The organism is Rugamonas aquatica, assembly GCF_009380215.1.
GTDB lineage: Bacteria > Pseudomonadota > Gammaproteobacteria > Burkholderiales > Burkholderiaceae_D > Rugamonas > Rugamonas aquatica_B.
Window position 1 is genome coordinate 166,477 of the sequence record NZ_WHUG01000011.1, and the last position, 47,826, is coordinate 214,302.

The following is a 47,826-nucleotide window of genomic DNA, read 5'->3' on the forward strand; positions in this document are numbered from 1 at the left end:
CAAGGTTGTTCAGGCTACCCGCTTGTACGACCCGGATCGCAAAGAGACCCGCGAAATGCGCAGCAAGGAAGACGCGCAGGACTACCGCTACTTCCCGGACCCGGACCTGCCGCCGCTGATGATTTCCGAAGAGTGGATTTCGAAGGTCAAGGCATCGATGCCGGAACTGCCGGCCGCCATGCGCGCCCGCTTCGTCAGCGAATACGCGCTGCCGGAATATGACTCGCTGGTGCTGACCGCGTCGAAAGCGATGGCGACCTATTTCGTCGCCGTGGTTGAAAAAGCCGGCAAGGAAAACGCCAAGGCCGCCGCCAACTGGCTGATGGGCGACGTGTCGTCGACGCTGAACCGCGAAGGCGTGGACCTGGATCAATCGCCGGTATCGGCAGTGCAGCTGGCCGCCATGCTGAAGCGCATCGCCGACGGCACCATCTCCAACAAGGCCGCGAAGGAAGTATTCGCCGGCATGTGGGAGGCCAAGTCCACGGACGAGAACCTGGTTGACACCATCATCGACGCCAAGGGTCTGAAGCAGATCTCCGACACCGGCGCGCTGGAAGCGATCGTCAACGACGTCATCGCCGCCAACGAGAAATCGGTGGAGCAGTACCGCGCAGGCAAGGAAGCGGCGCTGAACTCGCTGATCGGCCAGGCGATGAAGGCATCGCGCGGCAAAGCCAACCCGGCGCAGCTGACCGAGCTGCTGAAGGCCAAGCTGGCCGGCTAAAGATGGCATGTCTGAAAGGGACGCCACGGCGTCCTTTTTTTTCGCCCACTGTCACTCGTCCGTGATAATGCGCGAGTATTCCAGGATCGCAAACTGCTATCCTGTTCAACCCTACGACTAAAGAAGCAACGCAATGACCGATACGAGAATACGCCTGGCCGTGCCTGAAGATGCAGCCGCGATCGCCGCGATGGCCGTTGCGCTGACAGAAGAAATATCGCAGCGACTTGGTGTAAAAACCTTCAACCTGGATCAGCAGAAAACCGCCAGCTTGTGCCACGCCCTGCTGCGCGAGGAAAAGTACCTTGCGCTGATCGCGATTGCGGAAGGCGAGACGATCGGCTTCGTCGGCATCTCCGAAGGCCGCGCGCTGTATGCGGAAGGCGCGCTGGCGACCATGCAGGAATTCTTCGTCGCCCCGCCCTACCGTACCAACGGCGTCGGCGGCCAGTTGTTGAACGCCGCCGCAGAACTGGCGCGCAAGCGCCGCTGGAACCGCCTGGAAGTCTGCACACCGCCGCTGCCCGAGTATGACCGCAGCCTGGCGTTCTACGAGCGTCATGGCTTCGAGATCACCGGTGGCCGCAAACTCAAACGCCTCTTTACGGAAGCCCAATGAAAAAACTGATTGCCCTGCTGGCCTTGAGCGTATTCACGCTGGCCCATGCCGCCACGATAGACTGGCCTTTGAGCTACGAGGGCAAATCGACCAATGCCTTCATCTGGGACAAGCGCGCCAAAGCGCTGGTCCAGACACACGTGCCCAGCAAGCTGGCCAGGGATGTGCTGGCGGGATTGGGCGGCCCGCCGGAGCCGGTGTTTGTGGTGGATAAGCGCTACGTCAGCGCATCGGCCTGCGTGCCGCATGCCTGCCCGGAAAAGGGCTTCTTCTGGATCGACACCCAGACCGGCCAGGGCCTGGGCGCGGACATCCTCGACGGCGCGCTGCGCCTCGGCTCCAACAGCCTGTCCGCAACACAGATTCCGGCGCCAGCACGCCGTGCATTGATCGACTGGATGAGCGCCAACGACGTTACTCCCGTCAGCGTGGAATTCATCGACAACCGCGGCGCCAGCACCAGCATCGACGCCGCGCAATTCAAACCGGCGGCGCACTTCGAGCCGACGGCCGAAGGTCCATCCTATGACTGCAAGGCGGCAGCCACACGCGTTGAAAAAACCATCTGTGCCGATGCGGCTTTGGCCAAGCAGGATCTGGCGCTGGCCAAGCTGCTGAAGGAAATCCGCCAGGGCCACGACAGCATCGCCTCCCGCAACGAGCTGCGCGACTTTCAGCGCAAATGGCTGAAGGAGCGCGACACCACCTGCGCCTCCGCTGCGGACATCAACGTCTGCCTGGGCAAGCAGTACCAGGCCCAGAACGACCGGCTGATGAACTGGATACCCGGCCGCTAAGCATGGAGAGTACGAAGTTGAACAAGACATTCGATGTGGTTCCAACTGCGGCTGCCTGGACCAAGGGATGGACGCTTACGCGCGACAAGGCGTCCCCGGTCCGACAACCCTATGGCTACAAAATCGACCTGGGCGCTCCTGAGCGTTTGGAGCGCCATGTCATGGTCGACTACGACGCGAACATTCTGCAAGCGCTGACCGACAGCCTGCACACGCCGGGCACCTGGCTCAAAGTGTGCGCGCATCCGGAGCAGGTCTCTCCGCTTTTGCACGGAAGCTGGCAAGTACAAGCGACGGAATACCTGATGGCGGTGGCGTTGGATAACGCCGCAGCAGCGGCGCCCGACGGCTACCGACTGTCCCTGTCCACCTCAGGCGCAGTCACCGACGCAGAGCTCCGCGCTACGGACGGCGAACTTGCGGCGCGAGGACGAGTAGCCCACAGCGATGGCGTTGCCACGTTCGACCAGATCATCACCGAGCCTGCACATCAACGAAAAGGGCTGGGCCGCGTCATCATGGCGACGCTTGCCAACACGTCCATCGCCCACAAGGCAAACGTGGGCGTATTGGTCGCCACGGAACAGGGCCGGGCTCTCTATCAGGCGATAGGATGGACACTGGTTTCGCCTATCACTGCGGCGGTTATTGCTTGATACTACGCGTCCTCAAAGCCTCGCTTTTTCTACTCCTGATCGTCGGACAGCACTTCGCCCAAGCGTCGGAACCAGGTCCCCTGCTCATCGATTACAGCCATACGGCATGGTCCGAAAGGGATGGCGCGCCGACGGGCGTGACCAAGTTCGCACAAGGCCCCGACGGCTGGCTATGGATCGCCACGCCAACCGGCATGTACCGGTTTGACGGCGTGCGCTTCGAACGCACCGAAAAAATCCACGGCCATCCTCTGGAGTCCAGCAACATCATGGGCCTGACCACCGCGCCCGATGGCGCAGTGTGGGTAGGCTACCGCGTCGGCGGCGTATCCGTGTTCAGGAAAGATGGCGCTCACACCTACGCGGAGCAGGACGGCCTGCATCCGGTCGGTTCCATGCATATCGAAGCCGCCCCCGATGGCGCGGTCTGGGTGGCGATGCGCGACGGCCTGGCGGTGCTGCCGCGCGGCGGCAGCCGCTTCCAATACCTCGGCCCTGAGGCGGGGTTACCGGCGCTGGGCGTGTTCCAGATTTTGTTCGCCCGCGACGGCACGACATGGATAGGGACGAACACGGGCGCCTTCTTCCGCAGGCCGGGCGAAACCCGCTTCACCCAGGCGTGGCCGCGTGTCGCGCTGGTCTGGTTGTGCGAAGCGCCGGACGGCACGATATGGGGCAACGATTTCAAGAACGGCTACTACAGGGTGCGCTCCACGCAGCCTTCCGCCAGCGAGTCCCTCAAGCCCGAACTCGATGGCTATGGCATGCACTTCGACCGCCAGGGGACGATGTGGATGATGCATACCGATGGCCTGGAACGCAGAGTGGCGCCGGCAGGGCCTAGCCTTCAAGAGCAGCGGCTGTCGAAAGAAAACGGCATCAGCGGCCCGATACTGAGCACGCGGTTCCAGGACCGGGAAGGCAATCTGTGGATAGGCACGGCGGGCGGGATAGACCGGCTGCGTCCCAATCGCCTGAGGACCATGCCCGTGGAGACGCAACTGGAATATCCCGCACTGGTGGCCGGACCATCCGGCGATGTCTGGGTGGGCGACTATGCCCGCGATGTCTGGAAGTACAGCCTCGCAGGACGCGTCAGCCGCGAGGCCCTGGGGCCGATCACAGCCAGCTACACCGCGCCGGACGGCGTCCTGTGGCTGGGCGGGACAGAAGCCCTGCAGCGGCGCGACCGCGACGGCGCCGTGACGTCGATCCCCTACCCGCCCGAACTGAAAAGCCTGCGCGTCCACGCACTGCAGCAGGACCGGGACGGCGCCTTGTGGGCCTCCTTCTCTTCCGGCAAAGGCGTGTACAAACTCGTTGACGGCCAGTGGATCAAATCGGGCGGATTGCAGGGACTCACCGATCTGCTGACCACCTCCATGGCTCGCGACGCCAAGGGGAACTTGTGGATGGCGCATCTGCGCAGCCAGATCACCATCATCGACGGCAGCACGGCACGCACACTGGGGCCGAAGGAAGGTCTGCAACTGGGCACGGTCATGCAGGTGTACCGCGACGGCCAGGCCATGTGGGTGGGAGGAGAAAATGGCGTCGTGCTCTATCGCGACGGCCGCTTCGCCACCTTGCGCGGCGAGCGTAACGAAATCTTCCGGGGCGTATCCGGCATCGTCAGGCTGCCGGACGGCGACCTGTGGCTGCACGGCGCCGACGGCCTGTATCACATCGCCGCCGCTGAAATCAACGCGTGGCTGAACAACGAGCAGACCACCGTGGCATTCGAACGCTTCGATGCGCAGGACGGCATGATGGGCCACGCGCCGCAACTGCGGCCCGTGCCGTCGCTGATGCGTTCACGCGACGGCGTGCTGTGGTACGCGACATCGACGACGATCGGCACCATCGATCCGGCCCACATCCTGCGCAACCCGCTGGCCCCGCCGGTGGAAGTCATCAGCGTGACTTCCGATGGCATGCGCTACGCCACGCCATTGAACCGTGAACTCGGCCTACCGGCGGGAACGCAGAATCTGCAGATCGACTTCACGGCAATGAGCCTGTCGATACCCGAGCGTGTGCGCGTGCGCTATCGGCTGGCCGGCCTGGATCACGCGTGGCAGGAAGCGACAGGCCGCAGGCAGGCGTATTACACCAATCTGGCGCCGGGCAAATATCGCTTCGAAGTCATCGCATCGAACGAGGACAATCTCTGGAATACCAAAGGCGCCGCGCTGGAGATAGACATTCCGCCGACCTTCATCCAAAGCGGCTGGTTCAAGCTGTTGTTGGCGGCGTTGGGAATACTGCTGCTGTACAGCGCCTACGCATTGCGGATACGCTACCTGACGCAGCGCATGCAGGAGAGCTTGCAAGCGCGCCTGGCGGAACGTTCGCGCATCGCACGCGCCCTGCACGACACGCTACTGCAAAGCATGCAGGCTTTGCTGATGTCGTTCGACGCGCACAGCCGGAATCTGAAGGAAGGCACGACGGAGCGCACGCGCCTGGACCAAACGCTCAATCTCGCGGAGCAGTTGCTGGTGGAAGGAAGGGACCAGATCATGGACCTGCGCGCATCCGCCTCGCCGGATGCGCTGGAGCTCACGCTGGAGCAGTTCGGCAAAGGGCTGGCGGAGCATCGCTCGCACGCCTTTGTCATGAAGGTCAACGGCGTGCCGCGACAATTGCGCCCGCATGTACACGACGAGGTCTACGCCATCGCGCGCGAAACGCTGTTCAACGCCTCGCGCTACGCGGACGCCAACCGCATCGAGCTTGAATTGGACTACAACCCCAACGCCTTCGTCCTGCGCATTCGCGACAACGGGAAGGGTCTGGACGATGCAGTCGCCGCAGCAGGCCACCGGCCGGGCCACTGGGGAATGGCAGGCATGCGCGAACGCGCCCACAACATCGGCGCCAGTCTCGCAATCGACAGCAAGCCGGGCGTGGGCACGGAAGTCATTGCGACAGTTCCCGGCAAGGTGGCTTACTGAGCGCACGAGTCCAGATCGGATTATTGGCAGCGCCGAAAACAACGCTGGTGGTTGCACTGGAAAGCGGTATCTCAATATCGAACGCACAAGTCAACCCTGGCTGGGTAGGCGTCATTTTGACACTGACCTGCACTACACCCTCCACCCGTTTCATATCCACTCGATCAACCGCCATGGCGCTATGAAATAGCAGTCCGTTGATACGAAAAAAAGCGTTCCCTTCCTTTTCAATTTCAGCTAAAGAATGGAATCGGACATCCTGTATTTCAGCAATTTTTACAGTTTTCATATGCCCTCCTTCCGCATCATTTTAGACCTGTCCTCTTGGCCTTGCTGCGGCTTTTTTTTGGCGAGGATAGTGTACTGGTGCGCAGCCACGATCCATCGTCACCATTGGCCTTTGCTATCGATGCGGCCAAAATGGTTGGGGTACTGACAAGCCCTAATCGATGAGTCAACCGCTCTCCCGTTACACAATACCATGCGTCTGCGGCAAAGGCTGAGCATGGCCTGCGCAGTGACCAGGCCTTCGTCCCTAGCGCCTTGTACTGAGCGATCTTTTCAAACAATCGAATTTCCTGCGCGTCTGAGATATAGGTCATCCTGCACGCATGGGCATCACATCCAAGTTCCAGATTCTCGAACAGACCATTGCCACTCCCCGTGGGAGCATTTCCCCAGGTACCGTATGTAGCGGGCGCCCCATCAACTGGGCAGTAGCCAATCCAGCTATGCCCAAGAAATCGGTCGCCGCCCACATTCGAGAAGATTTTAAGTATGCCTGCCATAACAGCAATCTACGCGGCCTGGCAAAGTGTCCTTTATGCTCCATCAACCGGTTTAGCGCTATCGAGGAAATCCTGACCGCGCAAGGTCAGCGATAGGCCAGCAGGTCCAGTATCGCGTTGCCGTTCTCGCCGACCAGCTGCAGCGCGGCGGGCGCGGTGTCGGCGGATGCCAGCGCCAGTCCTTTGTAGCTGCCTTCGGCGGAGTTGCCGCAACCGCTGGCGGTCAAGGTCAGCGCGGCCGCGCCGCCGTAGGTGGCGCTGAAGTCGACCTTGCCGGACAATTTGCAATCACTGCTGCCCGCGCTGATGGCGCCATCGGCAGCCACCGTGAACAGCGCCGGCTTACCGCCGATGAGCACCTGGTAGTTACCGGCCGCGTTGGCGGCAGACAGCGCATTCAGCACCAGCGCCTGTGTGCGGTCGTAAGCCAGCGTCACCATGCCGCCACCGGACACCGGCACGCGGCGTCCCTTGCTGCCATCGACAACGTGCATCACCGTGGCGGCAGCGTCACCGTCGGCCGACAGCAGCACGTAGCCCTTGCCATCCTTGTTGGTGTAGATGCTGGCGCCGGACACCGTGTCGCCATTGGCATAACCTTGCAAAGCGCCCTCGCCCAATACCGGCACGCTGCTGGTCGGCGCCGGCTCGTTGCTTGACGAGCCATTACATCCCGCGAGGCCGACAACCACGGCCAGCAAGGCCGCCTTCATCGTGTTGTTCATTGCGCGATCCCGTTCAATTTGATCTTCATCGCATCTTCAAACGCGCGGCGAGCTTGCGGTACGCCTTCGACCGGAGAAATCGTCACCGCCGTCTTCGCGGCGATCACATTGTCTTCCGACGTGGCGGCGATATCCTTGGGCAGCACTACGCCGCTCGGCAGCGTGGTGCCGCCGGTGGCCAGGCTGATGCCGGGCATAGGGAAGTTGACGCCCGAAGCCACAGCCAGCGGGCTATCCGACAATTTTTCATAGAACGCCGGCACGTAGCTGCTAGCCTTGCCGATGCGGGTGAAGCGGTACGGCAGCGCCGCGCCGGCACCTGCGCTGAAGTCCGGCACGTTGACGTTCAGGCCCACGCCATCCGGCATCAGCAGGCCGCCGGCCTTGGCCTTGTTGGCGATCAGCGTGTCGACCAGCTTGACGACGATGCCCGCCACTTCATAGGCCCGGTGCGAAGCCGGCAACGCGCCGCTCCAGTTGACCTGCGCGGTGGCGGCGTCGCTGACGGCCATTGCTGGCAAGCCGCGGTTAATCATGTAGATCAGGTTATTGAAGGTGCCGCTGCTGGCGTTGATCGCGCCGGTGTTATTGCCCTCGTTGGGACCGGAGATCACCAGGTCGGGCGCGCCGTTCCACTTCTTCTTGGCCAGCACGTCCACGCCATACAGGCAGGCCGTCACCGGCGTGCCGTTGACGTAGGAGACATCGGCATCGCCAGCATCCACACCCACGCCGGGAGCGCCGGCGGCCAGCCCCAAGGCCAGCGCGCCGCGCTCCTTGCCGGTCAGCGCGCTGACCGGTGTGAGGAAGGCGATGTAGCCGCCACGGCCGGATTGATTGTCGATAGGCGCCGCCACCGCCACGCTATGCCCTGCTGCGGACAGCTTCGTTTTCAACGCGCGCAGGTTGGCGGCGGTGATGCCGTCATCGTTGCAAAGCAAGATGTTCAGCGCGGACGCTGGCGCCGCAGCGGTCAAGGCAAGGGCGCCGCACAAGGCGATTGCGCTGTTGAAGCGTGAGGATGGCATGGCACTTCCTGTCGAATGAATAAGAACGCAGAAGTGTAGTGATGCCTTGTTACCGCAACGTGACACGACAGCCGTCAGCGCCGATACCCGGTATATCGAAACAGGACTAGTCGCGCACGCCGACCCAGCGGCCGTTCTCCAGGCGCAGGCGCTGCTTCATCTGCATCTTCCCTTCGCCTTTCATGATGTAGGCGATCATCGGGAACACCTGCTGCGCGGCCGGTTCGTGCATCCATGGCGCGGCGGCGAACTTGTAGGTGTAACTGGCCGTTCCGGTCGCGGCATCCCAAGCCACCACCTTGGCCACACTGAGTTTGCCGACACAGAAATCACCGGTGCGCGCGATCTTCTCGCCGGTTGGCGCGACGGTGCTGGTGTCGCGCTTCAGATAGAATTTTTTCCCGGCTTCGGTCAGGCTGTAACGCTGTACCGGCACCTCCTGCTCGACACCTTCGGCGTTACGGCGCACCACCATGCCGCCAACCGCTTCCGCCAGCCCCAGTTGCGCCAGCACCGGCAGCTGTACCGCATCGCGGCTGCCCGCTTCCGCGTCACCCGGCGCCACGTCGATAGGCCAGTCGAACTTGCCGACACAAACGTCGCCTTGCTGCGCAAGGTATTTGCTCAAGCCTGCGGCCAGCGCCTTGTTGCCGGGTTGCGGTGCAGAGTAGGCCGAAGCCGAAACTGCCGCCAGCATTGCCACCATCGAAATCATCTTCATTTTTTTACCACCAGATCGTTATCGGTCAGCGTGTTAAGGAACGCTTCCAGGTCCTGCATTTCCTGCTCGGTCATCGGCGGTTCGCTGCCGCGTTTGCGGCCATCGAGCGGCATCTGCTTATCGAGGTTGGCGCGGTAGCGCGCCGGCAGGTCGTTATACTTTTGCACCACGCCTTTGACGGTCGGATACCAGCGCTCTGGATGGGTGTCGCGCGTGTTGTAGAAGCGGATCACATCCTTCAGCGACTTCAGCGCGCCATTGTGGAAGAAGGCCGAACGCGTCGCGACGTTGCGCAGCGTCGGCGTCTTGAACATGCCGCAGTACTGGCCGCTGGCCGGACGCGGATGGTCGGGACGGTCGCAGATGCCCAAGTCGAAATAGCCGGCCTTCACATTGGCAGGAATGTCCTTGTTGCGCGGGACGCCTATCGCAGCATAGGTAAAGTCGGTGAACAGCTTGACGCTGCCGTTCAGACCAGCGCCGTTGTAGTGGCACGCAAAGCAGTTGCCCTTGTTGGCATCGCTGTAGACGGCGAAGCCGCGCATCTCGGCCGCAGACAATTCGCCGCCGATCTTGTTGCTGGAGTAGAGGTCATACTTGCTGCTGTAAGGGTGGAAGCTGCTGTCCTCCAGCTGATAGGCCTGCAACGCGTCCAGCGCGTGCCTGAAGGCCTTTTGATCGCTCTTGAACACCTCCGGCCCGAACGCCTGGCGGAACTGCTCCGCGTAGGCCGAGGCGCGCAGCTTGCGCACCACATCGGCCGCGCTCTTGTTCGCCATCTCGTGCTTCGCCAGCAGCGGTATGCGCGCCTGCTCGGCCAGCGTTGCCGCGCGGCCGTCCTGCGTGTGGCCGCCGCCGGGGCCGGGCGTGCTGATGCCGTCCGGGTTGTCCAGCATGTCCTCATACGGCGGCGTGTATTCCTGGTAGCGCAGCGACGGCACGGCGCGCACGCCCGCCGTCGTCAGTCTTGCGCCGCCCAGTTGCACCGCCAGATTGTTCGGCGGCGCATGGGCGTGGGCCGGATCGTGGCAGGTGGCGCAGGACATCCTGCCGGAACCCGACAGCGATTGATCGAAGAACATCTGCTTGCCGATTTCGGCGGCGGCGCTCAACGGCGCTACCGCCGGCGCGGCGACGGCTTGCGCCGCCGCCACGCTCAACACCAACATCAAGGCCAGTCTCATTTACTTGAGTGCCCAGCCGTTACGCTGATCGGCGTCCGGACCGACCTGCTTGATGGTTGGGTAGCCGTTCTTCTGGACGTAGCCGGCCGGGATCACATAGGTGTGATTCATCGGACGCACCGCGTCGAAGTGGGCATCGGCGCTGCCAGCATATTCCGGCAGGTTCAGGATGTTCGCCGCGATGAACTTCTGGCTGTACTTCGAACGGTTCATGTACGACCAGTCGTCCGCAGGGTCGGCTAGCTGGAACATGTCCTGCAAGGTGCGCACCAGCGAGATGTGGCTGTAGGCGTCGCTGTCGACCACGCCCTTCGGTGCGCCCGGCTGGTTGTTCAACACGCCGAAGATGCTGGTGCCGTGGCCCTTGTTGCCCTGCTTGTAGTTGGTGACGGCTTCCACCGACACGCTGCCGTCGGCGTTGCGCACCAGCGGGCCCAGTGCCACCGGCGTGCCGCTGGTGTTCCAGCCGCAGCACGAGTTGAAGCCACTGGTGGCCGTGCCTTCGTCGAACATCATGACGATGGCGACGCGCTTTTGCGGGTTGTTCCACAGCGGCGAAGCCTGGATCTTCTTGATCAGATAGTCCGTGTATTTATCGCCGCGATAGATCAGCGGGCTGCCGGAGCAGTCGCTGGCTGGCTTGGTGGTGGAGCTGCCCGGCAGCGTGCCGACCAGCGTGACGCCGTGCATGTCGTCGCACTGGTCAGGTTCCAGAATGTTGATCTGGCCAACGTCGCCGCTTTGCAGATCGTCGCCGAACTGGTCGACGTTCCAGCCTGCCGGCGCCACTGCCGCCAGCGCGGCATCCCACTGCCCGCCGCCCAGGGTGCGGTTATTCTTCAGGAATTCCGGCGAGCTGCGCACGTTCTGGAAGAACACGCTGCCATTGTGCTTGGCCGCGTACAGCGCGCCGGCCAGGCGCACATTCAGGCCCGGCGTGCCGATGGCGCCAACCGGTTCGTTCGCCGTGTACAGATAGTCCGGTGCGGTGATGGTGGCGTCGGCAGTGCCGTCCTTGCGCCAGTCGCCGCCAGGGTTCTTGGACTCGCTGTAGACGCGCCAGCTCATGCCCTTGCTGGTCAAGGCATTGAACAGGTTGGGCCGGCTCTTGACATTGTGGTTGGTGTTGTTGTTGCAGGCGTTGACGCCCGGCGGCAGCGGCAGGTCTTCAATCGCGTTGGCGGCGGCGGTGCCGCTCGGGTAGCAGTTGAAGGCGCTGTCGTCGGTGATGCCGAAGTCGTCGCCGGCGGCGATGGCCAGGCGATTTGGCTCACTCGGATTGCCGGTGGCGTAGTAGCTGGTGAACTGGTTGCCCGCGTTCAGATAGGCGTTGATGCGCGGCGCGTAGACCGAGTTCTTGATCGACGACGTGGCCTTGTTTTCCAGGACGATCATGAACACGTGGTCGTAGCGTGGAATGCCTTCCAGGTTCATCGCGGCCTGGTGCGCTTCCTTCATCGTGATCGCAGGGCCGGTGGCGCCTGGATCCGCGGCCAGCGCGGCGGGCGATACGTCGCGGCGGTCCACCATCTTGGCGGCGTAGGCGAAGCGGTTGCTGAGGATGACGGATTCCTTCAGCAGGTCGGCGCCGGCGGCGGTCATATCGGCCAGCACGGTGTCGGACGAAACGTTCAGGCGGATGGCCAGGTTGTTCTTGGCCGATTCAAAGCTGATGCGGTCTTCTTCCATCATCCGCACCACTTCGGTGGTCAACGGCGAGATCGCGACCTTGGCCGGCACCAGTGGATTAATCAACGCTGCCGATACCTGATCGGCGGCGGCGCGCAGCACCATGCGCTGGCCTGCGGGGTGGCCGCCGTTGAGCGAAGTGGCCGAGACTTCGGCCACCAGTGCGCCCGGCGTGCGGGTGACCAGCAGGAAGCTGCCGTCGGCCTTGGTCAGGGTGCTGGTTTCACCGGCGTCGCAGACGCCGTTGTCGTTGGCGTCGATGCAGACCTTCACCGACTGGAACACCGAAGCCACAGTGCTCGACGCGGCGCTGGCGGCCGGCGAGTTGGCGATGACCGGCGGCGTAAACCAGGTGCCGGAGACGACACCGCGCACGGTAACAGGCGCGGTGGCGGCATGGGCCGGCGCCGACAGCGCCAGCACGGCGCCGGCGACGGCGCCCGAAATCAGGGTAGTTTTTAGCATGGATATTCTCTCGTCAATGACTGGATGGCGGAATCAAGCCTGGCGGCGACGGCGGGCGATGACGCCTGCCACACCCAGGCCGGCGATCAGCATCGCGGCGCTGCTTGGTTCCGGTACTGGCGCGGCCACCAGCGACCAGCTGATGTTGTTGGTCGGCTGGTCGAACGCCGCGTCAGTGCAGTTGCCGTTGCAATTGAGGGCGTACGCCTGATTACCGATCTGCGCATCGCTGCTGGTGACGAAGAAGAAGTAGTTGCTAACGTCGTTGTAGTTCGTCTGCGGATTCGCATCGGCGAAGATGAAGTTGTTCTTGCCTGCGACAGTCGACACGACGGCGCCCGCGGCGCTGTTCCAGTTGTGCGTGGAGGCGTCCCACGATGCGCCGGTCAGTGCACCGGTAAAATCGGTGCCGTTGAAGTTGATGTGTACATTGGAGACGTTCTCCACCAGATCGCCGTTCAGATGGCCGGACAGCGAGCCGGTGATGGCCTGGCTGTCGCCGAAGGTGTAGGCGAAGGTGAAGTTTTCAGCGTGTGCAGAGGCAAACGCCGCCAGCAGGATGGCTGCGGAGCAGATTTTTTTCATAGTGGCTACCTGGTATGAACAGCAAAGAAAGAAGCGCATCGCTTCATGTTTGAAACCGTCGCCGGTATGATGTGTTTTTTTTATTACAGCGCCATGACATAACGGCAATGTCCGCTGTCTTATTTTTCACGTAATGTATCAAGCACCCCACATGACACGACTGGAACAACGCCTGGCCGCCCTGGTCCGCTCCTCGGCCGAGCTGATGGCCGCGCTGTCGGCCGCGCGCAGCCTGGGTCTGGACAGCTGGTGCATAGGCGCGGGCGCGGTGCGTACGCTGGTGTGGGACTCCCTGCACGGTCACACCATCTCTACGCTGCTGGCCGACGTCGATCTGGTCTACTACGATCCGGATGCGCCGCCGCAGCGCGACGCGCAGCTGGAAGCCTGTCTGCGGACGGCGATGCCGTCGCTGGCGTGGGAGGTAACGAACCAGGCGCACGTCCACACATGGTTCATGCGCGAGTTTGGCCGCGAGGTGCCGCCGTTGCTGTCGCTGGAGGATGGCGTGGCCACGTGGCCGGAGTATGCGACCTGCGTCGGCGTATCGCTGGAAGCTGGCGACACCATCCGCGTGATCGCGCCGCATGGACTGGAAGACTTGTTTGCACTGCGCGTGCGCCACAACCCGGCCCGCGCCGACATCGACACCTACCGGCGGCGTATCGCGTCGAAGCGTTTTGCGCAGCGTTGGCCGCTGCTGGTTATCGCATCACTCCAGTAAGGCGGCGATCGCCAGCGGCGTGCTGCTCGTGACCACCTGCCCGCTCTCGGGCAGCGCGGCGAAGCGGTAGACGAACACCCGGAAGCTGGCGACCACGTCGCCCACGAAGGCCGGTCCTTCCTTCGCCACGAGTGCGCTGACTGCGCCGCCGGCGGCATGGAACTGCACCTGCGCCGCATCGTTCTTCGGATAGGAGAACTGCACGCCGGCGCAGCTCTTGCCGCCGGCTTCACCCGAGTAGCGCAGATAGGCCAGCAGTTGATCGCAGGCGGTGCGCAGATCGGCGGCGCTGTAAACGCCGTCCGGCCGCGTGACGATCGATACCCAGGCGCCGGACTTGATCTGGCCCGCCTTGCGGTTCACAGTCAGTTCCGCGTTGTCGTCATACGCCGCCTTGGAGAACGGGAACATGGCGCGCCCCAGCGCATCGAGCGGCAGCGCCAGGTGCGTGGCCTTGCTGTTAAGCGTCAGCCGCAGGCCGTCCATGGCTACGCTTTTGTCGCGTGGCCGGATGCGGAAGTGATTCTGCAGGAACTGCTTCGGTTTGCCGTACTTCTCGAACCAGATCATCTGGCGATAGGCTTCGCGATACTCGATCCAGTCGGAGTCCTCCTGCGCGCGGGCGAACGCCGGCAGCAAGGCAAGACAGAGCAGGATGAGTCTAAGCATATCGATTAAAACCGGTAAGCCAGGCCGCTGGACCAGGTGATGAAATTGCGGCGCTCGACGAACGGAGCGCCCGCCGGCCCGCTGCCCAGCCGCGTGCCCGTCACCGAGCTGTTGATCAGCCATTTGCTGCTCAAGGCCCAGTTCCAGTTGACGCTGGCGTTCAACGCCATCACGCCGGCGGACGGGCGATAGTCACGCACACCGCCGGTGGCCGTGCTCACTTCATACAGCTCACGCATCACCGGATCGCTGGCCAGCGAGGCGCCGGCCGACAGCGTGACCGTGTGATGCGGCGCCAGTTCGTGCAAGGTTTTCTGTATGCCGACATAGCTGCGGAGGCCGTGCGCGCTGGTGTCGTACATGAGGTTCGATGTCAGGCGCGTCGCGTCGCCGAGATAGTAGTTAAAAAAAATGCCCGCATCCGGCGTGCCATTGATGGCATGCGTGCCGCGCAAGCGCCAACTGTCAGCGGGGTGGCGGTTGTTGCTGGCGAAGACCTGCGGCCCATATTCGACGCCCACCTTCTCCGACACATTCATGCCCAGTACACCGTTCGCCGAGACGAACACTCCGTTACTCCACTGGACCTGAAGCAGCGGCCGCAGGATGACCGGCCGCGTCTCGCCCTCCGCGACCGCCGTCCTGGTTGTGAAGGCTACCCCCACGTACATGTCCTTGCTCCCATCGGGCATCATCAACTCGGTGGTGTTTTCGGCCAGGACCGGGCCACATGCGGCCAACAATAAAAATAACGGGGATAGCTTGTTCATGTATTCCTTAAAAACCGAAGCGCACGCCCAACGCGAGTCTGTTCAGTCCCACGCTAAGCCCTTCATAGTTCAATTTACCGATACGTTCCAACTCCACCTGCAGCGCCACATCCTTGCTGACCACGTAGGACGCGCCTGCGCTCAGGTACAACCCTGTCTTGTTCATCGACTGATCCGGCGGCGCATTCTGGCCGCGGATGTCCAGCTTCAGGCTACTGCGCGCTAGGCCTGCCTTGCCGAACAACGACCAGTCATCGTTCAGCTTCCAGGTTCCTCTGGCAGCGAGGTAGGCAGCGCTGGTGCGCACCTTCAGCTGATAGCCCGGCATAATATCAAAGCTGGTCGAACCGCCGCTGCCGCGATAGCCCCCTTCCAGCGCCCAATCCGGCGACAGGTCATATCCGGCGAACACCGCAAACGGCGTCTGCTTCTGCACAGCGTTATGCTGTGTCGTCACGCCTTTCTCGGTATAGCTGACATGACCATCTTCGGACGGACTGATATTGACACCGGCGTACAGGCCATCGGCATGCGCCAGCGAGCTTGCGGTGAGGACGACCAGGGCACTGCATACAAATTTTTTCATGTTCGGATTCCGGGTTGAAGTAAGAGCCTCAATGTTAGGCATCCACCGCCAAAGAATCCGCCTCGGTCTGTCGTCGAATTGTCCGCAATTTGTAGGCGCCATTTGTATAGAAAATGTACGAATGTGTACCCGATTGTCGAAAATGCCACTTCCACGCCGCGCTCCACTACAATACCCGACGAAATGGAGGCCCAATGCAGCGTGTAATGCTGGTGGAGGACGATGCGCGGCTCGCCGCGCTGGTCAAGGAATACCTGGACGAATACGATTACGAAGTCGACGTGGTGACACGTGGCGACCGTGCGCTTGAACACTTCCGCGACACCCAGCCCGACCTGGTGATACTCGACCTGACACTGCCCGGCGTCGACGGCCTGGTGGTGTGCCGCCAGCTGCGCCAACTAAGCGCGGTGCCGATCCTCATATTGACAGCGCGCGAGGACAGCTTCGACGAAGTCTCCGGCCTCGAACAGGGCGCCGACGATTACGTCAACAAACCGGTGCAGCCGCGCGTGCTGCTGGCACGCCTGCGCGCACTGCAACGGCGCGGCAGCGGCGTCACCAGCAGCGACATCGTCATCGGCCAATTGCGCATCTCGCGTGAGAACCGTGCCGTCTACTGGCGCGGTGAGGAAGTGGCGATGAATAGCACCGAGTTCAAGCTGTTCGTCATCCTGGCCGATGCCTCCGGCAAGGTCATGTCGCGCAACGCCATCCTGGTGAAGATGCGCGGCATCGAATTCGACGGCCTCGATCGCAGCATCGACAACTGCATCTCGCGCCTGCGCCGCAAGTTCGGCGACAGCGGCACGGAGCGCATCAAGACCGTCTGGGGCGAAGGCTATCTGTTCAGCCCCTCGGCCTGGGAATGAACCGTCTTTTCTGGCGCTTCGCGGCACTGGTGATGCTGGCCATCACGCTGGCCACCTGCGTGATCTACTTCACCTTCAGCCGCCTGTTCGGCGATCCGCTGGGGGAGATCGCGCGCCGCCAGGCCGCCGGCCAGATCTTCCTGCTGGAGCAATACATCGACCGGGCGCCCGCCGATGAATGGCTGCCGCGCCTGAACAAGGTGCGCGAGGTGTCCGAGGCCACGCTGGAGCTGAAGCCATTGCGGGCGACGCTGGCGGCGCTGCCCGATTCCAAACGCGCCCAGTTGCTGCAAGGGTCCGTGGTCATTGACGTCAGCGGGAAATCCTTCTATCGCCGCGTCGACACGACCGGCGCGCGCTACATCGGCAGCGACGACGACGTGATCCACGCCCAGCACCTGCCCATCGATATCGGCCAGGCGCTGGGCATGGAGGCGATACGTTTCGGCGTGATCGCGCTGTTCCTGCTGGTGCCGATAGGCTGGTGGTCGCGCCGGCACTGGCGCGGCCTGATGGCGCTGTCGCGGATGGCCGACGACTTCGGCCAGGGCAACCTGGCGGCACGCGCCACGGTGCGGCCGGCATCGAGCATCGCACCGTTGGCGGGCCGCATCAACGACATGGCCGAACGCATCGCGCTGCTGATGGAGGCGCGCAAGAACCTGCTGCATTCGGTGTCGCACGAGCTGCGCACGCCGATCGCGCGGCTGGAGTTCGGCCTGGAGCTGCTGCGCGAACGCCATGCGGCCGACGATCCGGCGCTGCAAAAGCGCGTCGCCGCCATGGAGGTCGATGTCGATGAGCTGAAAACTCTGGTCAACGAGCTGCTGGACCTGACGCAGCTCGACCATGCACAAGCGATGGCGCGCCAGCCGTTTGCGCTGGCGCCGCTGCTGCAAGCCTGCGCGCCGCCGGCGCAGCCGCCATCACAGCTGCATTTCAGCGCCAGCATCGCCGCCGACCTGGGCGAGCTGCAAGGCGATGCCCGCCTGCTGGCGCGCACCGTCGACAACCTGCTGGGCAACGCCGCCAAGTACGCGGCATCGCGCATCGCGCTGTCGGCAGCGCGCAGCGGCGGCGCCGTGCACATCACGGTGGAAGACGACGGTCCCGGCATCCCAGCAGAATCACGCGAGCGCGTGTTCGAACCGTTCTACCGGCTGGCCCGCGAACAGGACTACGCAGCCAGCGGCTACGGCCTGGGTCTGGCCATCGCCGCCAAGGCTGTCCTGCTGCACGGCGGCGCCATCGCCATCGACGACTCCCCACTCGGCGGCGCGCGCTTCACCATCACTTTGTAGACAACTCTGTCTATGCAATACAACGCCTGAAATCCGCGTTAAAAATTAAAGTATACATTCTTGTCTAGACAGACTAATCTACAAATACTTTAGCAAGTTAACAAGAGAACCGCCATGAGCATACCCAAACCGACCGCCGCCGAACTCGATCTGCTGCAAGCACTGTGGCCGCTCGGATCAGCCACCGCCAAGCAGGTGCACGAAGCCATGCTGGAAGAGAAACCGGACTTGGCCTACGGCACCGTGCTGCGCCTGATGCAGATCATGCACACCAAGGGCATCCTGATCCGCGACGAGAGCCAGCGGTCGCATGTCTACGCACCGGCGCAAGCGCAGGACGCGCTGCAAACCAATCTGCTGAAGGACTTGATGCAGAAGGCCTTCGCCGGATCGGCCAAGGCGCTGGTGCTGGCTGCGCTGCGCTCGGGCATCTCGAAAAAGGAACGGGAAGAGATCGAGAAAATTCTCAAGGATGAAAAGAAATGAGCGCCTTCATCTTCCACCTTGGGCTGACGCTGATGCACTTCCTGTGGCAAGGCCTGCTGCTGGGCTGCGCCACCGCCGTCGCCCTGACACTGCTGCGCAACAGCCGCGCCGAATACCGCTACCTGGTGGCCTGCTCGGCGCTGCTGGCCTGTCTGTGCTGGCCGGCGCTTGAACTGTATCAGCGCCTGAGCAGCGGCGGCGATACCACCGGCACGATCGGCGCATTCGGCGCCGGCATGCTGCGGCTGGCCGCGCAATCCATCGTCGGCAACAGCGAACCGTTCGACCTGCGCGACTCGCTGCGCGAGATCGTCAGCCTGTGGGCCTTGTGCGCCATCGTGCTGTCATTGCGGATGATACTCGGCCTGTTGTGGATAGACCGCGCCGCCAAACAATGCGACTGCCAGCACCGCCAGGACCAGTTGCGCTGGGAGGCCAGCCTGTCCCGCCTCGCCGCTCGCTTCGGCATCAACCGCAAGGTGCAGCTGCGCATCGTCGACACGGTGTCCAGCCCTATCACCGCAGGCTTGTGGCGACCGATAGTGCTGCTGCCGGCCGCGCTGGTGGCGGGCATGCCGCCCGATCTGCTGGAGGCGCTGCTGGCGCACGAAATGGCGCACATCAAACGCCATGACTACCTGATTAACCTGCTTCAGAACGTGATCGAAACGCTGCTGTTCTACCACCCAGCCGTCTGGTGGATCTCACACCGCATCCGCATCGAACGCGAACTGATCGCAGACGATTTCGCAGCAAGGCAGCTCGGCGAACCGCGGCGTCTGGCCCTTGCACTTTCAGAGCTGGAGCGTCTCCAGTTCTCAACTCACCACCTGGCCCAAGCGGCCAATGGAGGAAATTTGATGGATCGTATTCAACGTCTGTGCCGCCCTGCCCCGCAGGCCCTGAACTGGAAAACCGCCGTGCCGATGCTGGGACTGGCGCTGGCCTGCATGTCGATTTACGCGGAGGCCGTGGCCGCCGACAAGGCCGCCGCGGAGACGGTACCCGCCCTGGCCGACTTCAGCACCTGCGAAAAGCCGAAATGGCCGGAGGGCGCCATGGCGCGCAAGGAAGCCGGCACCGTCACGCTGAAGTTCCTGATCGGCGTCGACGGCAAGTTCAAGAAATCGCAGGTGCAGAAATCCAGCGGCCACCAGGACCTGGACGAAGCGGCCCGCGCCGGCATCGAGAAGTGCGGTTTCAAGCCCGCCCTCAAAGCCGGCAAGCCGGTGGAATCGTGGATGCAGATGCAGTACGTCTGGGTGCCGGAGTAAGCTCAGTGGGCAGGGCTTAACGCCATCCAGGCCAGGATGTCGGCGAAGATCTGCTCGCGATTGAGCTCATTGAAATTCTCGTGGTAGTTCTGCGGATGCCGCTGGTAGGTCAACAACGCCGGCGGCACCGATTTCAGCATCTTCTCGGCCGCATCGGCGTCGGCCAGCTTGTCGTCGCCGGCCACCACCGCGAACAGCGGATGCGTCCAAGCCGCCATGCGCGGCGCCAGCCCTTGCTGCGCATGGGTCAGCGCGTTGCCGAAGCGGACCGTGATCTCGGTGGCGCGGATGCCGTCGCGTTCATCGTCGTAATGGCGGGCGGTGATGGTGCTGTCGTGGGTCAGCATGTCGGTCAACGGCGCCAGCGGCACCTTCATGCGCGGCGCCAGCGCGCCCAGCACGCCGGCCAGCGCCAGCAGCACCGGCGACACCTTGATCGCATTCACGTAGTACGGCGAGGACAGGATGAAGCCCTTGATGGCGGCATCGCCGGCAAAGTGGCCCAGGCCCAGGTGGGTGGCGATCAGCGCGCCCATCGAATGGCCCATCACATAGATCGGCACACCCGCATAATTCTGCTTGACCCACTGGAGGAAGGCGACGCTGTCGTCCAGGAAGACATGGAAGCCGGGGATGTCGACGCGGCGTGCGTCCTGGTGGCCGCACAAGTCGTAGGCCACGGTGGCGATGCCGTGCTGGCGGAAGTACAGTGCCGGCGTGACGTAGTCGCCGGCGTGCGCCATGCCGCCGTGGATGGCCAGGATCACCGCGCGCGGCGCAACGCCGGCAGGTTCCCAGATGTGGACGCGGCGCTCGGCCTGCGGGCCGGCGCGGAAGCTGGCCAGGCGGTCTTCGGCGAAGCGCATCAGGCGATGATGCTCAGGTTGATGCCCATGTCGACGAACAGCTTCAGGTCCGCCAGCGTGAAGTCCAGGCTGGGGGTAGCTTCGCCGCGCTCGGTCGTGAAGGAGATGCGCAGTTCGGCCGCCACATCGGAACGCTCGAAATGAATGCCGCGCGCCTTGCATTCGGCCAGGTAGTGGCGCAGCTGCTTGAGCAGCTCGTCCGGGTTCATGTCGGCGCCGAGCGCCACATAAAACCCGGAATCGATGCGTACCCGGCCGTCGGGCTTGACATCGCCCTTTTGCCAGTCGCTGTCCGGCTCCGTCGGCAGGCCGTCACGGATGTCGGCCAGGCCCTCGTCGTCGCCGTGGACCTTCATGGTTGCGATGTTCATGGATCAGCCCTTATCGTCTCAGGTATACCGAATAAGGTTACACCAAAGAAATTTCAAAGTCTAGCAATATGGCTGGTTAGGCAATACCGTACTGGGTGCGGTAGGCGGCCACGGCGTCCTTGTATTGCAACAGCTGCGGGTCGGCGCCGGCTCCGTTCAGGTAGCTGAACAGGTCGTCCAGGTTGCCGATCGAGATCACCGGGATGTTGTAGGTCTGGGCCACTTCCTGCACCGCCGAGTTCGGCGACAGCTGGCCATCCTTGCCCGAGCGCTCCATGCGGTCCAGCGCGATCAGCACGGCGCATGGTTCGGCGCCGGCGGCGCGTATCATGTCCACCGATTCGCGCACCGAGGTGCCGGCCGAGATCACGTCGTCGATGATGACGACCTTGCCTTGCAGCTTGGCGCCGACGATGGTGCCGCCTTCGCCGTGGTCCTTGGCTTCCTTGCGGTTGAAGGCGAACGAGGTGTTGCGGCCCTTGCCGGCCAGCGCGACCGCCGTGGCGGACGCCAGCGTGATGCCCTTGTAGGCGGGGCCGAACAGCATGTCGAACTCGACGCCGGAATCCAGCAGCGTCTGCGCGTAAAACTGGGCCAGCTGGGCCAGCGTCGCGCCGTCATGGAACAGGCCGGCGTTGAAGAAGTACGGCGACTGGCGGCCGGCCTTGGTGGTGAAGTCGCCGAAGCGCAATACACCGGTCTGGACCGAAAACGCGATAAATTCCTGACGTAAGTTATTCATAATGCCTCATTTCTGTAAAGTGCCTGTATTTTAACGCTACACTAACGCATTCCAAAATTTCCGCACCGATACCGCCATGCCAAAAATCATCTCCGCCAATCTGAACGGCATCCGCTCCGCCTCCAGCAAGGGCTTTTTCAAATGGATGGCCAACCAGGACGCCGATTTCGTCTGCGTCCAGGAACTGAAGGCGCAAGCGCCGGACATGACGCCTGAATTCCTCAATCCGGGCGGCTACCATGGCCATTTCCACTATGCCGAGAAAAAAGGCTATTCCGGTACCGGCGTCTACAGCAAGGTCGAGCCGGACCGCGTGGTGATCGGCTTCGGTTCGCCGGAGTTCGATGCCGAGGGCCGCTATGTGCGTTGCGATTTCGGCAATCTGACGGTGATTTCCGTGTACTGCCCGTCCGGCTCGTCGGGTCCGGAGCGCCAGGAAGCCAAGTTCCGCTTCATGGACCTGTTCCTGCCGCACCTGCAAGCCTTGCACGCCGAGGGCCGCGAAGTGGTCATCTGCGGCGACTGGAACATCGCGCACAAAGAGATCGACCTGAAGAACTGGAAGGGCAACAAGAAGAATTCCGGCTTCCTGCCGGAAGAGCGCGAGTGGATGACGCGCATCTTCGACGAAGTCGGCTACGTCGACGTGCATCGCGGCCTCGATCCGCGCGAAGAGCAGTACACGTGGTGGAGCAACCGCGGCCAGGCGTATGCAAAGAACGTCGGCTGGCGCATCGACTACCACGTCGCCACCCCGGGCATCGCCGCCAAGGCCACCACGGTCGCGATCTACAAGGAAGAGAAGTTCTCCGACCACGCGCCGCTGACCATCACCTACGCCTAACCCACTGGGGTCAAGTCTGACATTTGGACACGAACTCTGCCTTAGCGGCCACGAAGGCAGAGCTCGTGTCCAAATGTCAGACTTGACCCCACTTTATAAGCTGCGGCGGCTGCGGAATTCGCGTGGCTCGCCGCTCAGCGGGTCGGTGAAGGCGATGCGGCGGGCCAGTAGTTTCAAGGGCTGGGAGACGTCGTCCTGCTTGCACGGCAGCGCCACCGGATAGAACGCGTCGTTGATGATGGGGATGCCCAGCGACGACAGATGCACGCGCAACTGGTGCTTGCGGCCGGTGTGCGGATGCAGCCGGTACAAGGTGCAGTCGGCGCGGTGCTCGATGACGTCGATCAGCGTTTCCGAATTGGGCTCGCCCGGCTCTTCCTTCATGATGAAGAACTTGTCGCCGTCCACCATGCGGCTGCGGTACGTGAACGGGAATTCGCGGCCGTGCAGACGCGGCGCCAGCGCCTCGTACTCCTTCTCGATCACGCGCTTCTGGAACATCGACTGATAAGCGCCACGGCTCTCCTGCCGGCGCGAGAAGATCACCACGCCGGCCGTCTCGCGGTCCAGCCGGTGGATGGGCGTCAAATCCTGCTCGCCCAGCTTTTTCTTCAGCCGCACCAGCAGCGTCTCATGCAGGAAGCGGCCGGTCGGTATCATCGGCAGGAAGTGCGGCTTGTCGACCACCACCAGATGCTCGTCCATGAACAGCACTTCTTCCTCGAACGGAATCGGCGTCTCGGCCTCCAGCTCGCGGTAGTAGAAGATGCGCATGCCGCGCTTGTAGGCGCTGTGCGGCGACAGCGGATTGCCGTCGCCGTCCACCACATCGTTGCGCGCCATGCGTGCGCGCCAGTCGGCTTCCGTCACGTCGGGATAGCGCGCCACCAGAAAGGTCAGCAGGTCCGGCCACTGCCCTTCCGGCAGCCACAGATAGCTGGGCGCGACACCGTCGCGCATGGGCAGCGGAGGACGCGACATTATGAGCGCGGCAGCGCCAGCGAATGGTAGGCCGGCAGCGCGTTCGGATCCAGGCCCTTGGCGCGCGCGTACACCGGCAGCACTAGGTACATATTCTTGTTCATGTCGTCGATGCGCTTGCTGCCGCTGGGGTGCGTGGACAGGAAGGGCAAGGGCTGGCTCTTGTTCACCGCCCCCATCTTCTGCCACAGCGCGACGCCGGCGCGCGGATCGTAGCCTGCGCGTGCCGCCAGATCCAGGCCGACCAGGTCGGCCTCGCTCTCGTCGCCGCGCGAGAAGCTCAGCGCCGCGCCCTGCGCCACCATGCCGGCCGCCGCATCGCCCAGACGCGGGTCGACGCCGAAGTAGGCCGAGCCGACGGCGCCCAGGATGCGCGTACCGACCGAGGTGATGGTGTTCTTGCCCGCCTGCTCGCGCGCGTGCTCGCGCAGCGCGTGGGCGATCTCGTGGCCCATGACCATCGCCACTTCGTCGTCGGTCAGATTGAGCTTGGTCAGGATGCCGTTATAGAAGGCGATGCGGCCGCCCGGCATGCAGAAGGCGTTCACCGTCGGCGAATTGAGCAGGTTGACTTCCCACTTCCAGTTGGCGGCGTCCGGGTTCCAGCGCGCGGTGAACGGGATCAGGCGCTTGGCGATGGCACGCAGGCGTATCAGCTGCGGGTTGCGCTCGGTGGCGACAGCGTCTTTCTGGTGGGCCTGGGCCAGCATCTGGTCGTATTGCAGCTTGGACTGCTGGTCGAACTGGCGGGCGTCTCCGCCCAGGCCGCGCAGGCGCGACATGCTGCTGACGGGGATGCCGTCGTCCTGGCCGTGGGCCGCGACGGGCGCGGTGGCGGCGGCGGACCAGCAGGCCAGCGCCAGCAAGGCGGCGTTTAATTTAAGCTTTTTCATTCCGGGTATTCCAAGGGGCGATTTTAGGCAGCATCATCATGGCAGGAAACGCCAGGATAAAGCACACGATAAAGAACCAGAACCAGCCGGTTTCCGCCACAATATAACCTACCGAGGAGTTGATGAATGTGCGCGGCACCGCGGCCAGGCTGGAAAATAAAGCGTATTGGGTGGCAGTGTAGCGCGGATCGGTGGCACGGGACATGAAGGCCACCAGGGCCGCCGCGCCCAGCCCCAGGCTGGCGAAGGCTTCGAAGCCGAAGACGGCGCTCAGCAGCAGCGGATCGGGGCCGGTCTTGGCCAGCCAGGCGAAGCCCAGAATCGCCACAGCCTGCAGCACGCCGAACACCCACAGTGCGCGGTTGATGCCCAGCTTAATCATCCAGATGCCGCCGACAGCGCCGCCGGCCAGCGCCGCCCACCAGCCGGTGGCGTTGGCCGCGAGGCCGATCTGCTTGGTGGTGAAGCCGATATCGAGGAAGAATTTGGTCGACAGCGCGGTCGCCATGCTGTCGCCGATTTTGTAGAGCAGCACGAAGCCGATAATCAGCAAGGCCTGGTTCCAGCCGTCGCGCTGGACGAACTCGCGGAACGGCAGCACCACGGCTTCCTGCAGGTTCTTCGGCGGCGCGCCATACACGGCGGGTTCCTTGGCCAGCAGCGTGCACACAAAGCCCGGCAGCATGAAAGCGGCGACAATCCAGAACACGGCCTGCCACGGCATGCTGTCCGCCAGCACCAGCCCCAGCGCGCTCGGTATCAGGCTGGCGGCCTTGTAGGCGTTGACGATGATGGCCGCGCCCAGGCCCTGCTCATTCTCGCTCAGTATCTCGCGGCGGTAGGCGTCGATCACCACGTCCTGGCTGGCCGACAGGAAGGCGATCAGGAACACGGCGCCGGCGATCAGCGTCAGTTCCAGTTTCGGGTCCAGCATGCCCAGGCCGCCGATCACCAGGAACAGCGCCAGCTGCGTGGCCGCCATCCAGCCGCGCCGGCGGCCCAGCGAGCCGATGGCGTAGCGGTCCATGAACGGCGCCCACAGGAACTTGAAGGTGTACGGGAAGGTCACCAGCGCGAACAGGCCCAGCGCCTTCACGTCCAGCCCGGACTTGGCCAGCCACGCCTGCATCAGGTAGATCAGCGTGTACAGCGGCAGGCCGGAGCTGAAGCCCAGGAACAGGATGGAGACGGTGCGGCCGTTCAGGTAGGTGCGCCAGCCGGGTTGCTGTTCCTGGATCGTCATCAATGGCTTGCCTTTTTACGCAGTCGGAACACGGCGAGGTCGCCGCGCAGGTTGGGGAGGAAGGAGACGCGCTGGCCTTCCGCCAGCGCCACGCAGTCGATCACCTCCAGGCCACACTCCACCGCCAGGTCGCGGAAGTCGTTGATGGTGGCGCAGCGCACGTTGGGCGTGTCGTACCATTCGTACGGCAGCGATTCCGACACCGGCATGCGGCCCTTCAGCAAGGCCACGCGGTGCGGCCAGTAGGCGAAGTTGGGGAAGGAGACGATGGCCTCCTTGCCGACGCGGACGATGTCGCGCAGCAGCGGCTCCACGTGTTTCATCATCTGCAGCGACGACAGGCACAGCACCGTGTCGAAGCTGTTGTCGCCGAAGAGCGCAAGGCCGTTCTCCATGTCCTGCTGGATCACGCGTACGCCTCGCTTGGTGGAGTCGAGCACCTTGTCGTCGGCGATCTCGATGCCGTAGCCGCTGCACTGCTTGTCGCTTTGCAGATAGTCCATCATGACGCCGTCGCCGCAGCCGACATCGAGCACGTGCGCGTTCTCGGGCACCCAGTGGGCGATGAAGGCCAGGTCCGGCCGGGCGCTGCTTAAATCGTTGAAGTTCATGCTGCCGCTTCCTTGTTAATGTCGTTCCACACCTGCTCGTAATAGGCGCGCACCAGCTTCATGTAGCGCGCGTCCTCCAGCAGGAAGGCGTCGTGGCCGTGCGGCGCATCGATCTCCGCGTACGTCACCTGGCGGCGGTTGCAGATCAGCGCCTGCACGATCTCCTGGCTACGCTCCGGCGAGAAGCGCCAGTCGGTGGTGAACGAGGCCAGGAAGAACTTGGCCTTGGTGTGGCTGAGGGTCTTGGCCAGGTCGCCGCCGTGCGCGCGCGCCGGGTCGAAATAGTCGAGCGCCTTGGTAATCAGCAGATAGGTGTTGGCGTCGAAGTATTCGCTGAACTTGTCGCCCTGGTAGCGCAGGTAGGATTCGATTTCGAAGTCGACGCCGAAGCCGAATTTGTAGTCGCCCGCCTCTGCGGAGTCGCGCAGCTTGCGGCCGAACTTCTCGGCCATGTCGTCGTCCGACAGATAGGTGATGTGGCCGACCATGCGCGCCACGCGCAGGCCGTTTTTCGGCACCACGCCGTGTTCGTAGAAATCGCCGCCGTGGTAGTCGGGGTCCGACAGGATGGCCTGGCGGGCCACGTCGTTGAAGGCGATGTTCTGCGCCGACAGCTTGGCGGTCGAGGCGATCACCACGCAGTGGCGCAGGCGGTCCGGGTACATGATGGACCAGGCCAGCGCCTGCATGCCGCCCAGCGAGCCGCCCATGACGGCGGCGAACTGCGTGATACCCAGTTCGTCGGCCAGGCGCGCCTGGGCATTGACCCAGTCCTCCACCGTGACCACCGGGAAGGCCGCGCCGTAAGGCTTGCCGCTGGCGGGGTTGACGTGCATCGGTCCCGTCGAGCCGAAGCAGGAGCCGAGGTTGTTGATGCCGATGACGAAGAACTTGTCGGTGTCGAGCGACTTGCCCGGGCCGACCATATTGTCCCACCAGCCCTGGCTTTTCGGCTGGCCTTCGTATTCGCCGGCCACATGGTGCGAAGCGTTGAGCGCATGGCAGACCAGCACCGCGTTCGATTTGTCGGCATTGAGGGTGCCGTAGGTTTCATACATCAACATGTAGTCGCGCAGCGACGCGCCGCTTTGCAGCGGCAGCGGCTGCGCGAAATGCATGGTTTGCGGAGTAACGTATCCTAAGGATGGCATTGTGGTTTGGTTTTTATAGGGGTCGGCCCCGCGGGCCATCTATCAAGGTGGGACCGCGAGGATGGGTCCCACCGACTTACATCAACTGCAATTGTTCGACCGCGTCTGCAATTACGTTGGGTTCCATCGAGCGCATGATCTTGCGGGTTTGCGGCATGATGCGCGCAAGGTCGCTGTTCAGGATTTCCTGCTTGACCGACAGCAGCTGTGCCGGGTGCATCGAGAATTCGCGCAACCCCATGCCGAGCAGCAGGCGGGTGAGCTTGACGTCGCCCGCCATTTCGCCGCACACGGCCACGTCGATCCCGGCTTTATGCCCGGCCGCAATCGTCATCGAGATCAATTGCAGCACAGCCGGATGCAGCGGATTGTAAAGGTGTGCGACCTCATAATCAACCCGGTCGATCGCCAGCGTGTACTGGATCAGGTCATTGGTGCCGATCGACAGGAAGTCCATGCGCTTGACGAACATCGGCAGCGCCAGCGCGGCGGCCGGGATTTCGATCATGGCGCCGACGTCGACATCGTCGTCGAACTTGACGTTCTGCTCGCGCAGCTCGGCCTTGGCCTGGGCGATCATCGCCAGCGACTGGTCGATCTCGAACGCATGCGCCAGCATCGGGATCAGGATGCGGACCTTGCCGAACACCGAGGCGCGCAGGATGGCGCGCAGCTGCGTCAGGAAGATCTGCGGCTCGGCCAGGCAGTAGCGGATCGCCCGCAGACCCAGCGCCGGATTGAGCGCCGTGTGCTCGCTCTGGTCGAGCGGCTTGTCGGCGCCGATGTCGAGCGTGCGTATCGTCACCGGGCGGCCCTTCATCGCCACCACGGCCTTCTTGTATTGTTCGAACTGCTCGTCCTCGGACGGGATCTTGCTGTTGCGGCCCATGAACAGGAACTCGGAGCGGAACAAGCCGACGCCGTTGGCGCCCGCCTCCATCGCGGCCGGGCAATCGTCCGGCAGTTCGATGTTGGCCATAAGCTGGATCTCGACGCCGTCCTTGGTGATGGCCGGGGTCTTCTTCAGCTTATTGAGCTTCTTGCGCGCGCGGGCGGCGGCGCCCTGGCGTTCGCGGTACTGCTCCAGCACCAGCGCGCTCGGGTTGGCGATCACCACGCCGGCGTCGCCGTCGATAATCAGCCAGTCGTCCTGCTCGATCAGCGTCGAGGCGCCGGACATGCCGACCGCCGCCGGGATGTCCAGGCTGCGGGCGACGATGGCCGTGTGCGAGTTCTGGCCGCCGACGTCGGTGACGAAGCCGATGAAGGAACGGTCGCGGAACTGCAGCATGTCGGCCGGCGAGATGTCGTGGGCGACGATAATCATCTGCGCCTGGAAGCCGTCCTCGCCGGCGGTGGCCGGCAGGATCTGGGCGGTGCCCATCAAGACCTTCAGCACGCGCTCGGCGACCTGCTGGATGTCGGCCTTGCGCTCGCGCAGATAGGGGTCTTCGATTTCGTCGAACTGCGCCGACAGCTCGTCGATCTGGGTCAGCAGCGCCCATTCGGCGTTGTAGTGGCGGGCGCGGATGATGTCCAGCGGCGCTTCCGAGATCATCGGGTCGGACAGGATCAGGGCGTGGACGTCGATGAAGGCGCCCAGTTCGGTGGGCGCATCCTTCGGCAGTTCGTTCCACAGCGTTTGCAGTTCCTTGTGCACCTGGGCCAGCGCCTGCTGCAGGCGCGACACTTCCGCCTCCAGATGCTCTTCCGCCACCAGGTAGTGCTTGACGTCCAGCGCCGCCGGCGCCAGCTTGTGGGCGCGGCCGATGGCGATGCCGCGCGAAACCGGGATGCCATGCAAGGTGAAGGAAGCCATAGGCGGACCTGTGGGGGTACGTGGGCGGCTGCGTTCCGCAGGCATTACTCGCCTTCGCCGAACTTGTCGTTGACCAGCGCCGTCAGCGCGGCGATGCAATCGCCTTCATCGGCGCCGTCGGCTTCCAGCGTGACCTTGGCGCCCTTGCCGGCGGCCAGCATCATCACGCCCATGATGGACTTGGCGTTGATGCGGCGCGCGTTGCGGGTCAGCCAGACGTCGCTTTGAAATTTTGCTGCCAGTTGGGTGAATTTGGCGGAGGCACGCGCATGCAAACCAAGCTTGTTGATAATCTCAAGTTCTTGTTGAATCATTTTTCTTTTGTCTCAATCAGAAATGCGCACTGCAAAAATAAAGTCCGGAGTCAGGGTTGCCCGACCCGGATGCGGTTATCGACGCGCACTGCCCCACTCTGCGCGCCGGCCAGGGCCATTTCGACCACCACGTCCAGCGTATCGCGGCGGTAGGTGATGGCGCGCAGCAGCATCGGCAAACTGATGCCCGCGATGACCTCCACCCGGCCGGCGTCCGCCAGACGGTTGCAGCAATTGGCGGGCGTGCCGCCTTTGACGTCGGTGATGACCAGCACACCGTCGCCTTCGTCGAGACGCTGGATAGCCGCCGCCGCCAGAGCCTGGACTTCGCCGAGATCCTGGTCGGCGATCACGTCGATCGCCTCCAGCCGCTCGGTGGGACCACGGAACACATGGGCGCAGGCGGCAATGAAGGCCTGTCCCAGTGGTGCGTGCGTCATAAGCAGTATGCCAACCATATTCTTAAACCGCCAGTGAGCGCGGACGTTTTTTGGCGTCCGGCGCGTGTTAATGATGCGTTATTGTGCCTGCACGGCTGCTTCGACGGCGTCGATGAACATCGCCGCCACCTGGAAGCCCGTTTGCTGGGTGATTTCCTGGAAGCAGGTTGGACTGGTGACGTTGACTTCTGTTAAGCAATCGCCAATAACATCTAATCCTACCAGCAACAAGCCACGGGCGGCCAGTATCGGCCCCAGGGTGTTGGCAATTTCATAATCGCGCTCGGTCAGCGGCTGCGCCACGCCAACGCCGCCGGCCGCCAGGTTGCCGCGCACTTCGCCGTTCTGCGGGATGCGCGCCAGCGAGTACGGTACAGGTTTGCCGGCGATCACCAGGATGCGCTTGTCGCCCTTGACGATCTCGGGGATGTAGCGCTGCACCATGATGGTGCGGGCGCCGTTGTCGGTCAGCGTTTCGATGATGGAACCCAGGTTCATGCCGTCGGCCGTCACGCGGAACACGCCGGCGCCGCCCATGCCGTCCAGCGGCTTGAGGATGATGTCGCCATGCAGCTTCTGGAAGGCGCGGATGCGCGCCTCGTCGGCCGTCACCAGGGTCGGCGAGGTGAACTGGCTGAACTGGGCTATCGACAGCTTTTCATTGTGGTCGCGGATCGCGGACGGCTTGTTGAACACCTTGGCGCCCTGCTTTTCGGCCAGCTCCAGCAGGTAGGTGCCGTAGATGTACTCCATGTCGAACGGCGGATCCTTGCGCTGGATGATGGCGTCGAACTCGCCCAGATTGGTTTCCTGCGCCGGCGCCGCGCGGTACCAGTCGTGGCTGTCGCCGGTGATGGTGATTTCGGCCGCGTTGGCGTAGACCACGCCGCTGTCCAGCGCCATGTCTTTTTGCTCGAAGGCGTAGACGGTGTGGCCGCGCTTGGCCGCTTCCACCATCATGGCGTAGGTCGAATCCTTATAGGTCTTGAAGGTCGACAAGGGATCGGCGAGGAAAGCTATTTTCATGGGCGCATCCATTCTGGGTAATGCCTGATTTTAGCCGAGATTCGCCTGCGGCACCGGGGAGCGGACCAGGCCGCTCCCGTGAGGCTTAGTAGACTTCCGGATTCGGATCGGTGCGTTCCATTTCCAGCGACGCCGCCAGCAGGGCCAGCCGCGCCACCACGCCGTAGACGTAGAAACGGTTCGGCGCCGCCGTGCCCGGCTTGGCCTTCAAATCCGGCACCGCGTGCTGCTGGGCGAAGGCCAGCGGCACGTATTGCGATCCGGGCGCGTTGAGGTTCTGGTCGATGCCCTTTTCCGCGTGCACGCGGTAGAAACCGCCCACCACGTAGCGGTCTATCATGTAGACCACCGGCTCGGCCACCGCATCCTTGATGCTCTCGAAGGTCGGCACGCCTTCCTGGATGATGAAGTCGGTCACTTCCTTGCCATCCTTGACGACGATCATCTTGTCGCGCTGGGCCTGGCTCAAGTCCTTGATTTCGCTGGAATCCTTGATGGTCAGGATGCTGGTGCCGTAGGTGCCGGCGTCCGGCTTGACGATCACGAACGGCTTCTGGTCCTTGATGCCGTATTCCTTGTACTTCTTCTTGATCTTGGACAGCAGCGCGTCGATATTGGCGGCCAGGCAATCATAGCCCTCGCCGGTGCGGAAGTTGACGGCGTCGCACTTGGCGTGGAAGGGGTTGAGCATCCACGGATCGACGCCGATCAGCTTGCCGAACTTCTTGACCACCTCGTCGTAGGCGTTCATGTGGTTGCCCTTGCGGCGCACGGCCCAGCCGGCATGCAGCGGCGGCAGCAGGCTTTGCTCGTGGATGTTCTGCAAAATGTCAGGAATGCCGGCCGACAAGTCGTTGTTCAGCAGAATCGTGCACGGGTCGAAATCCTTCAGGCCCACGCGGCGGCCGTTGGCCGAACGCACCAGCGGCTCGACCACCAGCATATTGCCGTCAGGCAGCGCCAGCGGCGTCGGCTGGGTGATTTCCGGCGACAGCGAGCCCAGGCGTACATGCAGGCCGGTCTGGCGGAAGATCTGCATCAGCCGCGCGACGTTCTGCCAGTAGGTCGGATGGCGCTGTTGCACTTCCGGGATCAGCAACAGGTTGCGGGCGTCCGGGCAGTATTTGTCGATGGCCGCCATGGCCGCCTGCACCGACAGCGGCAACATTTCCGTCGCCAGGTGGTTGAAACCGCCCGGGAACAGATTGGTATCGACCGGCGCCAGCTTGTAGCCGGCGTTGCGCATGTCGACGGAGCAATAGAACGGCGGCGTGTGCTCTTGCCACTCCAGGCGGAACCAGCGCTCAATGGCCGGCGTTGCGGCCAGAATTTTTTCTTCGAGGTCGAGCAGCGGTCCGGTCAGGGCCGTGACGAGATGGGGAACCATGGTTACTTCCTTAGCTATTACCGTGCAGATAGCCCAAGTCAGGGCGAAAACTGTATTTTAAAGGCAGGAAATGAAAAAAGCGCCTCTTTTGGAGGCGCTTCTTTCTTTGCCCGTGGCAACGGGCGGTATTACGTTACCAATAAAGCATTAAGCGTGGTAAGCGGACTCGCCGTGGCTGGTGATGTCCAGGCCTTCGCGCTCTTCTTCTTCCGGTACGCGCAGACCGATGACGATGTCGACCAGCTTGTAGGCGATCAGCGACACGACGGCCGACCAGACGACGGTGGTGCCGATGGCCGTAGCCTGGGTCGTTACCTGGGTAACGATCGAGTAAGGATCGGCCGACATTTTGTTGGTCACGTAGTCGAACACGCCCTGACCGCCCAGCGACGGTGCAGCGAACACACCGGTCAGCAGCGCGCCCAGGATGCCGCCGACGCCGTGCACGCCGAACACGTCCAGCGAGTCGTCAGCGCCCAGCAGGCGTTTCAGGCCGTTCACGCCCCACAGGCAGACGACACCAGCCAGCAAGCCGATGACCAGCGCGCCCATCGGACCGACATAACCGCAGGCCGGGGTGATGGCCACCAGGCCGGCAACCGCGCCCGAAGCGGCGCCCAGCATCGAAGGCTTGCCTTTGACGATCCACTCGCCCAGCAACCAGGACATGGTGGCGCAAGCGGTAGCCAGCAGCGTGTTGACGAAGGCCAGCGCGGCGACATCGCCCGCTTCCAGTGCCGAACCGGCGTTGAAGCCGAACCAGCCCACCCACAGCAGCGAAGCGCCGATCATGGTCATGGTCAGCGAGTGCGGCGCCATCGATTCACGGCCGTAGCCGACGCGTTTGCCCATCATGTAGGCGCCCACCAGGCCGGCCACGGCGGCGTTGATGTGCACCACGGTGCCGCCGGCGAAGTCCAGCGCGCCTTTTTGCCACAGCCAGCCGGCTTTGGCGGTTTCAGTCGCCAGGGTGGCCGCATCCTTGATCGCGTCAGGACCGGTCCAGAACCAGACCATGTGGGCAATCGGCAGGTAGGCAAAAGTGAACCACAGCACGACGAAGGCCAGCACGGCGGTGAACTTGGCGCGCTCGGCGAAGGAGCCGACGATCAGGCCGCAGGTGATGGCGGCGAAGGTCGCCTGGAACACCACGTACACGAACTCGGGAATCACTACGCCTTTGCTGAAGGTGGCGGCGGTCGAGAAGGTGGCTTTGACCGGATCCCAGATACCGTTGAGGAAGGCGCGGTCGAATTTGCCGATGAAGGCGTTGCCTTCGGTGAAGGCCAGCGAGTAACCGTACACGCACCACAGCACGATGATCAGCACGAAGATGGTGAACACTTGCAGCAGGATGGACAGCATGTTCTTGGAGCGGACCAGGCCGCCGTAGAACAGCGCCAGGCCGGGAATCGACATCATGATGACCAGAATGGTCGACACCATCATCCAGGCGGTGTCGCCTTTGTTAGGCACGGGAGCGGGTGCTGCGGCTGGAGCGGCTTCTGCCGGTGCGGCGGCGGCCGGAGCTGCGGCTGGCGCGGCTGCGGGAGCGGCGGGCGCGGCTTCAGGCGCGGAGGCGGCCGGGGCGGATGCAGCGGGCGCGGGCGCCGAAGCAACCGGCGCCGAGGCTGCCGGCTTGGCCTCCTGGGCAACCACCGGCGCGGCGAGTGCGAACAGGATGGATACCCCAGCCAGCAACGTTGTTATAGTTTTTTTCATCAATCTTCCCCTTAAAGAGCTTCGTTGCCGGTTTCGCCGGTGCGGATGCGGATGACTTGTTCCAGGTTGTACACGAAGATCTTGCCGTCGCCGATCTTGCCGGTGCGGGCAGCGCCTTCGATCGCCTCGATCGCCTGCTCGACGATGGAATCGTCCACCGCCGCTTCGATCTTGGTCTTCGGCAGGAAGTCCACGACGTATTCGGCGCCGCGGTACAGTTCGGTGTGACCTTTCTGACGGCCGAAGCCTTTCACCTCGGTCACGGTGATGCCTTGCACGTTGATCGCCGAGAGGGCCTCGCGGACCTCATCGAGCTTGAACGGCTTGATAATGGCGGTAATCATTTTCATACTGGCCTCGCTTAGAAGGTTTTGGAAATGGTCAGGACAGCACCTGTTTTTGCCAGGTTCTTTCCATCAGGTCCGACGTAGGCTTTCGTGTCGGCATAGACCGCCGCCAATGCCACCGTCACTACGCCGAAATCTTTGGTGACGCCCAGCTTGTAATCCGTGTAGCTGGAAGCGCCGTTGTGCTTGACGTTCTGATGGCCGGCGTGCACGTTCAGCACGTAGCCGTCGGCCAGCTCGAAGTTGCCCGAGGCATCGACGTAGCCGCTGTTCTTGCTGTCGGCAAAGCCGAACAGATTGGTCGTCGACTGCGAGTATTTCAGCGAGACGGGACCGTAGGAAACCTGGCCGTACAATTCGAAGGTATTGGCGCTCGGATGCAGGCCATTGGATGGATAGAAGTAGTAGAGGCCGCCGACGTCATAGGACACATCCTTGACGATCTCGCCCCGTTTGCCGGCGTACAGATCCCATTCGACATCGCCACTACCGCCCGCGTCCTTGGTCCACTTGATGGTGGACAGCCAGGTACCGGCGTAGAAGCCGGTCGGATTATTGGTATAGTCCGCGCCGCCCTGCAGTGCAGGTTTCAGACGGGTTTGCGATATGCCGCGGTAACGGTAGTCGCTGACAATGGCCGCATTGAAGCTGACTTCATTGTCCGGTTTCGCCTCGGCAGCGGGTGTCGCTTCCTCGGCGTGCGCCATGCCGGCGCTGATGGAGGCGAATGCTAAAGTCAACGCTGCGACCAGGGTGAAGTTCTTGCTCAAGCTTTTCATAATTGTTTTCCTTGTGTAGTTGAACTTATTTAGCAGTTGCGGTTTAAAATCCTGTGTGAAGCGAAGCGATGAAAGCGTTCATGGCTTCTTTAGCAGAATGCGTGCCAGCTAATGTTGCCGAGGTGATAGCTGCCGTATCAACATCGGCAACGGGACCGCATTTGAAAGAGTGTGAGAATGGGATGGGTGCGGCGGTGATGTTTCAGAATTTCGCACCACATTAACGCCGGGATGCACTGCAATGGTGCAGTGCATCGCTGGTTAGATCAAGGAATATTATGGATATGAACACTTTTTTCAACGACTTGCAAAGCAAGATCAATCAGGCCATCGAAAACTCACCAGCAAAGGACATCGAGAAGAACGTGAAGTCCATGATGACCCAGGGTTTTGCCAAGCTGGACTTGGTGACGCGCGAGGAATTCGATGTGCAGGCGCAAGTTCTGGCCAAGACCCGCGCCAAGCTGGAAGCGCTGGAAGCGCGTCTGGCTGAACTGGAAGCCAAAGCTGGTCAATAAATCCGTGCTGGCGCCCGCCCGTTTGGGCTAGCGCAAAGCACGGCGGCGGGCGTGGGCTACGCTGGCGGCTGGTATCCACTGGTCGTCCGCTATCCCATGAGCCTAGCCGTACTCAAAAGCCGCGCCCTGGCGGGCATGGAGGCGCAGGAGGTCAGCGTCGAAGTGCATCTGGCCAACGGGCTGCCGGCCTTCACCATCGTCGGGCTCGCCGACACCGAGGTCAAGGAAGCCAAGGACCGCGTCCGCGCCGCCATCCAGAACGGCGGTTTCGAATTCCCCGCGCAACGCATCACCGTCAACCTCGCCCCCGCAGATTTGCCGAAAGAGTCGGGCAGGTTCGACTTGCCTATCGCGCTCGGCATCCTGGCCGCATCCAAACAAATTCCCTCTTCCCGCCTGCATCAATACGAGTTTGCCGGCGAGCTGTCGCTGTCCGGCGAGTTGCGGCCGATACGCGGCGCGCTGGCGATGTCGCTGGCCACGCGCCGAGATGGCGGCACGCTGGCCTTCATCCTGCCGCTGGCCAACGCCGACGAGGCGGCGCTGGTCGGCAACGCCGCCATCTATCCGGCGCAATCGCTGCTGCAGGTGTGCGGCCATTTCGCGGCCAAGTCGGTCGAGTCCATGCTGTCGCGCCATGAATCGGCGCCGCTGTTGGAGTCGCTGGAGTATCCCGACTTCGCCGACGTCAAGGGACAGGTGTTCGTCAAGCGGGCGCTGGAGGTGGCGGCCGCGGGCAACCATTCGATACTGCTGGTTGGTCCGCCGGGCGCCGGCAAGACCATGCTGGCGGCGCGCTTCGCCGGCCTGCTGCCGGAGATGACCGACGAGGAGGCGCTGGAAGCAGCCGCCGTGCAATCGCTGACGGGCAACTTCCGCATCGAGCACTGGAAGCGGCGTCCCTTCCGCTCGCCGCACCATACGTCGTCCGGCGTGGCGCTGGTGGGTGGCGGCAGCGTGCCGAGACCGGGCGAGATTTCACTGGCACATCGGGGCGTGCTATTTTTGGATGAGCTGCCCGAGTTCGCGCGCAGCGTACTGGACGTGCTGCGCGAGCCGATGGAATCGGGCCGCATCACCATTTCACGCGCCGCCCGGCAGGCGGACTTCCCCGCGCATTTCCAATTGATCGCCGCGATGAATCCCTGCCCTTGCGGCTACTGGGGTCACACCAGCGGCGTATGCCATTGTTCACCGGATCTGATCCGGCGCTACCAGGGCCGCGTCTCCGGCCCGCTGCTGGACCGCATCGACATCCAGATAGAAGTGGCGGCAGTCGATCCCGAGATCCTGGCGGCCGATGCCGACGGCGAATCATCACGCACCATCGCCGCCCGCGTGCAGGCCGCCACCAACATCCAGCTGCAACGCCAGGGCAAGCGCAACCAATACCTGAACACACGCGAGATCGACCACTACTGCAAGCCCGAACGGCCCGCCAAGGCGCTGCTAAAACAGAGCATGCAACACTTCCAATGGTCAGGCCGCGCCTACCACCGCATCCTGCGCGTGGCCCGCACCATCGCCGACCTGGCCGGCAGCGAGCGCATCCTCTTCGCGCACGTCTGCGAAGCCGTCCAGTACCGGCAGGCGCTGCGCAAGATCTGAGACAACGACGGCAGCATTCACGATCCTTCATGCGAAACCGACGCCGCACCGCCGCAGTCGGGCGCAAGAAACGGAGTTCGCGCTCCATGGCGCTTCGATATCGTTGGCCTTGGAGAACTTGAAAGCACTCCACATCCCAACTCGATAATCTAAGGAATCCATCATGTCTACAGCCGAAACCAACAAAGCCATCGTCGGTCGCTGGTTCACCGAATTCTGGGGCGACACCTACAACCCGGCCGTCGTCGACGACCTGGCATCGCCCGACATGCTGCTGCAATATTCGCTGCACGAACCACGCCGCGGCCGTGAAGACATCAAAGCCTTCATGGGCGACTTCCGCGCCGCCTTCCCCGACCTGTCATTCGCCGGCGCAGCCGATCTGATCGCGGAAGGCGACTACGTCGTCGGCCGCTGGATCGGCGGCGGCACCCACACCGGCCCCGCCTTCGTCGATTTCCTGATCGGCGCGCTGCCGGCTGAAACCGGCCGGAAAATGCGCTTCACCGGCACCACGGTGCTGCGCCTCAAGGACGGCAAGATCGTCGAAGAACTGGGCCTGGACGACGGCGTCACAGCGCTGCAGCAACTGGGCCTGATCCGCAAGGCTTGATCGACCGGGCCAGCGGCGGCGGATGCAGGCCAGCATCCGCCGCCGCCCGTTCTAAATTCTGCCGATCCCGGCGCTAAGCGTCACCTCTTCGCTGGCCTTGCTGCTATATTGATCGATGCCCTTACAACCACGGGAAATCGATGACACGCTTGCCCCTCTACCTCGCCGCCAGCGCACTGCTGGCCGGCTGCGCCGCCACCCAGGTTCCGCTGACCGACTTCACCGCCAACTCCGGCAGCCCGCGCGCGCCGGAACAACTGGCCGTCACGTTTGAAAAAGCCGACCTGGCGCTGCGCGTCGATCCCGCCAGCCAAAGCATCAGCGGTGACGCCGCGCTGACCTTCCTCGCCGGCGCCCCGCTGACCCGCATCGCCGTCGAACTGGACCGCAACCTGCCCGTCGATTTCGCCAGCGTGGACGGCGTACAGCTGGCGCCATCCGCGATCAGCAACCCCGATGGCCGTCTCTACCTGACCTTGCCGACGCCGCTACAAGCCGGCGCCCGCACCACCGTCCGCATCCGCTACCATGGCGTGCCGCACGTGGCATCGCACGCGCCGTGGGACGGCGCCTTCATGTGGAGCAAAACAGCCGATGGCCAGCCGTGGATTTCCACCACCGTCGAAGGCGAAGGTTGCGACCTGTTCTGGCCCTGCATCGACCATCCGCAAGGCAAGCCGAAATTGATCGACCTGCACATCAGCGTGCCGTCGCCGCTGGTGGTGGCCGGCAACGGCATCGCCCTCGGCATGGAAGAGAAGGATGGCTGGCGCACCTACAACTGGCGCGCGAAAAACCCCAGCACCTACGGCGTGGCCCTGAACATCGGCCCTTACGAAATGCTGTCCGGCGACTACGACAGCCGCTACGGCAACAAGATCCCGCTGCGCATGTGGTACCTGAAAGGCCACGACAAGCAAGCCAATGGCCTGTTCGCCGAGTTCGCGCCGATGCTGGATTTCTTCGAAGCCCGCATCGGCCCCTACCCGTTCGGCGACGAGAAAATGGGCGTAGTTGAGACGCCGCATCTGGGCATGGAACACCAGACCATCAACGCCTACGGCAACGGCTACGCCAAGTCGCCGCTCGGCTACGACTGGCTGCTGCACCACGAGCTGTCGCACGAATGGTTCGGCAACCAGATGACCAACGCCGACTGGGACGACATGTGGCTGCACGAAGGCTTCGGCAGCTATATGCAGCCGCTGTACCTGGAGCATCTGCGCGGCGAGCGCGAGTTCCAGGCCGAGCTGTTCAACCAGCGCAAGTCGCTGCTGAACAAGGTGCCTGTCGTCAGCGGCAAATCGAAGCGCATCGAAGATGTCTACGAAGACGCGCGCGGCGGTCCCGGCAACGACATCTACACCAAGGGCTCGCTGATCCTGCACACGCTGCGCAACCTGATCGGCGACGACGCCTTCTTCCGCGCCACGCGCCGCATGGTCTACGGCACCGACACGCCAAAGCCGGGCAACTTCGAACCGCGCTACAGCAGCACCAAGGAATTCATCGCCATCGCCAACGAGGCCGGCGGCCGCGACCTGGGCTGGTTCTTCGACGCCTACCTGTACCACGCGGCATTGCCGGAGCTGGTCGAGGAACGCCACGGCAACCAGCTCAAGCTGAGCTGGAAGTTGAAGGACGGCGGCGCCTTCCCGATGCCGATCGAAGTACGCGTCAACAACCGCATCGAGAAGCTGGCGATGAGCAACGGCCAGGGCGAACTGACGCTGCCAGCGCAAGCGCTATACACTATCGATCCGAACTCCCGCGTGCTGCGCCAGCAAGCCCATATCGACGAATGGAAGCAGCAGGAAGAACAACGCAAGAAGAAAGCCAAGTCCTGATGAAAAAAATCTCCCTGGCGCTGCTGCTGGCCACTGCGCTGTCGGCCTGCAGCCCGCAATACGATTGGCGCGACTATCGCAGCAACGACGCTCCGTACGCCGTGCTCTTCCCCGGCAAGCCGGCCAGCCAGACCCGCAGCATCCGGCTCGATACCGTGTCGGTGAATATGACAATGACGGCGGCGGAAGTGAACGGGGTCATCTTCGCGGTCGGCAGCGCCCAGGTCGCGGAGGCGGCCCAGGGGCCGGCGGCGATCGAGGCCATGAAGACCGCGCTGGTCGGCAATATCGGCGCCACCGTCACCAGCAATAAATCGGCCACCGACGGCAGGCAGTCCACGCTCGATGTCGAAGCCAAGGGCAGCCAGAACGGCGAAGCGATGCGCCTGATCGGCCATTTCATCGCCCGGGACAAGCGGATTTACCAGGTCATCGTCATGGGCCGGGACAAAAATATCGTGCAGGACACGGTGGAAACCTACCTCAGTTCCTTCAAATTGAACTGAAAACCCGGTTCTGGCTTAGAAAGTGCTTAATTTGACGTGCGCTACCGCTCAGACAGATGGGTGTGCCTCTTGTAAAGTTCCACCAATAGCCTAATGTCACTACTACGGCATACCGTTCCACTACAAGACTAAGAAAGCTCTCTCTATGTTAATCGCCTTTAAATCGAAATCCAGTCCCGAAGTCCTGATGTATCAGGAACATGCCCAGCGCATTCTGGACCTGCTCCACAAAAACCCTACGCGCGGCGTCATCACGGCGGAAGAAGCGGCCCGCGCCCTGTCGGTGCTCGAACATGAAGTTGCCGAGAGCAAGTTGCACCCGGAAAGCGATGTCGAGCACGACATCCACAGCCACGAGAAGGAAGACGGCGAAACGGTGGAGCACGCCGTGATGCAGCGCGTCGGCTTTGCCGCCCGCGCCTTCCCGCTGCTGGAAATGCTGCGCTCGGCCAAGCAGGAAAACGAGAGCATCATCTGGGGCGTCTAAGCCACTAATCTCCCGCCAATGAAGCCTTGAGCGGGAGATCTATCGTAAAGCGCGTACCGACGTCGATCGCACTGTCGACGCGGATGCTGCCGTCCAGCAGCGAGGTCACGATGTTGTAGGTGATGCTCAGGCCCAGGCCATTGCCGCCCTGCCCCAGCTTGGTGGTGAAGAAGGGGTCGAAAATGCGCGCTTGATGCTCGGTCTGAATGCCCTTGCCGTCGTCCTGGAACACTATCCTCACCTGCTCCGATCCCAGCCGCACCGCCCACATCTTGATGACGCCGCCGCTGCGTCCCTCGAACGCATGCAGCAGCGCGTTGTTGATCAGGTTGATGATGACCTGGCCGTACGGGCCGGGGAAGCTGTCCATCTGTATATCGTCCGGCATTTCCAGCTCCACCTGATGGCCGGCCTTGCGGATCTGGTTCTTCATCGTCGTGACGATTTCCTGACTGGCCTGGTGCAGATTGAAATGGCGCCGCTTGGCGCTGGCCTGGTCCACCGCCACCTGCTTGAAACTGTTCACCAGCTCGGCCGCGTTATGCAGACTGCGCATCAGCAGCGTCGACGCTTCGCGCGCCGCATCGATGAAGTTTTTCAAGTCGGAACGACGCAGCTGGTTTTGCTCCTGGCGCTGGTCGATCTCGGCCGTCTTGTCTTCCAGCGTGCTGGCGATCACCAGGCTGTTGCCGATCGGCGTGTTCAACTCGTGCGCGACGCCGGCCACCAGCGAGCCCAGCGCCGCCAGCTTTTCGCGCTCCACCAGTTGCTGCTGGGTGTCGCGCAACTGCCGGTAGGAATCGGCATTGGCGAACGCCACGGCCACGTAGGAAGCCAGCGTGGTCAGCATGTCGAGGTCGATGCGCTGGTAGGCGTTGGCGCGGTAGCTGTGCACCGTAATCACGCCGCGCACCTGGCCCGCCACCGAGATCGGCACGTAGATCAGCGAGCGCGGCTCGGTCGGCAGCGAACCGTCTTCCAGCGTGCCCATGTCGTCGACGCCGGACACCAGTTGCAAGTGTTCGATGTAGCGCGAGTATTCCTGCTCCAGGTCGTTGATGAACACTTCCTGCGCATGGGTGATGCACCATACCGCCAGCTGGTTGGGCTCGCGCATGCTGCGCGTGTAGGGCGCGTAGCGCTTGCCCTTCTCCATCGCGAACGGATATTCGATCAGCTCTTCCTTGGGCCGGTAGATGCCGATGCCGAACACACTGGCGTCCATCAGCGCATGCACCTGCTGATACAGCATAGCCATGATGGCCTCGCTGTCGAGATTGGCCGTGATGCGGCGGCCGATATCCGACAGCAGCGAAATATTCCGGTGCGCCAGCTCCACGCTTTCCTTCTGCCGTTCGACTTCGCGCTTCTGCCGTTCTATCGATTCCTTCTGCTGCACCAGCTCGCGCGTGCGGCTGCCGACTTCCGCCTCCAGCGCATGCTTCTGGCGCACCAACATGCGGATGCGGATGCGGAACAGCAGATACGCGCTGCCCAGCGCCAGGGTCAGCGCCAGCAGCCGGAACCACCAGGTCTTCCACAGCGGCGGCGCGATGATCACTTCCACCGCCACCGGCTCGCTGCTCCAGACGCCGTCCTTGTTGGCGGCCTTGACGCGGAACACGTAGCGGCCGGGGTCGAGATTGGTGTAGGTGGCGAAGCGCTTGCCGGCGTCGGCCGTCACCCACTGCGGATCGAAGCCCTCCAGCTGATAGGCGAAGCGGTTGCGCACCGGATCGGCGTAATGCAGCCCGGCGAATTCGAACGAGAACACCGCGTCGCGATAGCTCAGATTGAGCGTCTTCGCTTCATAGATCGGGCCCTTGGCCAGCACATCGTTGCGCGGCTGGCCGGTCAGGATCGACTGATTAAAAATGGAAAAATCGGTGATCGATACCGGCGGCGCATGCGGGTTGTCGTGGATGCGCGAGGGCTGGAACGCCGTCACGCCGGACAGTCCGCCAAAGAACAGCGTGCCGTCGGCCGCCTTGTAGCCGGAGCCGATGAAGTAGGAACCGTCGATCAGGCCGTCGCGCGACGTGTATTCCTTGAACGCGCCGGTGTCGGGATGGAGCATCGTCAGGCCGGAGGTGCTGCTGATCCACAAGCGCCCCTGCTCGTCGCTGAGGATGGCGCCGATCGGGTCCGGCGCATGGGCCGCGCTGGTCGGGGTGTAGTGGAAGTGGAGCTCGCCGTCGGCGCCCTGCTCGGCGCGGCACAGGCCGGCGGCCGTGCCTATCCACAGGCGGCCCTTGTCGTCTTCGTAGGTGTAGTGCACGCGCTTGTGGCTGAGGCTGTCTTCCTTGCCCGGCGTGTGGCGATAGTGGCGGAACTTGCCGATGGCGCGGTCGAAACGGTCCAGGCCGTTTTCAGTGCCCAGCCACAGCACGCCCTGACGGTCCTCCATCAGCGAATAGATGCGGCCATCCAGGCTGTCGGGGTCGGCCGCGTCATGGCGCCAGGTGTGGACCGCGCTGGTTTGCGGGTCGATGCGGTGCAGGCCGGCGCGCGACGCCACCCAGATGACGCCGTCACGGTCGACCAGTATCCGCTGTATCGTCGCGGCGGCGGGATCGGCATCCAGCACGAAGCGCGTGAACGGGCCGCCGGCCGCATCGCGCCAGGCCAGTCCGGTGGAACTGCCGACCCATAGCCGGCCGCGCCTGTCGGTCTGCAGCGCCTGGATCTGGTCGCCGGGCAGGCTGGACGGATCACGCTCGTTGTGACGCCAGACCTCGGTTGCGCCGGTGACGCTGTCGAGCAGCGTCAAGCCATTGCCGGTGCCCAGCCAGTACTTGTTGGGGCCGGCGCCGGTAATCACGCGCACCTTGTTGTTGCTGATGCTGGGCATCACGCCCGGGTATTCGGTGTAGCGTTCGAAGCCGCCGCTGGTCAGGTCTACCCAGTCGAGGCCGGTGTACCAGTTGCCGACCCACAGCGTGCCGGTGCGGTCCTGGTACAGCGCGCTGATCTGGTTGTCGCCGACGCCGTGACGATCCTGGCTGTTGTGGCGGTAGGTGTAGAAATGCCGCGAGACCGGATCGCGCCGCTTCAAGCCGTCGGCGAAGCTGCCGGCCCACAGCACGCCATCGCTGTCGTGCAGCAGCGCGGGGATGCGCTGGTCGCGCAAGTCGTCGGCCGCGTCCAGCGGGATGCGCTCGGCGCCGTCGCTGCCCGGTCGCCAGGCCTGCAAGCCGCTCATCGTGCCCGCCCACACCACGCCGTCCGCGCCTATCGACAAGGACAGGATATTGTTGGCCGGCGTCGAGCCGCCCGATGGATTCAGATGACGGAACTTGCGGCCGCCGGCCACCAGCATCTCCAGGCCGCTGGCCGTGCCCACCCACAGATTGCCGGACTTGTCGCGCGCCAGCGCGCTGACGCGGTCGTCACGAATGCTGTCGGCGTCGGACGCCGCATGACGCAAGGCCTTCACCTGGCCGCTGGCGATATCGAGGTGCTGCAAGCCGTCGCTGGTGGACAGCCACAGCCCCTGCCGGCCGTCGCCGACGATGCTGAACACGGTCAGGTTGCCGCTGCGGCTGAGCTGGTGCACGAAAGACAGCGTGGCGGGATCGTAGCGGTCCAGCCCGCCCTTGCTGCCGATCCAGATGTTGCCGTTGCTGTCTTCGTACAGCGCATGCACATAGTTGTCGAGCAGGCTGCGCGAATTGGCAGGATCGTTCTTGAACGCCGTCATGCGATAGCCGTCGTAACGGCTCAAGCCGGCCTGCGTGCCCAGCCACATATAGCCGTGGCGGTCCTGCAGCACGGCTGTGACCGATTCCTGCGTCAGACCTTGTTCGACACCGAGGTGCTCAAACCGAAGGCTGAGCGGCGCGGCGCGCGCGATGGACAGCAACGCCAGCAAGAGCAAGCCGCATAAATGGACTGAACGTATTGCGTAACCAGGCATAGGGCAGCATCTCCGAGATGCGACCCATTCTAATGCACAACAGCAAAAAACCCCATGAATTCACAGCCCCGGTGAGCGCTCGGGCCTGCTCTGTCAAAGTATCTTCATGCTGACCGTCGCGTAGCGTCCACGTGCACGTAGCGGATTTGTTTGCGACGGTTGCCCAAGCTCACGGCGCGGGCGCGGGACCGGGATTAAGCTCATCCATTCACACCAACCATCGGGAGGCGTATGAATCTTCGTCTTGCAATTCTTGCACTGTCTGACAAATACGGTCTTTCAGACGATGACAGCGAACGGCTCCGGCAGCTGGCCGGCCTCGACGAACCGTCAGCGTGGCTGGCCGAGCACCTGCCATTGGGCAGCGCCATCCTCGGCGCTGCCCTCGGCGGACTGGGCGTGCTGTTCTGGATCGCCGCCAACTGGGCGTCGCTGCCCGCCTGGGGCCGATTTGCATTGCTGGAGGGCGCGCTGGCCTGCATGCTTCTCGGAGCATGGCAGCGGCCAGGCGCCAGGGTCGCATTGTCGCTGCTTGGCTTGCTGATCTGCGGCGGCCTGCTGGCCTGCATCGGACAGACGTACCAGACCGGCGCCGACGCGTGGCAACTGTTCGCACTGTGGGCCGCGCTCACGTTGCCGCTGTGCCTGGGCCTGAGACACGATGTGCTGTGGACCGCATGGACGATCGTCGCCCTCACCGCCGCGCTGCTGCTGTCGCAAGTCCGTAGCGCTGGCTGGTGGGATAGCGGGAATTCCCCGCTACTGAGCAGTCTCGGTTCCTGGATGCCGGCACTGGCGCTAGCGTTTGCCTATCGCTATGTTCCCAAGCGATACACCGGCACAGGCCTGTGGCCGATGCGGCTGTGCATGATCTACGCGACCATCGGCCTGGCGTGGACGGCGTTGCTGAGCATGTTCGCCGACGACAGCCTGGGCGTGTATCCCTTGACGCTACTCACCATCGCTTGCCTGGCGTACGCCTTCAGCCTGCCGAACATGTTCGATGTCTTTGTCTTCAGCGCACTGGGCCTGAGCGCCAATGTGATCGTGGTCAGCGGGCTCGCGAAACTCCTGCTGGGGCCAGGTAGCAACGACCTGAGCGGCGCGATGGTCTTCATTGGTGGGACCGCCGCAGCCATGCTGGCGGGGACCGTCAAACTGATCGTCGATCTGACACACCGTAACACGGAGGCGTCCTCATCATGAACCAATCGAGACTACAGCAGCTAATCCAGTCAGCGATCGAGCGTGGCATCCTGCCCAAAGACGCCTCGCTCGACGACACATCCCGTCCGTGGCCCATCGTGCTGCTGACCGGCGTCGGCGCATGGTTGGCAGCCATTCCCCTGTTCATCCTGATGTTCCTGATTTTTAATGCAACCCTGCTTGATGGCCCTTGCTGTTACATGCTGGGACTCCTCCTGACCGGCTGCGCGCTGACGGCCTTGCACAAGCCCGGACTACCGATCTTTGCAGAACATATGAGTTTGCCCGGACTGCTGGTCGGCGCCTCCTTGATCGGCTACGGCGTCTACCGCGATATGCCGTACGCGGTCGCCGGAGTACTGGTCACGGCGGTCAGCCTGGTCCTTGCATGGTTGGCGCCGCAGAACTGGTTGCGCACCTTGCTCGGCGCCCTGGCCTGCGCAACGTTCGTCGTGGCGACATCGGATGCAAGGGAATACAGCACGCTGTTCCCAAGCTGGAGCGGGATCCACTACGGATTGTTGGCATGGCTGCTGGCGCAGGCGTTCTTTTACGCTCGGCTGGTCGACGGCGATTACTCTGACACCATGATCGCGGCCGAATCCATCGCCAACGGCTGGATACTCTGGGTGCTGTTCGCCATCACCCACATTTCCGGCCCGTCGTTCATGAGCGGCGCATTGGCAGGCGGCTGGTATCCGCACGAACTGATGTCGGCGCTACTGGACGAACCAGTGCAAAAGATACTCTCCGCGCTGATGACGCTCGCAGCCGCCGCGTGGCTCGCGTACCGCTGGCCGTCCTTGCGCGCGCCGCGTTATCTTGTGGCGGCTGCGATGCTTGCAGCGTTTGCATGGCTGGTCCAAACGCTGGGGGCAATGCTGCTCGTGACGGCTATATTCGCCGGCAGCGGCCATTGGCGGCTGGCGGTTGCCAGCGCCATCGCAACTGCGTGGATCATTGGCACCTTCTACTACCAACTGAATGTGGCGCTGGCCATCAAGGCCATCATCATGATCGTCATGGGCGCAGCGTTCGGCCTGGTGGCGCGGCGCGGATGGCGTGGCGGCGTTCGGCCAGCGATTTTGGTAAGCACGATGTCCGGCACTGCGGGCCGATGGCAACGGCCCGGCATCGCGGCATCGCTGCTGGCCACGCTTGTGGTCGCAAATTTGGGGATCTGGCAAAAAGAGGAGTTGATCCGTACGGGCCGTCTAGTATTTCTGGAGGTGGCGCCGGTCGATCCTCGCTCGCTCGTGCAGGGCGACTACATGGCATTGAATTTCAAGATGCCATTGCCGGACGTATTACACACCTCCAGCCTCCTGGCGATCGCCAAAATTGATGCCCGCGGGATCGCAGTCGTCGACCGAGTCAAAGATACAACCGCCTTGGCTGGTGACGAGATCTTGATCGAATTGATACCGACGGGAAGCGGCCTGCGGCTAGCCAGCGATGCCTGGTACTTCAAGGAGGGCGAAGCGGATCGCTGGGCTAAGGCCAAATATGGCGAATTCCGGATAGACCGACAGGGACATGCCTTGTTGGTTGGGTTACGCGGCCCAGACCTGGAAAAACTATAGACGAAAAAAAGCCCACCAAGATCACCTGGTGGGCTTTTTAGTATAACTAGCCTGACGATAACCTACTTTCACACTGGTTGCAGCACTATCATCGGCGCAGAGTTGTTTCACGGTCCTGTTCGGGATGGGAAGGGGTGGGACCAACTTGCTATGGTCATCAGGCATTGACTTGTACGAGCGACGCTTTCAGCGACGCTCCGAATCTGGAAAAAGTAAGTAATGGGGTAATGAAGTTGTATCAACGAACGTTCCAACATACTTCTCATTCACCATAACCTGCTAAGGTTATAGGGACAAGCCGTACGGGCAATTAGTATCAGTTAGCTTAATGCATTACTGCACTTCCACACCTGACCTATCAACGTCCTGGTCTCGAACGACCC

Annotated in this window: 46 protein-coding genes and 2 rRNA genes (1 of these 48 only partly in view); 19 read left to right on the forward strand and 29 right to left on the reverse strand. The window is 63.0% G+C overall.

Annotated features, from left to right (window positions below):
* From gatB to GEV02_RS23740, 5 genes are all read left to right on the forward strand, one after another.
* Positions 1 to 727 carry the final stretch of an Asp-tRNA(Asn)/Glu-tRNA(Gln) amidotransferase subunit GatB gene (gene gatB / locus GEV02_RS23720; protein WP_328595905.1) on the forward strand. 749 nt of this gene lie to the left of the window's left edge, so the window shows 727 of its 1,476 coding nt (coding positions 750-1,476); its start codon lies beyond the left edge, outside the window; it ends in the stop codon at positions 725 to 727.
* A gap of 133 nt (positions 728 to 860) precedes the next feature.
* Positions 861 to 1,346, forward strand: a complete 486-nt coding sequence (locus GEV02_RS23725; protein WP_152840430.1) for a GNAT family N-acetyltransferase — start codon at positions 861 to 863, stop codon at positions 1,344 to 1,346.
* Entirely contained in the window at positions 1,343 to 2,143 is an 801-nt protein-coding gene (locus tag GEV02_RS23730; RefSeq protein ID WP_152840431.1) for a lysozyme inhibitor LprI family protein, read from the forward strand. Before GEV02_RS23725 ends, GEV02_RS23730 begins: the two co-directional genes overlap by 4 nt.
* Positions 2,144 to 2,160: 17 nt before the next feature.
* A complete protein-coding gene (locus GEV02_RS23735) occupies positions 2,161 to 2,799 on the forward strand; it encodes a GNAT family N-acetyltransferase (protein WP_152840432.1) in 639 nt (212 codons plus the stop codon).
* A gap of 137 nt (positions 2,800 to 2,936) precedes the next feature.
* Positions 2,937 to 5,756 (forward strand): sensor histidine kinase, encoded by a 2,820-nt coding sequence (locus tag GEV02_RS23740; protein WP_328595903.1) that lies wholly within the window; start codon positions 2,937 to 2,939, stop codon positions 5,754 to 5,756.
* Here the strand turns inward: GEV02_RS23740 and GEV02_RS23745 are convergent.
* From GEV02_RS23745 to GEV02_RS23775, 7 genes are all read right to left on the reverse strand, one after another.
* On the reverse strand, positions 5,722 to 6,045 hold the full coding sequence (locus tag GEV02_RS23745; protein WP_152840434.1) for a hypothetical protein: 324 nt from the start codon (positions 6,043 to 6,045) through the stop codon (positions 5,722 to 5,724). The genes GEV02_RS23740 and GEV02_RS23745 overlap by 35 nt on opposite strands.
* Before the next feature lie 585 nt (positions 6,046 to 6,630).
* Positions 6,631 to 7,269, reverse strand: a complete 639-nt coding sequence (locus GEV02_RS23750; RefSeq protein WP_152840435.1) for a hypothetical protein — start codon at positions 7,267 to 7,269, stop codon at positions 6,631 to 6,633.
* The gene (locus tag GEV02_RS23755) at positions 7,266 to 8,297 is read right to left on the reverse strand and encodes a 5'/3'-nucleotidase SurE (RefSeq protein WP_152840436.1); all 1,032 of its coding nucleotides are present in this window, start codon (positions 8,295 to 8,297) and stop codon (positions 7,266 to 7,268) included. Before GEV02_RS23755 ends, GEV02_RS23750 begins: the two co-directional genes overlap by 4 nt.
* Before the next feature lie 106 nt (positions 8,298 to 8,403).
* Positions 8,404 to 9,018, reverse strand: a complete 615-nt coding sequence (locus GEV02_RS23760; RefSeq protein ID WP_152840437.1) for a hypothetical protein — start codon at positions 9,016 to 9,018, stop codon at positions 8,404 to 8,406.
* Positions 9,015 to 10,187, reverse strand: a complete 1,173-nt coding sequence (locus GEV02_RS23765) for a cytochrome-c peroxidase (protein WP_235922909.1) — start codon at positions 10,185 to 10,187, stop codon at positions 9,015 to 9,017. The genes GEV02_RS23760 and GEV02_RS23765 overlap by 4 nt, the downstream gene beginning before the upstream one ends.
* Positions 10,188 to 10,202: 15 nt before the next feature.
* Positions 10,203 to 12,356, reverse strand: a complete 2,154-nt coding sequence (locus GEV02_RS23770) for an alkaline phosphatase family protein (protein WP_152840438.1) — start codon at positions 12,354 to 12,356, stop codon at positions 10,203 to 10,205.
* Between the two features lie 33 nt (positions 12,357 to 12,389).
* A complete protein-coding gene (locus tag GEV02_RS23775; protein ID WP_152840439.1) occupies positions 12,390 to 12,941 on the reverse strand; it encodes a PEP-CTERM sorting domain-containing protein in 552 nt (183 codons plus the stop codon).
* A gap of 151 nt (positions 12,942 to 13,092) precedes the next feature.
* On the opposite strand from GEV02_RS23775, the gene GEV02_RS23780 reads away from it, so the two are divergent.
* Positions 13,093 to 13,665, forward strand: coding sequence for a nucleotidyltransferase family protein (locus tag GEV02_RS23780; protein WP_235922902.1), 573 nt, complete (start codon positions 13,093 to 13,095; stop codon positions 13,663 to 13,665).
* Here GEV02_RS23780 and GEV02_RS23785 read toward each other — a convergent pair.
* From GEV02_RS23785 to GEV02_RS23795, 3 genes are read right to left on the reverse strand one after another with little or no spacing between them, the layout of a single operon-like run.
* Entirely contained in the window at positions 13,654 to 14,334 is a 681-nt protein-coding gene (locus GEV02_RS23785; protein ID WP_152840440.1) for a hypothetical protein, read from the reverse strand. The two genes, GEV02_RS23780 and GEV02_RS23785, sit on opposite strands and share 12 nt — an antisense overlap.
* Before the next feature lie 5 nt (positions 14,335 to 14,339).
* Positions 14,340 to 15,104 carry a MipA/OmpV family protein gene (locus GEV02_RS23790; RefSeq protein WP_152840441.1) on the reverse strand — a complete coding sequence of 255 codons (765 nt, stop codon included), beginning with the start codon at positions 15,102 to 15,104 and terminating at the stop codon, positions 14,340 to 14,342.
* Between the two features lie 7 nt (positions 15,105 to 15,111).
* On the reverse strand, positions 15,112 to 15,690 hold the full coding sequence (locus GEV02_RS23795; protein ID WP_152840442.1) for a porin family protein: 579 nt from the start codon (positions 15,688 to 15,690) through the stop codon (positions 15,112 to 15,114).
* Between the two features lie 194 nt (positions 15,691 to 15,884).
* Here GEV02_RS23795 and GEV02_RS23800 point away from each other — a divergent pair, with 194 nt between their 5' ends.
* The 4 genes from GEV02_RS23800 (at position 15,885) to GEV02_RS23815 (ending at position 19,623) form a co-directional block, all read left to right on the forward strand.
* Entirely contained in the window at positions 15,885 to 16,562 is a 678-nt protein-coding gene (locus GEV02_RS23800) for a response regulator (RefSeq protein WP_152840443.1), read from the forward strand.
* A complete protein-coding gene (locus tag GEV02_RS23805) occupies positions 16,559 to 17,863 on the forward strand; it encodes an ATP-binding protein (RefSeq protein WP_152840444.1) in 1,305 nt (434 codons plus the stop codon). Before GEV02_RS23800 ends, GEV02_RS23805 begins: the two co-directional genes overlap by 4 nt.
* Before the next feature lie 114 nt (positions 17,864 to 17,977).
* Positions 17,978 to 18,349: a BlaI/MecI/CopY family transcriptional regulator gene (locus GEV02_RS23810; RefSeq protein WP_117012818.1), complete on the forward strand. Its 372-nt coding sequence runs from the start codon at positions 17,978 to 17,980 to the stop codon at positions 18,347 to 18,349.
* A complete protein-coding gene (locus GEV02_RS23815; protein WP_152840445.1) occupies positions 18,346 to 19,623 on the forward strand; it encodes a M56 family metallopeptidase in 1,278 nt (425 codons plus the stop codon). The genes GEV02_RS23810 and GEV02_RS23815 overlap by 4 nt, the downstream gene beginning before the upstream one ends.
* A 2-nt stretch (positions 19,624 to 19,625) precedes the next feature.
* Here GEV02_RS23815 and GEV02_RS23820 read toward each other — a convergent pair whose 3' ends face one another.
* The 3 genes from GEV02_RS23820 to pyrE form a co-directional block, all read right to left on the reverse strand.
* A complete protein-coding gene (locus GEV02_RS23820) occupies positions 19,626 to 20,489 on the reverse strand; it encodes an alpha/beta fold hydrolase (RefSeq protein WP_152840446.1) in 864 nt (287 codons plus the stop codon).
* Positions 20,489 to 20,860: a hypothetical protein gene (locus tag GEV02_RS23825; RefSeq protein WP_152840447.1), complete on the reverse strand. Its 372-nt coding sequence runs from the start codon at positions 20,858 to 20,860 to the stop codon at positions 20,489 to 20,491. The genes GEV02_RS23820 and GEV02_RS23825 overlap by 1 nt, the downstream gene beginning before the upstream one ends.
* 76 nt (positions 20,861 to 20,936) lie before the next feature.
* Positions 20,937 to 21,602, reverse strand: a complete 666-nt coding sequence (gene pyrE / locus GEV02_RS23830; RefSeq protein WP_152840448.1) for an orotate phosphoribosyltransferase — start codon at positions 21,600 to 21,602, stop codon at positions 20,937 to 20,939.
* Between the two features lie 76 nt (positions 21,603 to 21,678).
* On the opposite strand from pyrE, the gene GEV02_RS23835 reads away from it, so the two are divergent.
* Entirely contained in the window at positions 21,679 to 22,446 is a 768-nt protein-coding gene (locus GEV02_RS23835; RefSeq protein ID WP_152805534.1) for an exodeoxyribonuclease III, read from the forward strand.
* 93 nt (positions 22,447 to 22,539) lie between these two features.
* On the opposite strand, the gene GEV02_RS23840 is transcribed toward GEV02_RS23835, so the two are convergent.
* The 13 genes from GEV02_RS23840 to GEV02_RS23900 form a co-directional block, all read right to left on the reverse strand.
* Entirely contained in the window at positions 22,540 to 23,427 is an 888-nt protein-coding gene (locus GEV02_RS23840; RefSeq protein WP_152840449.1) for a pseudouridine synthase, read from the reverse strand.
* Positions 23,427 to 24,320 (reverse strand): M48 family metallopeptidase, encoded by an 894-nt coding sequence (locus tag GEV02_RS23845; protein ID WP_152840450.1) that lies wholly within the window; start codon positions 24,318 to 24,320, stop codon positions 23,427 to 23,429. The genes GEV02_RS23840 and GEV02_RS23845 overlap by 1 nt, the downstream gene beginning before the upstream one ends.
* Positions 24,307 to 25,563 (reverse strand): AmpG family muropeptide MFS transporter, encoded by a 1,257-nt coding sequence (locus GEV02_RS23850; protein WP_152840451.1) that lies wholly within the window; start codon positions 25,561 to 25,563, stop codon positions 24,307 to 24,309. Before GEV02_RS23850 ends, GEV02_RS23845 begins: the two co-directional genes overlap by 14 nt.
* Complete coding sequence (gene metW, locus GEV02_RS23855) at positions 25,563 to 26,174, reverse strand: methionine biosynthesis protein MetW (RefSeq protein ID WP_070358160.1); 612 nt, start codon at positions 26,172 to 26,174, stop codon at positions 25,563 to 25,565. The genes GEV02_RS23850 and metW overlap by 1 nt, the downstream gene beginning before the upstream one ends.
* Positions 26,171 to 27,364: a homoserine O-succinyltransferase MetX gene (gene metX / locus GEV02_RS23860; RefSeq protein ID WP_328595904.1), complete on the reverse strand. Its 1,194-nt coding sequence runs from the start codon at positions 27,362 to 27,364 to the stop codon at positions 26,171 to 26,173. Before metX ends, metW begins: the two co-directional genes overlap by 4 nt.
* A 37-nt stretch (positions 27,365 to 27,401) precedes the next feature.
* On the reverse strand, positions 27,402 to 29,144 hold the full coding sequence (gene ptsP, locus GEV02_RS23865) for a phosphoenolpyruvate--protein phosphotransferase (RefSeq protein ID WP_152805545.1): 1,743 nt from the start codon (positions 29,142 to 29,144) through the stop codon (positions 27,402 to 27,404).
* Between the two features lie 44 nt (positions 29,145 to 29,188).
* Complete coding sequence (locus GEV02_RS23870) at positions 29,189 to 29,458, reverse strand: HPr family phosphocarrier protein (protein WP_008444930.1); 270 nt, start codon at positions 29,456 to 29,458, stop codon at positions 29,189 to 29,191.
* A gap of 50 nt (positions 29,459 to 29,508) precedes the next feature.
* Complete coding sequence (locus GEV02_RS23875; RefSeq protein WP_008444928.1) at positions 29,509 to 29,916, reverse strand: PTS sugar transporter subunit IIA; 408 nt, start codon at positions 29,914 to 29,916, stop codon at positions 29,509 to 29,511.
* A gap of 60 nt (positions 29,917 to 29,976) precedes the next feature.
* Complete coding sequence (gene gshB, locus GEV02_RS23880) at positions 29,977 to 30,924, reverse strand: glutathione synthase (protein WP_152840453.1); 948 nt, start codon at positions 30,922 to 30,924, stop codon at positions 29,977 to 29,979.
* Between the two features lie 85 nt (positions 30,925 to 31,009).
* A complete protein-coding gene (gshA, locus tag GEV02_RS23885) occupies positions 31,010 to 32,311 on the reverse strand; it encodes a glutamate--cysteine ligase (RefSeq protein ID WP_152805551.1) in 1,302 nt (433 codons plus the stop codon).
* A 147-nt stretch (positions 32,312 to 32,458) separates the two neighbouring features.
* Positions 32,459 to 34,033, reverse strand: coding sequence for an ammonium transporter (locus tag GEV02_RS23890; RefSeq protein WP_152840454.1), 1,575 nt, complete (start codon positions 34,031 to 34,033; stop codon positions 32,459 to 32,461).
* An 11-nt stretch (positions 34,034 to 34,044) separates the two neighbouring features.
* Positions 34,045 to 34,383 (reverse strand): P-II family nitrogen regulator, encoded by a 339-nt coding sequence (locus GEV02_RS23895; protein WP_008444920.1) that lies wholly within the window; start codon positions 34,381 to 34,383, stop codon positions 34,045 to 34,047.
* Positions 34,384 to 34,394: 11 nt separating this feature from the next.
* Positions 34,395 to 35,159: a TorF family putative porin gene (locus tag GEV02_RS23900; protein WP_152840455.1), complete on the reverse strand. Its 765-nt coding sequence runs from the start codon at positions 35,157 to 35,159 to the stop codon at positions 34,395 to 34,397.
* 278 nt (positions 35,160 to 35,437) lie between these two features.
* Between GEV02_RS23900 and GEV02_RS23905 the strand changes: the two genes are divergently transcribed.
* The 6 genes from GEV02_RS23905 to GEV02_RS23930 all read left to right on the forward strand — a co-directional run bounded on the left by GEV02_RS23905 (position 35,438) and on the right by GEV02_RS23930 (position 40,738).
* Entirely contained in the window at positions 35,438 to 35,677 is a 240-nt protein-coding gene (locus GEV02_RS23905) for an accessory factor UbiK family protein (RefSeq protein ID WP_008444917.1), read from the forward strand.
* 96 nt (positions 35,678 to 35,773) lie between these two features.
* Positions 35,774 to 37,285: a YifB family Mg chelatase-like AAA ATPase gene (locus GEV02_RS23910; RefSeq protein WP_152840456.1), complete on the forward strand. Its 1,512-nt coding sequence runs from the start codon at positions 35,774 to 35,776 to the stop codon at positions 37,283 to 37,285.
* A 163-nt stretch (positions 37,286 to 37,448) separates the two neighbouring features.
* Complete coding sequence (locus tag GEV02_RS23915) at positions 37,449 to 37,898, forward strand: ester cyclase (protein ID WP_152840457.1); 450 nt, start codon at positions 37,449 to 37,451, stop codon at positions 37,896 to 37,898.
* A 140-nt stretch (positions 37,899 to 38,038) separates the two neighbouring features.
* The gene (locus GEV02_RS23920; RefSeq protein WP_152840458.1) at positions 38,039 to 39,745 is read left to right on the forward strand and encodes a M1 family metallopeptidase; all 1,707 of its coding nucleotides are present in this window, start codon (positions 38,039 to 38,041) and stop codon (positions 39,743 to 39,745) included.
* Positions 39,745 to 40,251, forward strand: a complete 507-nt coding sequence (locus GEV02_RS23925; RefSeq protein ID WP_152840459.1) for a hypothetical protein — start codon at positions 39,745 to 39,747, stop codon at positions 40,249 to 40,251. The genes GEV02_RS23920 and GEV02_RS23925 overlap by 1 nt, the downstream gene beginning before the upstream one ends.
* A gap of 145 nt (positions 40,252 to 40,396) precedes the next feature.
* Positions 40,397 to 40,738 carry a DUF1840 domain-containing protein gene (locus tag GEV02_RS23930; protein WP_152840460.1) on the forward strand — a complete coding sequence of 114 codons (342 nt, stop codon included), beginning with the start codon at positions 40,397 to 40,399 and terminating at the stop codon, positions 40,736 to 40,738.
* Positions 40,739 to 40,742: 4 nt separating this feature from the next.
* Here GEV02_RS23930 and GEV02_RS23935 read toward each other — a convergent pair whose 3' ends face one another.
* Positions 40,743 to 44,654, reverse strand: a complete 3,912-nt coding sequence (locus GEV02_RS23935; protein ID WP_152840461.1) for a sensor histidine kinase — start codon at positions 44,652 to 44,654, stop codon at positions 40,743 to 40,745.
* Between the two features lie 231 nt (positions 44,655 to 44,885).
* On the opposite strand from GEV02_RS23935, the gene GEV02_RS23940 reads away from it, so the two are divergent.
* Both GEV02_RS23940 and GEV02_RS23945 read left to right on the forward strand, forming a co-directional pair.
* Positions 44,886 to 45,860, forward strand: a complete 975-nt coding sequence (locus tag GEV02_RS23940) for a DUF2157 domain-containing protein (RefSeq protein ID WP_152840462.1) — start codon at positions 44,886 to 44,888, stop codon at positions 45,858 to 45,860.
* A complete protein-coding gene (locus GEV02_RS23945; protein WP_152840463.1) occupies positions 45,857 to 47,443 on the forward strand; it encodes a GDYXXLXY domain-containing protein in 1,587 nt (528 codons plus the stop codon). The genes GEV02_RS23940 and GEV02_RS23945 overlap by 4 nt, the downstream gene beginning before the upstream one ends.
* A gap of 49 nt (positions 47,444 to 47,492) precedes the next feature.
* On the opposite strand, the gene rrf is transcribed toward GEV02_RS23945, so the two are convergent.
* Together rrf and GEV02_RS23955 are read right to left on the reverse strand one after the other, a co-directional pair.
* Positions 47,493 to 47,605, reverse strand: a 5S ribosomal RNA gene (gene rrf, locus GEV02_RS23950).
* 127 nt (positions 47,606 to 47,732) lie between these two features.
* A 23S ribosomal RNA gene (locus GEV02_RS23955) occupies positions 47,733 to 47,826 on the reverse strand; the annotation flags it as partial.

Bases quoted from the DNA above. Each gene is read 5' to 3' on its own strand.
- GEV02_RS23810 (WP_117012818.1), top strand. From the start codon at position 17,978: ATGAGCATACCCAAACCGACCGCCGCCGAACTCGATCTGCTGCAAGCA.
- metW (WP_070358160.1), bottom strand. From the start codon at position 26,174: ATGAACTTCAACGATTTAAGCAGCGCCCGGCCGGACCTGGCCTTCATC.
- GEV02_RS23840 (WP_152840449.1), bottom strand. From the start codon at position 23,427: ATGTCGCGTCCTCCGCTGCCCATGCGCGACGGTGTCGCGCCCAGCTAT.
- GEV02_RS23825 (WP_152840447.1), bottom strand. From the start codon at position 20,860: ATGAACATCGCAACCATGAAGGTCCACGGCGACGACGAGGGCCTGGCC.
- GEV02_RS23895 (WP_008444920.1), bottom strand. From the start codon at position 34,383: ATGAAAATGATTACCGCCATTATCAAGCCGTTCAAGCTCGATGAGGTC.
- GEV02_RS23760 (WP_152840437.1), bottom strand. From the start codon at position 9,018: ATGAAGATGATTTCGATGGTGGCAATGCTGGCGGCAGTTTCGGCTTCG.
- ptsP (WP_152805545.1), bottom strand. From the start codon at position 29,144: ATGGCTTCCTTCACCTTGCATGGCATCCCGGTTTCGCGCGGCATCGCC.
- GEV02_RS23835 (WP_152805534.1), top strand. From the start codon at position 21,679: ATGCCAAAAATCATCTCCGCCAATCTGAACGGCATCCGCTCCGCCTCC.
- GEV02_RS23795 (WP_152840442.1), bottom strand. From the start codon at position 15,690: ATGAAAAAATTTGTATGCAGTGCCCTGGTCGTCCTCACCGCAAGCTCG.
- GEV02_RS23785 (WP_152840440.1), bottom strand. From the start codon at position 14,334: ATGCTTAGACTCATCCTGCTCTGTCTTGCCTTGCTGCCGGCGTTCGCC.
- GEV02_RS23755 (WP_152840436.1), bottom strand. From the start codon at position 8,297: ATGCCATCCTCACGCTTCAACAGCGCAATCGCCTTGTGCGGCGCCCTT.
- GEV02_RS23775 (WP_152840439.1), bottom strand. From the start codon at position 12,941: ATGAAAAAAATCTGCTCCGCAGCCATCCTGCTGGCGGCGTTTGCCTCT.
- gshB (WP_152840453.1), bottom strand. From the start codon at position 30,924: ATGAAAATAGCTTTCCTCGCCGATCCCTTGTCGACCTTCAAGACCTAT.
- GEV02_RS23945 (WP_152840463.1), top strand. From the start codon at position 45,857: ATGAACCAATCGAGACTACAGCAGCTAATCCAGTCAGCGATCGAGCGT.
- gshA (WP_152805551.1), bottom strand. From the start codon at position 32,311: ATGGTTCCCCATCTCGTCACGGCCCTGACCGGACCGCTGCTCGACCTC.
- GEV02_RS23820 (WP_152840446.1), bottom strand. From the start codon at position 20,489: ATGCGCTTCGCCGAAGACCGCCTGGCCAGCTTCCGCGCCGGCCCGCAG.
- GEV02_RS23815 (WP_152840445.1), top strand. From the start codon at position 18,346: ATGAGCGCCTTCATCTTCCACCTTGGGCTGACGCTGATGCACTTCCTG.
- GEV02_RS23900 (WP_152840455.1), bottom strand. From the start codon at position 35,159: ATGAAAAGCTTGAGCAAGAACTTCACCCTGGTCGCAGCGTTGACTTTA.
- GEV02_RS23800 (WP_152840443.1), top strand. From the start codon at position 15,885: ATGCAGCGTGTAATGCTGGTGGAGGACGATGCGCGGCTCGCCGCGCTG.
- GEV02_RS23805 (WP_152840444.1), top strand. From the start codon at position 16,559: ATGAACCGTCTTTTCTGGCGCTTCGCGGCACTGGTGATGCTGGCCATC.
- GEV02_RS23770 (WP_152840438.1), bottom strand. From the start codon at position 12,356: ATGCTAAAAACTACCCTGATTTCGGGCGCCGTCGCCGGCGCCGTGCTG.
- GEV02_RS23745 (WP_152840434.1), bottom strand. From the start codon at position 6,045: ATGAAAACTGTAAAAATTGCTGAAATACAGGATGTCCGATTCCATTCT.
- GEV02_RS23765 (WP_235922909.1), bottom strand. From the start codon at position 10,187: ATGTTGGTGTTGAGCGTGGCGGCGGCGCAAGCCGTCGCCGCGCCGGCG.
- GEV02_RS23940 (WP_152840462.1), top strand. From the start codon at position 44,886: ATGAATCTTCGTCTTGCAATTCTTGCACTGTCTGACAAATACGGTCTT.
- GEV02_RS23730 (WP_152840431.1), top strand. From the start codon at position 1,343: ATGAAAAAACTGATTGCCCTGCTGGCCTTGAGCGTATTCACGCTGGCC.
- pyrE (WP_152840448.1), bottom strand. From the start codon at position 21,602: ATGAATAACTTACGTCAGGAATTTATCGCGTTTTCGGTCCAGACCGGT.
- GEV02_RS23790 (WP_152840441.1), bottom strand. From the start codon at position 15,104: ATGAACAAGCTATCCCCGTTATTTTTATTGTTGGCCGCATGTGGCCCG.
- GEV02_RS23875 (WP_008444928.1), bottom strand. From the start codon at position 29,916: ATGGTTGGCATACTGCTTATGACGCACGCACCACTGGGACAGGCCTTC.
- GEV02_RS23750 (WP_152840435.1), bottom strand. From the start codon at position 7,269: ATGAACAACACGATGAAGGCGGCCTTGCTGGCCGTGGTTGTCGGCCTC.
- GEV02_RS23915 (WP_152840457.1), top strand. From the start codon at position 37,449: ATGTCTACAGCCGAAACCAACAAAGCCATCGTCGGTCGCTGGTTCACC.
- GEV02_RS23920 (WP_152840458.1), top strand. From the start codon at position 38,039: ATGACACGCTTGCCCCTCTACCTCGCCGCCAGCGCACTGCTGGCCGGC.
- GEV02_RS23850 (WP_152840451.1), bottom strand. From the start codon at position 25,563: ATGACGATCCAGGAACAGCAACCCGGCTGGCGCACCTACCTGAACGGC.
- GEV02_RS23845 (WP_152840450.1), bottom strand. From the start codon at position 24,320: ATGAAAAAGCTTAAATTAAACGCCGCCTTGCTGGCGCTGGCCTGCTGG.
- GEV02_RS23870 (WP_008444930.1), bottom strand. From the start codon at position 29,458: ATGATTCAACAAGAACTTGAGATTATCAACAAGCTTGGTTTGCATGCG.
- GEV02_RS23925 (WP_152840459.1), top strand. From the start codon at position 39,745: ATGAAAAAAATCTCCCTGGCGCTGCTGCTGGCCACTGCGCTGTCGGCC.
- GEV02_RS23905 (WP_008444917.1), top strand. From the start codon at position 35,438: ATGGATATGAACACTTTTTTCAACGACTTGCAAAGCAAGATCAATCAG.
- GEV02_RS23930 (WP_152840460.1), top strand. From the start codon at position 40,397: ATGTTAATCGCCTTTAAATCGAAATCCAGTCCCGAAGTCCTGATGTAT.
- GEV02_RS23935 (WP_152840461.1), bottom strand. From the start codon at position 44,654: ATGCCTGGTTACGCAATACGTTCAGTCCATTTATGCGGCTTGCTCTTG.
- GEV02_RS23780 (WP_235922902.1), top strand. From the start codon at position 13,093: ATGACACGACTGGAACAACGCCTGGCCGCCCTGGTCCGCTCCTCGGCC.
- metX (WP_328595904.1), bottom strand. From the start codon at position 27,364: ATGGCCCGCGGGGCCGACCCCTATAAAAACCAAACCACAATGCCATCC.
- GEV02_RS23725 (WP_152840430.1), top strand. From the start codon at position 861: ATGACCGATACGAGAATACGCCTGGCCGTGCCTGAAGATGCAGCCGCG.
- GEV02_RS23910 (WP_152840456.1), top strand. From the start codon at position 35,774: ATGAGCCTAGCCGTACTCAAAAGCCGCGCCCTGGCGGGCATGGAGGCG.
- GEV02_RS23890 (WP_152840454.1), bottom strand. From the start codon at position 34,033: ATGAAAAAAACTATAACAACGTTGCTGGCTGGGGTATCCATCCTGTTC.